This window comes from Bacillus sp. CH30_1T, assembly GCF_008364765.1.
GTDB lineage: Bacteria > Bacillota > Bacilli > Bacillales > Bacillaceae_B > Rossellomorea.
Map to the genome: position 1 here is coordinate 173,015 of NZ_VTUY01000006.1, position 57,671 is coordinate 230,685.

The 57,671-nt window shown below is 41.0% G+C and carries 50 protein-coding genes, 1 tRNA gene and 1 other RNA gene (2 of these 52 running past the window's edge); 46 read left to right on the forward strand and 6 right to left on the reverse strand.

From position 1 onward, the window contains the following. From hisH to trxB, 6 genes are all read left to right on the forward strand, one after another. Nucleotides 1-93, forward strand: the 3' end of a protein-coding gene (gene hisH / locus F0342_RS14140; protein ID WP_148970203.1) for an imidazole glycerol phosphate synthase subunit HisH. Its footprint begins 543 nt before the window's first position; 93 of the gene's 636 nt are visible here — the last part of the coding sequence; its start codon lies beyond the left edge, outside the window; the stop codon is at nucleotides 91-93. Continuing rightward, complete coding sequence (gene hisA / locus F0342_RS14145) at nucleotides 90-824, forward strand: 1-(5-phosphoribosyl)-5-[(5-phosphoribosylamino)methylideneamino]imidazole-4-carboxamide isomerase (RefSeq protein ID WP_149156556.1); 735 nt, start codon at nucleotides 90-92, stop codon at nucleotides 822-824. Before hisH ends, hisA begins: the two co-directional genes overlap by 4 nt. Continuing rightward, the gene (gene hisF / locus F0342_RS14150) at nucleotides 818-1,576 is read left to right on the forward strand and encodes an imidazole glycerol phosphate synthase subunit HisF (RefSeq protein ID WP_148970201.1); all 759 of its coding nucleotides are present in this window, start codon (nucleotides 818-820) and stop codon (nucleotides 1,574-1,576) included. The genes hisA and hisF overlap by 7 nt, the downstream gene beginning before the upstream one ends. Further along, on the forward strand, nucleotides 1,573-2,202 hold the full coding sequence (gene hisIE / locus F0342_RS14155; protein ID WP_149156557.1) for a bifunctional phosphoribosyl-AMP cyclohydrolase/phosphoribosyl-ATP diphosphatase HisIE: 630 nt from the start codon (nucleotides 1,573-1,575) through the stop codon (nucleotides 2,200-2,202). The genes hisF and hisIE overlap by 4 nt, the downstream gene beginning before the upstream one ends. 123 nt (nucleotides 2,203-2,325) lie before the next feature. Continuing rightward, the gene (locus F0342_RS14160) at nucleotides 2,326-3,837 is read left to right on the forward strand and encodes a tetratricopeptide repeat protein (protein WP_149156558.1); all 1,512 of its coding nucleotides are present in this window, start codon (nucleotides 2,326-2,328) and stop codon (nucleotides 3,835-3,837) included. A gap of 152 nt (nucleotides 3,838-3,989) precedes the next feature. Then, entirely contained in the window at nucleotides 3,990-4,937 is a 948-nt protein-coding gene (trxB, locus tag F0342_RS14165) for a thioredoxin-disulfide reductase (protein ID WP_148970198.1), read from the forward strand. Between the two features lie 53 nt (nucleotides 4,938-4,990). Here trxB and F0342_RS14170 read toward each other — a convergent pair whose 3' ends face one another. Further along, on the reverse strand, nucleotides 4,991-5,143 hold the full coding sequence (locus F0342_RS14170) for a Fur-regulated basic protein FbpA (protein ID WP_148970197.1): 153 nt from the start codon (nucleotides 5,141-5,143) through the stop codon (nucleotides 4,991-4,993). Between the two features lie 182 nt (nucleotides 5,144-5,325). Between F0342_RS14170 and F0342_RS14175 the strand changes: the two genes are divergently transcribed. The 7 genes from F0342_RS14175 (at nucleotide 5,326) to F0342_RS14205 (ending at nucleotide 10,562) form a co-directional block, all read left to right on the forward strand. Beyond that, entirely contained in the window at nucleotides 5,326-5,640 is a 315-nt protein-coding gene (locus F0342_RS14175; RefSeq protein ID WP_148970196.1) for a MerR family transcriptional regulator, read from the forward strand. Nucleotides 5,641-5,771: 131 nt separating this feature from the next. Continuing rightward, entirely contained in the window at nucleotides 5,772-6,488 is a 717-nt protein-coding gene (locus tag F0342_RS14180) for a GDSL-type esterase/lipase family protein (protein ID WP_149156559.1), read from the forward strand. Between the two features lie 424 nt (nucleotides 6,489-6,912). Then, nucleotides 6,913-7,371 (forward strand): 8-oxo-dGTP diphosphatase, encoded by a 459-nt coding sequence (locus tag F0342_RS14185; protein WP_148970362.1) that lies wholly within the window; start codon nucleotides 6,913-6,915, stop codon nucleotides 7,369-7,371. Between the two features lie 48 nt (nucleotides 7,372-7,419). Beyond that, a complete protein-coding gene (gene rapZ, locus F0342_RS14190) occupies nucleotides 7,420-8,313 on the forward strand; it encodes an RNase adapter RapZ (protein ID WP_113969146.1) in 894 nt (297 codons plus the stop codon). Beyond that, nucleotides 8,310-9,272 carry a gluconeogenesis factor YvcK family protein gene (locus F0342_RS14195; RefSeq protein WP_149156560.1) on the forward strand — a complete coding sequence of 321 codons (963 nt, stop codon included), beginning with the start codon at nucleotides 8,310-8,312 and terminating at the stop codon, nucleotides 9,270-9,272. The genes rapZ and F0342_RS14195 overlap by 4 nt, the downstream gene beginning before the upstream one ends. 57 nt (nucleotides 9,273-9,329) lie before the next feature. After that, on the forward strand, nucleotides 9,330-10,277 hold the full coding sequence (whiA, locus tag F0342_RS14200) for a DNA-binding protein WhiA (RefSeq protein WP_148970193.1): 948 nt from the start codon (nucleotides 9,330-9,332) through the stop codon (nucleotides 10,275-10,277). 27 nt (nucleotides 10,278-10,304) lie between these two features. Then, entirely contained in the window at nucleotides 10,305-10,562 is a 258-nt protein-coding gene (locus F0342_RS14205; protein WP_148970361.1) for an HPr family phosphocarrier protein, read from the forward strand. A 178-nt stretch (nucleotides 10,563-10,740) separates the two neighbouring features. Here the strand turns inward: F0342_RS14205 and clpP are convergent, their stop codons facing one another. Beyond that, nucleotides 10,741-11,337, reverse strand: a complete 597-nt coding sequence (gene clpP / locus F0342_RS14210) for an ATP-dependent Clp endopeptidase proteolytic subunit ClpP (RefSeq protein ID WP_098352025.1) — start codon at nucleotides 11,335-11,337, stop codon at nucleotides 10,741-10,743. A 628-nt stretch (nucleotides 11,338-11,965) separates the two neighbouring features. Between clpP and F0342_RS14215 the strand changes: the two genes are divergently transcribed. From F0342_RS14215 to ssrA, 15 genes are all read left to right on the forward strand, one after another. Beyond that, nucleotides 11,966-12,037 (forward strand) — tRNA-Arg (locus F0342_RS14215). A gap of 225 nt (nucleotides 12,038-12,262) precedes the next feature. Then, complete coding sequence (locus F0342_RS14220; RefSeq protein WP_149156561.1) at nucleotides 12,263-12,517, forward strand: hypothetical protein; 255 nt, start codon at nucleotides 12,263-12,265, stop codon at nucleotides 12,515-12,517. A gap of 256 nt (nucleotides 12,518-12,773) precedes the next feature. After that, nucleotides 12,774-14,114: an RNA polymerase factor sigma-54 gene (gene rpoN / locus F0342_RS14225; protein WP_149156562.1), complete on the forward strand. Its 1,341-nt coding sequence runs from the start codon at nucleotides 12,774-12,776 to the stop codon at nucleotides 14,112-14,114. 104 nt (nucleotides 14,115-14,218) lie between these two features. After that, the gene (locus F0342_RS14230; protein WP_149156563.1) at nucleotides 14,219-14,464 is read left to right on the forward strand and encodes a glutaredoxin family protein; all 246 of its coding nucleotides are present in this window, start codon (nucleotides 14,219-14,221) and stop codon (nucleotides 14,462-14,464) included. Between the two features lie 149 nt (nucleotides 14,465-14,613). After that, on the forward strand, nucleotides 14,614-15,633 hold the full coding sequence (locus F0342_RS14235; protein WP_149156564.1) for a sugar-binding transcriptional regulator: 1,020 nt from the start codon (nucleotides 14,614-14,616) through the stop codon (nucleotides 15,631-15,633). A 54-nt stretch (nucleotides 15,634-15,687) separates the two neighbouring features. After that, nucleotides 15,688-16,695 carry a type I glyceraldehyde-3-phosphate dehydrogenase gene (gene gap / locus F0342_RS14240; protein WP_148970180.1) on the forward strand — a complete coding sequence of 336 codons (1,008 nt, stop codon included), beginning with the start codon at nucleotides 15,688-15,690 and terminating at the stop codon, nucleotides 16,693-16,695. A 182-nt stretch (nucleotides 16,696-16,877) separates the two neighbouring features. Beyond that, entirely contained in the window at nucleotides 16,878-18,062 is a 1,185-nt protein-coding gene (locus F0342_RS14245; RefSeq protein WP_149156565.1) for a phosphoglycerate kinase, read from the forward strand. A gap of 59 nt (nucleotides 18,063-18,121) precedes the next feature. After that, the gene (gene tpiA, locus F0342_RS14250; RefSeq protein WP_149156566.1) at nucleotides 18,122-18,886 is read left to right on the forward strand and encodes a triose-phosphate isomerase; all 765 of its coding nucleotides are present in this window, start codon (nucleotides 18,122-18,124) and stop codon (nucleotides 18,884-18,886) included. Continuing rightward, nucleotides 18,879-20,414, forward strand: coding sequence for a 2,3-bisphosphoglycerate-independent phosphoglycerate mutase (gpmI, locus tag F0342_RS14255; RefSeq protein ID WP_148970177.1), 1,536 nt, complete (start codon nucleotides 18,879-18,881; stop codon nucleotides 20,412-20,414). Before tpiA ends, gpmI begins: the two co-directional genes overlap by 8 nt. 13 nt (nucleotides 20,415-20,427) lie before the next feature. Then, on the forward strand, nucleotides 20,428-21,720 hold the full coding sequence (eno, locus tag F0342_RS14260) for a phosphopyruvate hydratase (protein ID WP_044338271.1): 1,293 nt from the start codon (nucleotides 20,428-20,430) through the stop codon (nucleotides 21,718-21,720). 339 nt (nucleotides 21,721-22,059) lie between these two features. Then, nucleotides 22,060-22,287: a preprotein translocase subunit SecG gene (secG, locus tag F0342_RS14265; RefSeq protein ID WP_044338270.1), complete on the forward strand. Its 228-nt coding sequence runs from the start codon at nucleotides 22,060-22,062 to the stop codon at nucleotides 22,285-22,287. A gap of 962 nt (nucleotides 22,288-23,249) precedes the next feature. Beyond that, nucleotides 23,250-23,996: an alpha/beta hydrolase gene (locus tag F0342_RS14270; protein WP_148970176.1), complete on the forward strand. Its 747-nt coding sequence runs from the start codon at nucleotides 23,250-23,252 to the stop codon at nucleotides 23,994-23,996. A 27-nt stretch (nucleotides 23,997-24,023) separates the two neighbouring features. Continuing rightward, nucleotides 24,024-26,369 carry a ribonuclease R gene (rnr, locus tag F0342_RS14275; RefSeq protein ID WP_149156567.1) on the forward strand — a complete coding sequence of 782 codons (2,346 nt, stop codon included), beginning with the start codon at nucleotides 24,024-24,026 and terminating at the stop codon, nucleotides 26,367-26,369. Between the two features lie 120 nt (nucleotides 26,370-26,489). Continuing rightward, complete coding sequence (gene smpB / locus F0342_RS14280) at nucleotides 26,490-26,960, forward strand: SsrA-binding protein SmpB (protein ID WP_044338267.1); 471 nt, start codon at nucleotides 26,490-26,492, stop codon at nucleotides 26,958-26,960. Nucleotides 26,961-27,110: 150 nt separating this feature from the next. Further along, nucleotides 27,111-27,474: a transfer-messenger RNA gene (gene ssrA / locus F0342_RS14285) on the forward strand. Nucleotides 27,475-27,920: 446 nt separating this feature from the next. On the opposite strand, the gene F0342_RS14290 is transcribed toward ssrA, so the two are convergent. Then, nucleotides 27,921-28,682, reverse strand: a complete 762-nt coding sequence (locus tag F0342_RS14290) for a helix-turn-helix domain-containing protein (RefSeq protein WP_149156568.1) — start codon at nucleotides 28,680-28,682, stop codon at nucleotides 27,921-27,923. Nucleotides 28,683-28,953: 271 nt separating this feature from the next. Here F0342_RS14290 and F0342_RS14295 point away from each other — a divergent pair, with 271 nt between their 5' ends. The 4 genes from F0342_RS14295 to F0342_RS14310 all read left to right on the forward strand — a co-directional run bounded on the left by F0342_RS14295 (nucleotide 28,954) and on the right by F0342_RS14310 (nucleotide 33,912). Continuing rightward, nucleotides 28,954-29,742, forward strand: coding sequence for a sugar phosphate isomerase/epimerase family protein (locus F0342_RS14295; protein WP_149156569.1), 789 nt, complete (start codon nucleotides 28,954-28,956; stop codon nucleotides 29,740-29,742). Then, entirely contained in the window at nucleotides 29,742-30,887 is a 1,146-nt protein-coding gene (locus F0342_RS14300; RefSeq protein WP_149156570.1) for a Gfo/Idh/MocA family protein, read from the forward strand. Before F0342_RS14295 ends, F0342_RS14300 begins: the two co-directional genes overlap by 1 nt. 463 nt (nucleotides 30,888-31,350) lie before the next feature. Beyond that, on the forward strand, nucleotides 31,351-32,712 hold the full coding sequence (locus tag F0342_RS14305) for an ABC transporter substrate-binding protein (RefSeq protein WP_149156571.1): 1,362 nt from the start codon (nucleotides 31,351-31,353) through the stop codon (nucleotides 32,710-32,712). Between the two features lie 159 nt (nucleotides 32,713-32,871). Then, nucleotides 32,872-33,912 (forward strand): Gfo/Idh/MocA family protein, encoded by a 1,041-nt coding sequence (locus tag F0342_RS14310; RefSeq protein ID WP_149156572.1) that lies wholly within the window; start codon nucleotides 32,872-32,874, stop codon nucleotides 33,910-33,912. A 144-nt stretch (nucleotides 33,913-34,056) separates the two neighbouring features. Here the strand turns inward: F0342_RS14310 and F0342_RS24910 are convergent, their stop codons facing one another. Continuing rightward, nucleotides 34,057-34,224: a hypothetical protein gene (locus F0342_RS24910; protein WP_188048553.1), complete on the reverse strand. Its 168-nt coding sequence runs from the start codon at nucleotides 34,222-34,224 to the stop codon at nucleotides 34,057-34,059. Nucleotides 34,225-34,444: 220 nt separating this feature from the next. Between F0342_RS24910 and F0342_RS14315 the strand changes: the two genes are divergently transcribed. Beyond that, nucleotides 34,445-34,963: an undecaprenyl-diphosphatase gene (locus F0342_RS14315; RefSeq protein ID WP_149156573.1), complete on the forward strand. Its 519-nt coding sequence runs from the start codon at nucleotides 34,445-34,447 to the stop codon at nucleotides 34,961-34,963. Nucleotides 34,964-35,072: 109 nt separating this feature from the next. On the opposite strand, the gene F0342_RS14320 is transcribed toward F0342_RS14315, so the two are convergent. Continuing rightward, nucleotides 35,073-35,564, reverse strand: a complete 492-nt coding sequence (locus F0342_RS14320) for a hypothetical protein (protein WP_149156574.1) — start codon at nucleotides 35,562-35,564, stop codon at nucleotides 35,073-35,075. 160 nt (nucleotides 35,565-35,724) lie between these two features. On the opposite strand from F0342_RS14320, the gene F0342_RS14325 reads away from it, so the two are divergent. From F0342_RS14325 to F0342_RS14355, 7 genes are all read left to right on the forward strand, one after another. Beyond that, on the forward strand, nucleotides 35,725-36,552 hold the full coding sequence (locus F0342_RS14325) for a DUF2935 domain-containing protein (RefSeq protein ID WP_262481749.1): 828 nt from the start codon (nucleotides 35,725-35,727) through the stop codon (nucleotides 36,550-36,552). Nucleotides 36,553-36,973: 421 nt separating this feature from the next. After that, a complete protein-coding gene (qoxA, locus tag F0342_RS14330) occupies nucleotides 36,974-38,017 on the forward strand; it encodes a cytochrome aa3 quinol oxidase subunit II (RefSeq protein ID WP_149156575.1) in 1,044 nt (347 codons plus the stop codon). Between the two features lie 16 nt (nucleotides 38,018-38,033). After that, nucleotides 38,034-39,998, forward strand: a complete 1,965-nt coding sequence (gene qoxB / locus F0342_RS14335; RefSeq protein ID WP_149156576.1) for a cytochrome aa3 quinol oxidase subunit I — start codon at nucleotides 38,034-38,036, stop codon at nucleotides 39,996-39,998. A gap of 2 nt (nucleotides 39,999-40,000) precedes the next feature. After that, a complete protein-coding gene (gene qoxC / locus F0342_RS14340) occupies nucleotides 40,001-40,612 on the forward strand; it encodes a cytochrome aa3 quinol oxidase subunit III (protein ID WP_148970166.1) in 612 nt (203 codons plus the stop codon). Beyond that, nucleotides 40,612-40,911 carry a cytochrome aa3 quinol oxidase subunit IV gene (gene qoxD / locus F0342_RS14345; protein WP_149156577.1) on the forward strand — a complete coding sequence of 100 codons (300 nt, stop codon included), beginning with the start codon at nucleotides 40,612-40,614 and terminating at the stop codon, nucleotides 40,909-40,911. The genes qoxC and qoxD overlap by 1 nt, the downstream gene beginning before the upstream one ends. 206 nt (nucleotides 40,912-41,117) lie before the next feature. Continuing rightward, complete coding sequence (locus F0342_RS14350; RefSeq protein WP_149156578.1) at nucleotides 41,118-41,756, forward strand: GNAT family N-acetyltransferase; 639 nt, start codon at nucleotides 41,118-41,120, stop codon at nucleotides 41,754-41,756. Next, complete coding sequence (locus F0342_RS14355) at nucleotides 41,756-42,730, forward strand: alpha/beta hydrolase (RefSeq protein ID WP_149156579.1); 975 nt, start codon at nucleotides 41,756-41,758, stop codon at nucleotides 42,728-42,730. Before F0342_RS14350 ends, F0342_RS14355 begins: the two co-directional genes overlap by 1 nt. A 76-nt stretch (nucleotides 42,731-42,806) precedes the next feature. Here F0342_RS14355 and F0342_RS14360 read toward each other — a convergent pair whose 3' ends face one another. Next, entirely contained in the window at nucleotides 42,807-43,229 is a 423-nt protein-coding gene (locus F0342_RS14360) for a VOC family protein (RefSeq protein ID WP_149156580.1), read from the reverse strand. A 218-nt stretch (nucleotides 43,230-43,447) separates the two neighbouring features. Between F0342_RS14360 and aspA the strand changes: the two genes are divergently transcribed. From aspA to F0342_RS14390, 6 genes are all read left to right on the forward strand, one after another. After that, nucleotides 43,448-44,878: an aspartate ammonia-lyase gene (gene aspA / locus F0342_RS14365; protein WP_149156581.1), complete on the forward strand. Its 1,431-nt coding sequence runs from the start codon at nucleotides 43,448-43,450 to the stop codon at nucleotides 44,876-44,878. Nucleotides 44,879-45,185: 307 nt separating this feature from the next. Then, nucleotides 45,186-46,445 carry a helix-turn-helix domain-containing protein gene (locus F0342_RS14370; protein WP_187443393.1) on the forward strand — a complete coding sequence of 420 codons (1,260 nt, stop codon included), beginning with the start codon at nucleotides 45,186-45,188 and terminating at the stop codon, nucleotides 46,443-46,445. A gap of 738 nt (nucleotides 46,446-47,183) precedes the next feature. After that, nucleotides 47,184-47,729: a dockerin type I domain-containing protein gene (locus F0342_RS14375; RefSeq protein ID WP_149156582.1), complete on the forward strand. Its 546-nt coding sequence runs from the start codon at nucleotides 47,184-47,186 to the stop codon at nucleotides 47,727-47,729. Between the two features lie 498 nt (nucleotides 47,730-48,227). After that, entirely contained in the window at nucleotides 48,228-52,388 is a 4,161-nt protein-coding gene (locus F0342_RS14380) for a S8 family serine peptidase (RefSeq protein WP_149156583.1), read from the forward strand. 218 nt (nucleotides 52,389-52,606) lie between these two features. Beyond that, nucleotides 52,607-53,872 (forward strand): helix-turn-helix domain-containing protein, encoded by a 1,266-nt coding sequence (locus tag F0342_RS14385; RefSeq protein WP_149156584.1) that lies wholly within the window; start codon nucleotides 52,607-52,609, stop codon nucleotides 53,870-53,872. Between the two features lie 157 nt (nucleotides 53,873-54,029). Beyond that, nucleotides 54,030-57,671: the 5' portion of a S8 family serine peptidase gene (locus F0342_RS14390; RefSeq protein WP_149156585.1), read on the forward strand. 552 nt of this gene lie beyond the right edge of the window; 3,642 of the gene's 4,194 nt are visible here — the first part of the coding sequence; it begins with the start codon at nucleotides 54,030-54,032; the stop codon falls past the right edge of the window.

A 57,671-nucleotide genomic window follows, 5' to 3' on the forward strand; every position in this document is an offset into this window, starting at 1 on the left:
TACGGAATGCAGTTTCACCCTGAAAAAAGCGGGGAGCTTGGAATGAAACTGTTAGAAAACTTTACAAAACGAGTGATGGAGGCGGTCTCATGAGTTTTACGATTTATCCAGCCATCGATATGAGGGGAGGAAAGTGCGTTCGCCTCATTCAAGGTGATTATAATCAGGAAACGGTTTATGGAGACTCTCCGTTTGATATGGCGAAGAAATTCGCTGATGAAGGGGCCGAATGGATTCACATGGTGGATCTTGATGGGGCAAAGGAAGGCTCCCGGATCAATGATGAATTTGTGATCGCCGTTGCTGAAAAGCTGGATGCCAAGGTGCAAATCGGGGGAGGGATCCGGTCAAAAGAGGACATCGAGCACTATATAAACCGAGGTGTGGATCGTGTGATCATTGGCAGTATCGCTGTTTCCAACACAGAATTAGTGAAGGAATGGCTGTCGGAATATGGTGATAAGATTGCCATTGGGCTTGATGCAAAGGATGGCTATGTTGCCACTCATGGCTGGTTGGAAACATCCGCCCTTAAAGCTGTCGATCTTGGAAAAGAACTGGCTGAAGCCGGTGCAGAAATATTCATTTTCACCGATATTGCCACAGACGGAATGCTATCTGGTCCTAATGTTGAAGCGGTTGTGGATCTTGCTGAACAAACAGGGAAATCAGTGATTGCGTCTGGAGGCATTAGCTCATTGGAAGACTTGAAAACGTTAAAACAATACGAAAACCAAGGCGTCTCCGGGGCGATTTGCGGAAAATCACTTTATACAGGGAAGTTCACGGTGAGTGAGGCTGTAAATGAGGTGAAGGCATGTTAACGAAACGTATCGTCCCTTGCTTGGATGTGAAGGACGGCCGGGTGGTAAAAGGCATTCAATTTGTAGAGCTGAGAGATGCAGGAGACCCTGTTGAACTTGCAAAGGTGTACGATGAGCAAGGTGCCGATGAACTCGTCTTCCTGGATATTTCAGCCTCACATGAGGGACGGAAAACGATGGTGGAAGTCGTTAAGCATGTAGCTGCGGAATTGGCGATCCCTTTTACAGTAGGTGGTGGGATTAACTCAGTAGAAGATATGAAAGCCATCCTTCGCGCAGGGGCAGATAAGGTTTCCCTTAACACAGCAGCCGTTCTGCGTCCTGATATTGTCCGTGAAGGAGCGGATTACTTCGGATCTCAATGTATTGTAGTGGCCATCGATGCCAAATACGATGAAGAGAGCAAAGGCTTTAAGGTGTACACCCATGGAGGCAGAAAGCTGAAAGACCTGGATGCCGTTGAATGGGCGAGAGAAGTAGAATCACTTGGTGCGGGAGAAATTTTGTTAACGAGCATGGATAGCGATGGAGAGAAGCAGGGGTTCAACCTTGCCCTGACGAAGGCAGTCAGTGAAGCAGTTTCGATCCCGGTGATTGCTTCAGGCGGTGCTGGAAATGCGGGGCACTTCAAAGAAGTATTCACAGAAGGTAAAGCCGATGCGGCACTTGCAGCCTCCATTTTTCACTATAAAGAAACGAGCGTGGAAGAAGTAAAGAGCTACTTAAGAGAGCAGGAGGTGCACGTACGATGACAAATGACGATTGGATCGCATCCGTGAAGTACGATGATATAGGATTGGTACCTGCCATCATCCAGGACGCTTCGACAAAAGAGGTTTTAACACTGGCCTATATGAATAAAACGTCTCTCAAAAAAACGGTTGAGACGGGAGAAACGTGGTTTTACTCCCGTTCACGCCAGGAGCTGTGGCATAAAGGTGAGACAAGCGGGAACACCCAAACCGTCAAAAATATCACGTGGGATTGCGATAAAGACGCCATCCTTGTCTTCGTCGATAAGGAAGGCCCTGCGTGTCATAAAGGTGAAGAAAGCTGCTTCCATGAAGGAGTGTATGGTGAGGAGAAATCATCAACAGAAAATATCCTCCTCACTCTGGAAAAACTCATTGAAAATCGTGAAATCGAGAGGCCAGAGGGAGCATACACGACCTACCTCTTTGAAGAAGGTGTAGATAAAATCCTTAAAAAAGTAGGAGAAGAAGCGTCAGAAGTGATCATCGCTGCGAAAAACAGAGACAGTGAAGAACTGAAATGGGAAGTCGCCGACCTGTTCTACCACGTCCTAGTCCTTTTAAGAGAACAAAAACTTCCACTCGAAGATGTGTTAGAAGTTCTTGTGGAACGTCATAATAAATAACTCCCTGAGGGACGGACCTTCGCGCACGCGCAAAGGTCCGTCCCTCAAAATATGGTAGTTTAGTACAGGAGTATTGTATGATATACTACTGTAGTTATACTATGAACGTTTCGGAGGACTTTGATGAGAAAAGGGTCAAAATTAGGTAGTGAGCAAGCGAAAGTGTTGTCTTTTGTCCCGACTGGCGAGTATTACTACAACAAAGGGATGAAGGCTTATCAACGTCGAGAGCTTAAGAAATCATTAAAATATTTAAATAGAGCATTTCAATTAGAACCAGTAGAACCGATGATTGCCTGTCAATTATCGATTGTGTATACAGAGCTTGGTGAATACAAGCGTTCCAATGATTTATTGCATCAAATCCTGGATGATTTGGATCCCCGTATGGCAGAATGTCATTATTTTCTGGCCAATAATTATGCCCATTTAGGCTTATTTAAAGAGGCGTACGAACAGGTTTCAGCTTATCTTGACAAAGAAGAATATGGTGAATTCGTTGAAGACGCAGAAGACTTATTAGAGCTTCTCGAGCTCGATTCCGATCTGATTGTGGAAGATTTATACGAGCATGATGAGCTTATCGTCCAACAGGAGAAAGCAAGAGATCTACTTGAATCAGGGCATTTTCAAAAAGCCGTGGAAACTTTACAGAAGGTCATTCATGACTATCCGGAATTCTGGTCAGCTTATAATAATTTAGCACTTGCCTACTTCTATTTAGGAGAAGTCGATCAAGCAGCTGCTACGTTGGAAGAGGTGCTGGAGAAGAATCCTGGAAATCTTCATGCTCTGTGCAATACGGCTGTTTTTTACTTCTATCAAAAGCGTCATGCCGAGCTGGACGAATTGATTCAGGGGCTTGAGAAGGTCCGTCCCTTACTTCATGAGCATCGTTACAAGCTGGGGGCTACGTTTGCGTTGGTTGGTCACTCGAAGCGGGCTTATGATTGGTTGAAGTCCCTTCAGAAGATTGGCTTCGAGGGCGATGCGAGCTTCTATTATTGGTTGTCTTATTCTGCTTATGAAACGGGGCATGAGGATACAGCCCGTAATGCGTGGAAAAGGGTATTAGAAATCAACCCTGAAAAAGAGGGACTCGAGCCTTGGAACGATAAAAAGCAGGAAGAAGGCTTCGAAAATCACGTCACATCGATTTTGAAGAAGCTTCAAAGTGAATATACGGAAGAGAAATTATTCGGTCTGTTTCTTACGTCTATTTCGGATAATCAGAGAGCTATCCTCACCCACGCTGACTTTTGTGATGTGGAGGACCTGTCCATTGTCGAAAAGGTTTATTTAGCACAAGTGTTAAATAGCAACGGAAACAGCTCGATTAAGGTGAACCAGGAGATTCAGAATATGCATCAAGTGGCTCTGCACCTTTATGGAGGTCATCGACCGATCACGAGCGTAGAGTCCGGATTGTTCCTTACTTGGTTTACGATCGCCTATAGAGGGATAAAAGAACGGGAAACCTTCAAGAATGCCAAAGCTTTTGCAGCGGCAACAGAATTCGTATGGAATCGGCTGCGAAATGAAAAGGTCACGAAGAAGCAGCTATGTGATCGATTCAATTTATCTGCAAGTACGCTGACAAAATACATCTCAGTCGTTGAAAGTTACCTTCCGTGAGCATATTTTTGGACGATGTGACCTTGTTTTTTATAGGATAGGTGTAGGAAGTTAATACTATGGGTGGAAGGCTCAAGGCACCATTATTACCTCTAACCATAGTATTTTAATAAAGAATATGCTTACGATTGTTTCGGAAGGAGAATGTCATTATGTCTGAAGAAAAAATTTATGATGTAATCATTGTAGGTGCAGGCCCTGCAGGAATGACTGCAGCTGTTTATACGTCACGTGGAAGTCTTTCAACGCTTATGCTTGAAAGAGGAGTACCGGGCGGACAAATGGCGAATACGGAAGAAGTGGAGAACTACCCAGGCTTCGACCATATTCTAGGACCTGATCTTTCTAATAAAATGTTTGATCATGCGAAGAAATTCGGTGCGGAATACGCATACGGAGATATTAAAGAGATCGTTGACGGAGAAGAGTTTAAAATTGTCAAAACCGGTTCGAAAGAATTTAAAGCCCGTGCCGTGATCATCACAACGGGTGCAGAGTACAAAAAAATCGGTGTACCCGGTGAAAAAGAGCTTGGCGGACGCGGAGTATCTTACTGTGCAGTATGTGACGGAGCATTCTTTAAAGGAAAAGACCTTGTTGTTGTAGGTGGGGGAGACTCCGCTGTAGAAGAAGGGGTTTACCTGACAAGATTCGCTAACAAAGTGACGATCGTTCACCGTCGTGATGAGCTTCGTGCTCAAAAGATCCTGCAACAGCGCGCCTTTGATAACGATAAAGTTGATTTCATCTGGAACCATACGGTGAAAGAAATCAATGATAAAGATGGAAAAGTAGGCAGTGTGACCCTTGTATCCACTGAAAATGGAGAAGAAACTGATTTCCAGGCGGATGGTGTTTTCATCTACATTGGAATGCTTCCACTAACAAAGCCATTTGCTAACCTTGGAATCATCAACTCTGAAGGTTACATTGAAACAAACGAACAAATGGAAACAAAGGTTCCAGGAATCTTTGCAGCCGGAGATGTCCGCGAAAAACAACTTCGCCAAATCGTTACAGCAACAGGTGATGGAAGTATCGCCGCTCAAACGGCTCAGCATTATATTGAAGAGCTGAAAGAAAAAGTCAAAAACGGTTAATCCAGAAAGCCTTACGAAGGGAGATTTCCTTCGAAAGGCTTTTTTTGATGAATTCAACTTTTCTTATGCTTATTAAACACATACACCAATTCTGACAGCGTCAGCTTCTTCAACCCCTCATCACATGGCTTGTAAACACCAGCTTCTACTAACCGACGAATAAATTGCTGCCTCTGTCGTTCAACGGCTTCACGTAAAAATGGCATCCGTGTTCACTCCTTTTGGGTTCTTAAGGGTAGTGTAAGGGGATCTCCATAGAAAATCATCTACCTTGTAAAGTTTTCTTCCAATTTAGAATTCTTTGTCAGGTTTTCTAACATAATAGGCCAAATCCGTAAGAGAGACATGTATAATCAAGATATTCCCTGCTTAGGAGGATGAGGAGAACGTGGACAATGAGCCTTCCTATAAGGATAAAAAAGTAATATCGATCGGTGTCGTCAGTGAATTGACCGGTTTGACCGAGAGAAAGATCCGCTATTACGAAGAGAAGAATCTGATCTTTCCACAACGTTCCAATCGGGGCTATCGCAAGTACTCCTTTTCCGACGTCGAACGATTGATGGAAATTGCCGACCAGCGAGAAGAAGGGGTCACCACGAAAGAAATCAAGTATGAACTATCCAGAAAAGAGAGAAAAGAAGCAAAGCAAAAAATGATAAGAGGTCAGCTCAATGCGCGGTTTGGGGTTCAGAAGAAGTAAGGGGACGGACCTCTTAAAGCGATTCCAACGGTTCATTTCTTCCAAAAATAAACAGGGTTACAACCTTCACAAAAGGGAATAACCAACATTATGAAAGTCATCCTAGTTTATTTCGGAAGGTCGGATCATGAATGAAAATATGGAAAATCGTTTCTTTAGTAGCATTGGTTGCTCTTATCCCCATCGTGTATTTTAGTTTTTTTGCCGATGAGACCAAGTCATCATCTAGGAAACGGGTGATGGCATTGGGAGATTCCCTCACCTATGGGTATGGGGATGAAAAAGAAGCAGGATATATCGGGCGTTTAGAAGAGAAAGTAAATGAAAAACATACAAAGATGTCATATAACTTTCAAAACCTTGGAGTACCGGGGCAGGAATCGGATCAGCTTCTGGGGCAGATCGTTAAGCCGGAGGTCGTGGAGGATTTAAGTAAAGCAGACGTATATATCATCAACATTGGAACCAATGATTTAATAAAGAATAATGGTGGGGATCTGTTCCCTTTACACCATGAAGAAATCGTGGAGGCGAAAAAGGACTATCTGGACCACCTGGATAAGATCTTGAATATTGTCGGAACTGCGAATAAAGAAGCGGACATCATCGTTTTGGGCTTATACAATCCATACCCTGATAAAGACAGTGATAAAATCGAAGCGTACGTCGATGATTGGAATAAGTCCATGATGAAAGAAGCCGAGAAACACGAGAACGTAAAGTACGTTTCAACCAATCCGTTGTTTAAAGGGAAGTCCAAGGAAAACTATTTCCATGATTCTCTTCATCCCAATGGTAAGGGATACGAACTAATGGCGGATCAAATTATGAAGAATTATGACTTTTAACCGGAAAATGACAGGTTCTTACAGCGTTCGTCGTAATTCGCAAATTCTACTGTGATACTTAACAATTCCGTAATACCGTTTTAAATCTGTTGTAACACTAGTGAAACAATTTTCGGGTAATATAGATAATAAGAAATTGACCCCCTTTTAAGTAATAAATCCCGTAGACGACACAGGACTCGCCTGTGTCTATTTTTTTTGCTTGCTTTTTCCCCTGTTATAGTGCCACATATATATCTGTACCTATCCTCTTCTTGTAGAAACATGTCCCAATATCTTTCGATTTCAATCGACAACCTTCAAACAACAAGCCAAGACATTGTAGCTTGTCTACAATCATAGTATAATATAAGGAATGAGAATGACTGAAAGTGGGACTAGTGTATTCATTGGCTCCCTAATCATCAAGATCGAGGTGAAGGTAGTGCAACGTGTCACAAATTGTTTATATCTGGATGGAGACAAGGTGCTCCTTCTCCAAAAGCCAAGAAGGAATTGGTGGGTCGCTCCAGGTGGGAAAATGGAGTCCGGCGAATCAATCCGGGATGCTGTCATTCGTGAGTATCGTGAGGAAACGGGCATCTATTTAAAGAATCCTGATTTGAAAGGTGTCTTTACGTTCATTATTAAAGAAGGCGATCAGATTAAATCGGAGTGGATGATGTTTTCTTTCTTTGCAACCGAAGCGGATGGGGTCAACCTTCAGGAATCGGAAGAAGGTAAGATTAAATGGCATCCGATTGAGGATATTAAGAACCTTCCGATGGCTGAAGGAGATTATCATATTCTGGACTACCTCTTACACGGAAAAAATACGATTTATGGAACGTTTACCTATACTCCTGATTTTAAGTTATTGTCTTATCGATTAGATCCAAGTTGATCAACGAACTTTTTAAATACAACATTACGATAAAAGCGGGGGAAGAGTATGAGTACAGGTTCTACAAACGATGTTCAATTAGTAATCATAACAGGGATGTCCGGAGCTGGTAAAACGGTTGCCATTCAGAGCTTCGAGGATTTAGGATTCTTCTGTGTGGACAACCTGCCGCCGACTCTTCTGCCAAAATTTTTGGAACTGATGAAAGAGTCCGGTAATAAAATGAATAAGGTCGCCCTTGTGATGGACCTTAGGGGAAGGGAATTCTTTGATCATCTATTTAAAGCACTGGATGAATTAGCGGAAACCTCCTGGGTGACACCGCAGGTTTTATATCTTGATGCAGATGATTCTTCTCTTGTCAGACGATACAAGGAAACGCGCCGTTCTCATCCGCTCGCTCCTTCAGGATTGCCTCTTGAAGGGATTCGTCAGGAAAGAGAGCTCCTTGAAGAGTTAAAAGGACGTGCGCAGTTAATTTATACGACTTCAACCATGAAGCCAAGAGAGCTTCGGGAAAAGATTTTAACGGAATTCTCGGTGAACAAGAAGACGATTTTCACGGTGAATGTCGTTTCTTTCGGTTTCAAGCACGGAATCCCGATCGATGCTGATTTGGTGTTTGATGTACGTTTCCTGCCAAATCCTCACTATATCGATCATATGAGACCGAAAACGGGATTGGATGAAGAAGTGTCCACCTACGTATTGAAATGGAATGAAACGAATAAATTCATCGAGAAAGTAACCGATTTATTGTCATTCATGCTTCCTCAATACAAGCGGGAAGGAAAGAGCCAGCTTGTGGTAGCGATAGGATGCACAGGGGGGCAGCATCGATCGGTTGCATTGGCAGAGTATCTTGGCCATCATTTTGAAAATGACTATCAAACGAAAATTTCTCATCGGGATATTCAGAAGAGAAAGGGTCTAACAACATGACACATACACCCAAGGTCGTCGTGATCGGAGGAGGAACGGGCTTACCGGTCCTTCTTCGGGGATTGAAACGGCACCCTATTGATATATCGGCCATTGTCACTGTCGCTGATGACGGTGGCAGTTCCGGTCGTTTGCGTGACAGCCTGGATATTCCTCCCCCGGGAGATATACGAAATGTCCTGGCTGCTCTTTCAGAAGTGGAGCCACTGGTGGAACAAATGTTTCAGCATCGATTTGAAACAACGAATGAACTTTCCGGCCATGCTTTAGGAAACTTGATTATTGCAGCCCTTGCTTCCATTACAGGTGATTTTGTCCATGCGATTCAGGAAATGAGCAGGGTATTGAACGTGAAGGGGAAGGTGCTGCCTTCAGCCAATCAAAGTGTCATCTTAAAGGCGGAGATGGAGGATGGAACGATTGTCACGGGAGAATCGACCATTCCGAAAGCCGGTAAGAAGATCAAAAGTGTCTTCTTAAAGCCGGATTGCATCAAGCCACTGAGTGAAACCTTGCGGGCCATAAAGGAAGCCGACTTAATTGTGATGGGTCCGGGAAGCCTATATACTAGTATTTTACCGAATCTTCTTGTTCCGGGAATTGGCGATGCCGTTTGCAGGGCGAAAGCGAAGAAAATGTATATTTGCAACATCATGACCCAGGCAGGGGAAACATTGGATTATTCAGCAAGTGACCACGTAAAGGCATTATATGATCATTTGGAAACGCCAAGTATTGATTATATCCTGGTCAACAAAAAGCAGGTACCCGATGAGGTGCAGGCCCGATATAGTGAAGAACAAGCGAGTCCTGTCCACTTTGATGTAGATAAATTGAAATCCATGGGCTTAGAAGTGATTGCAGAAGAGATTCTCTCCTATGACAACCATCTTGTTCGTCATAACACGGAGAAGGTCGCTGATATCATATATTCTTATCTTAAAAAATCAACCAGCTAAACTACAAAAATTTCTTTTGTATAAGGTTGTGCAAGCGTTTGCTAGGAGGTGATGGGGATGTCGTTTGCGTCCGAAACAAAAAAAGAACTGACCAATATTGAAGTGAAAGATTGCTGCGCCAATGCAGAATTATCCGCATTGATCCGAATGAATGGTTCGTTGTCATTCTCAAATCAAATGCTCGTCGTCAATATTCAAACCGAAAACGCCGCCATTGCCAGAAGAATCTATACATTGATCAAAAAGGGGTACGACACCCCGGTAGAGCTTCTGGTTCGAAAAAAGATGCGGCTGAAGAAAAACAATGTCTACATTGTACGAATCAAAGAAGATACTAAGAAGATTCTTGAAGAACTGAAAATCCTGGGTGAAAATTTCACATTTATCCATAATATATCGGAAGACTTGATCAAAAAGAAATGTTGCAAACGTTCATATTTGAGAGGAGCGTTCCTTGCAGGTGGTTCGGTAAACAACCCGGAAACCTCATCGTATCATTTAGAAATCTTTTCTCTTTATTCCGAACACAACGATGCGTTGTCGGAGCTGATGAATTCCTTCGGGTTGAATAGTAAAACCCTTGAACGAAAAAAAGGCTTCATTACGTATTTGAAGGAAGCAGAGAAAATTACGGAGTTCTTGAATATCATCGGGGCTCACAATGCCCTGCTGCGATTTGAGGATGTACGGATTGTCAGGGATATGAGAAATTCCGTTAACCGTCTTGTAAACTGTGAGACGGCTAACCTTAATAAAACCATCGGTGCTGCCTTAAGACAGGTCGAAAACATTAAGTTTATTGAGAGGCATGTAGGCTTACAGATATTACCCGATAAATTAAGGGAGATAGCAGAATTACGAGTGAATTATCAAGATGTCACGTTGAAAGAACTAGGGGAAATGGTGTCAGGCGGCACCATCAGTAAATCAGGGATTAATCACCGCTTACGTAAAATTGACCAGCTTGCTGAGAAACTCAGGGCGGGAGAAAAGATTCAAACCTAAATAAGGACAAAGGGGAGAGAAATGATTATGGTGGAAAAACAAGTAGAAGTGAAATTGAAGACAGGTCTTCAAGCACGACCGGCTGCATTATTCGTACAGGAGGCGAACCGCTTCTCATCTGAAATATTCTTGGAAAAGGATGGGAAAAAGGTTAATGCGAAAAGCATCATGGGCTTAATGAGTTTAGCCATTTCTACGGGTACTTCCATTACGCTGGTAGCGGACGGAAGCGACGAAGAAGAAGCACTGGTTGCCCTCGAAGGTTTCGTTCAAAAAGAAGCATAAGATCAACTTCATACCCTTGAAAAGGCTGATGACCTGGGAGTGGTCATCGGCCTTTTTTTAGTTCTACTTTCGAGAATGGATCAATCCTTCAGTTCACTGTTTCAAATTTTTAGACGCTAAACCTCCGCGGGTCAAAATAAAAACCCCCTTGCGAAATTGTGCAAGAGGGATTTCATGATTACTTATTATTCATATCGTTACGAGTGATGATACGATCGATCAATCCATATTCAAGCGCTCTTTCAGCTGTCATGAAGTTATCGCGATCTGTATCTTTTGAAATCACTTCAAGTGGTTGACCAGTGCGATCAGCTAGGATTTGATTCAGTTTTTCACGTAGGAATAGAATACGCTTCGCTGCGATTTCGATTTCTGTAGCTTGACCTTGAGCTCCACCAAGTGGTTGGTGAATCATGACTTCAGCGTTCGGAAGGGCTAATCGCTTGCCTTTCGCACCTGCTGCAAGAAGGAACGCACCCATTGAAGCAGCCATACCAATACAAATCGTTTGTACATCAGGCTTGATGTATTGAATCGTATCATAGATTGCCATACCCGCTGTGATGCTTCCGCCAGGAGAGTTTATGTAAATTGAAATATCCTTCTCCGGGTTTTCAGATTCAAGGAAAAGAAGCTGTGCCACAATGGAGTTTGCCACATTGTCATCAATGCCGCTTCCAAGCATGATTACACGGTCTTTCAATAAACGTGAATAAATGTCATACGCACGTTCACCGCGGTTTGTTTGTTCAATTACTGTAGGAATTAAATTCATCCTCGTTCCTCCTTAGAAATCCTTTTTTATTTTTCTGAATAACTTATTCACTTTGTACTGTAATCATACACCCATGGTCAATAAAGGTCAAACTAAACGCTTCCTTTATTACACTGTATATAAATCCTTTCTACATGATACCCATTCATTCCTTTTTTAAACAGAGCTCTTTAGGTAAGGTTGTTTCTATTTTAGATAAGAGAGGTAGTATATTACTGGGTTACATAACTTTCAAAAATAGTGGGAGTTGTAGTATGTATAAAACGTGGACCGTTCCTTTCCGCTCCAGTCAATTGCTTTCCGCGGGGAGGAAGTCGAGCCTCCTCGGGCTTTGCCCTGCAGGGTCTCGACTTTTCCTCTATTTCCCGCAGGAGTCAATTGCCTTCCGCTTCAATCCACTCTGTGATTCTATATAAGAATAGACAAAGTGAAAAGTAGATCCTAATGCAGTTCAGAATATCTACAAAGAAATTCCCAAACAACTTTAAATGCTTCTTTAAAAGATTTTATTTTTAATTAGTTTTTAGCAAACAACCATCTCTCCCCAAAGAGTCGTATACAACAAAAATGATTGCAAACAAGCATTTTCTAGCTTATAATATATACTCGTGATGGTCATTCATTTCATGCCCTCGTGGTGCAACGGATAGCACGTAAGATTCCGGTTCTTAAAATGGGGGTTCGATTCCCTCCGAGGGCGTACCATAATCCAATGGGTTCCTGTGCTTGTATTGAGTTTTTACAAGCTTGGGAGCTTTTTTTTGGTGGATTTCTGCTTTAAAGCTTCTAAACGAGACAAACACGAATATAGTAAATTGGGCAAAATGGTTCTTACCCTACAACAAAACCTTTCTTTCTCCACTCTTACCTCACACGATTACCCCCCTTTTAAAATAAAATAGTTAAGGAAAGGGGGTGATTATAAATGTGTATAAATGAGGAAACCTTAAATGAATTGAGAATAGCATTATTGAAGGCTAAGGAAGATGGCACTGTAATTGAACTGATTACAGCTGCGACCCCACCAGCAGGAAGACCGCCAAATATTAGAGGAGTTGTCCAAAAAGTGAATTGTGGAACGTTAGTACTAGAGCTAACTAGCGGCCCCCCTAATCGAAAAGGAATTTACTCCATTCCACAACTTATTGGGTTTGTTCCAGCTTCTGATGATGAAGAATAAAATTGAGCCCTAATATAGGACAAGCAAGTTCCTGCAATCTATTTCCCCGAGGATTGGAAGGCAGTTAACACGTTTAAGATTCCATTTCTTTAAATGGTTCTCTATTCACTCCAAGTGCGTACCGGAGACCTCATGTTTGTTGAATTTATTATTGAACATGAGGTATTTTTCTGTTCAGCTTGTTTGATGCCCAGTAAATTCCCATTAACGAACCATGTTTTTTATTGTAGAATAAATAAATGGGAGGTTAAGAATCATGAATTTGAAAGCAGGACTTTTTCAAAATCAACAATTAAAACTTCAAATGACGCAACAGCTTTCTCAAGCCATCACCATCCTCCAATATTCTACGATGGAATTGAATGCTTATCTAGAAGCTAAGCAATTGGAGAACCCCCTTATACAATTAGAACCGCCTAGGAAAGACCCCTTTCATCAACGAGAACCTCACACGTTTAAACGAAACGCCGGCAATCACGAAAACACGGTGGATTGGTACGAATATGTTTCCGTGCCAAAGAGATCCCTTGCGGATGCATTATCTGTTCAATTAAATTTGAAATCGCTTACTTCTCGGGATAAAAAGGTAATGAAAGAACTAATTTACAGCCTGGATGACAACGGGTATTTACGTATAGATGAAGAATCATTCATTGAAAACCATCATTTGGAGATGGTTCAACTGGGAGCCTATATTAATAGGTTGCAAGATTTAGAACCTGCCGGGATTGGAGCCAGATCTTTGCAAGAGTGTATATCTCTTCAGTTGCAACGTAAAGCCAATGTCCCTTCTCTAGTTACGATGATCATGGAAAACCATTTTCAGGCTTTTGCCGAAAAGAAATGGAAAGCAATCGCCAGGGAACTTAATGTTGAATTAAAAGACATACAGCATGCGGCTGATTATATTCAGTGTTGTAACCCAAGACCAGGTTCAAAGTATTCACAGCATGTCGCTGAATATATTATTCCTGAACTTGTTGTAAAAGTGATCGATGGTCATACGGTAGCCGTCTCCTTATATGACGGGACTACGATCAATGTCACCTATAATGAAGAGTATACGGACTTTGTGAAACATCATCCCGACAAGGAAGTTCAGTCTTATCTCCAGGAAAAGGAGCAGGACTTCCAGTGGCTACTACAAAGTTTACGCCAGCGAAAACAAACCATCCTGAAAGTGGGAAAGATGCTTGCAGAAAAGCAGAAAGCATTTTTCTTAAAGGGACCATCAGCAATCCAGCCATTGACCTTGAGACAGGTGGCAGACGAAATCGATGTTCATGAATCGACCATCAGCCGGGCTGTTAAGGGTAAGTATATGCAAACTCCATATGGGATTTTTGAACTGAAGTACTTCTTTACCTCGGCGATCAAATCGGTCAAGCTCGATGATTCAGAAGCAGCTTCAGCCACTTCTGTAAAAAATGAGCTGCAAAGGCTTATTGATAAAGAAGACAAGAAAAAGCCCCTATCTGATCAGAAAATAGTGAATCTATTATTGGAGAATGGGTATGATGTTTCTAGAAGAACGATAGCGAAATACCGCGATCAATTAGGAATTGCTTCTTCCACGATGAGGAAGAGGTATGAATAGACGGTGTACCAGGTACAATCCCGCTCTCGTGTACCAGGTACATTCAATCCATCTTGTACCTGGTACAAGTCAATTCTCAACCAATAATAAAGCGAGGCAAAAGCATGAAACAAGTCCTATTCTATACACGAAACCAATGCGGACTATGCCAAGACGCAAAAATTACATTAAAGTTACTTCAGGATGAACTTGGATTCGAAATAAAAGAAATCAACATTGATGAAAGTGACGATTTGACCGAACGTTTCGGTTTGATGATTCCCGTCGTGGAGTCGGACGGTGAAACCCTCCAATATGGGCAAATTGATTATTTTACGCTAAGCAAGCGTTTACATGAAAAAAACCGATAGTTTCTAGTTGAATTACGATTCATACCCTGATAAAATGAATTTTGAAAGCAGGGATGAATTTTTTTTAGAGGTAGTGGGACATAATATGTCTATGCGGGACTTAAAAAGTCCATCGCATCCACTTACTTCATTTGAAGGAGCTTTTATCTATGGAATCTTTAATTGACATACAAAAGCGATTATTACCTGACCTGCTTGAAGTTATGCAAAAAAGGCATCAAATTCTTCGTTCCATCCGGTTCATGCAGCCTGTCGGACGCAGAAGTCTTGCTCAGAACATGGGCCTGACCGAACGTGTACTGAGAAGCGAAGTGGAGTTCCTGAACAACCAAGATCTCATTGATATCAAAACCTCTGGGATGATCATGACGGAGGATGGCATTCAGCTTTTGGAAAGCCTTGAAAGCATGATGAGAGAAGTTTCGGGAATCAACGTTATGGAGCAGGAATTAAAATCTTTACTTAATCTTCATGAAATTGTAATCGTTCCTGGGAATAGTGATGAGTCTCCTTGGGTAAAAGAAGAATTAGGGCGTGCATCAGCTACTAGTATGAAACGTCGCCTGAAAGGAAATACTATCATCGCTGTGACTGGAGGCTCGACGATGGCCGCTGTAGCAGAGATGCTTACACCGGATTTCTCTGACTCTACCTTGTTTGTTCCTGCTCGGGGTGGAATTGGAGAAGACGTTAAAAACCAGGCTAACACCATATGTGCCAAGATGGCTGAGCATACGAGAACGCGACATCGTGTTTTATATGTGCCGGATCAGGTTAGTAAAGAGGTATACAAGTCCTTCATGAAAGAACCGATGATCAAAGAAGTATTGAATTTGATCAAATCGGCTAACATGGTTCTCCATGGGATTGGAGATGCTATCACAATGGCTGAAAGACGAAAGACCACTGATGAGGACTTTGAGAAAATCATAGATGGTCATGCTGTCGGGGAGGCATTTGGTTATTATTTTAACGAATCTGGTGAAGTGGTACATAAGGTGCCAACGATCGGTCTGCAATTGGAAGATTTAAGTCACATCGAAAGCGTCATCGCCGTCGCAGGCGGCAGCTCGAAGGCGAAAGCGATTCGGGCGTATATGAAGAGTGCTCCACCGAAAACCGTGCTCATCACGGATGAAGGAGCAGCGAGAGAGCTTTTAAAAGGGTAAGCCCTTTTGAAATATAAAAAATCATCCTTAACTATCTAAAGGAGGAAATTATTCATGGCAACAAAAATTGGTATTAACGGATTTGGACGTATCGGACGTAATGTATTCCGTGCAGCACTTAAAAATAACGACGTAGAGGTAGTAGCGGTTAATGACTTAACTGATGCAAACATGCTTGCTCACCTTTTACAATATGATACAGTTCACGGAACTCTTCAAGAGAAAGTAACTGTTGACGGTGACTACCTTGTAGTTGGCGGAAAAAAAGTAAAAGTATTAGCTGAGCGCGATCCTGCTCAACTTGGATGGGGAGATCTTGGTGTAGACATCGTTGTTGAATCTACTGGACGTTTCACTAAGCGTGCTGACGCTGCGAAACATATCGAAGCTGGTGCGAAGAAGGTCATTATTTCTGCTCCTGCATCAGATGAAGACATCACAGTGGTTATGGGTGTTAACGAAGACAAGTATGACGCAGATAGCCACGATGTTATCTCTAACGCTTCTTGTACAACAAACTGCTTAGCGCCATTCGCTAAAGTTCTTAACGATAAATTCGGAATCAAGCGTGGAATGATGACAACCATTCACTCTTATACAAACGACCAACAAATCTTAGACTTACCACATAAAGATTACCGTCGTGCACGTGCAGCTGCCGAGAACATGATTCCAACAACTACAGGTGCTGCGAAAGCTGTATCTCTTGTTCTTCCTGAGCTTAAAGGGAAACTGAACGGTGGAGCGGTTCGTGTTCCAACTCCAAACGTTTCTCTAGTAGACTTAGTTGCTGAACTTGATCAAAACGTAACAGCTGAAGATGTGAATGCTGCACTTAAAGAAGCGGCTGAAGGCGATCTTAAAGGAATCCTAGCGTACAGCGAAGAGCCTTTAGTATCAACTGATTACAACGGTAGCCCGGCTTCTTCTACAATTGATGCATTATCTACAATGGTTCTTGAAGATAACATGGTAAAAGTAATCTCTTGGTATGACAACGAGAGTGGATACTCTAACCGTGTAGTAGACCTGGCTGGTTATATCGCTTCTAAAGGACTTTAATCGATAAAGTTTTGTAAATTGACATCATTAGCATGGTGATTGATGGATAAATTTTGTCCCACCATCTATAATGAAGATGTGATGAAGGGGAGCGGGGAAGATTCCCCTCTCCCTTTTCTTATTGCTATTTCTATTTTTTTGAAAAAGATGTAGAAATTGAAAACTAAAGGAGGCCTTTTACGATGAACAAAAAGTCGATTAAAGATGTCGATGTAAGAGGAAAACGCGTATTTTGCCGTGTAGACTTCAACGTACCGATGTCTGAAGGCAAGATTACAGATGAAACTCGTATTCAAGCTGCTCTTCCTACCATTAAGTACTTAGTGGATGGCGGAGCGAAAGTCATTCTGGCTAGTCACTTAGGTCGTCCTAAAGGTGAAGTAGTGGAAGAACTGCGCTTAACCCCGGTAGCCGAAAGACTTTCCGAACTTCTTGGGAATAATGTAGCAAAAGCCGATGAAGCTTATGGTGATGCTGTTCAATCCAAGATTAGCGACATGTCTGAAGGGGACGTTCTTGTACTGGAAAACGTCCGCTTCTACCCGGGAGAAACGAAGAATGATCCTGAACTTGCAAAAGAATTTGCAGCTCTTGCTGATCTTTATGTAAACGATGCATTTGGTGCTGCTCACCGTGCCCATGCTTCCACTGAAGGAATCACCAAGCACATTCCAGCTGTAGCAGGCCTTCTGATGGAGAAAGAGCTGGACGTTTTAGGAAAGGCTCTATCTAACCCTGAACGCCCATTTACAGCGATCGTTGGTGGAGCAAAAGTAAAAGATAAAATCGGTGTCATTGACAACCTATTAGATAAAGTGGACAACCTGATCATCGGTGGAGGACTTGCTTACACATTTGTGAAAGCCCAAGGCCATGAGGTAGGAAAATCCCTTCTTGAAGAAGACAAGATTGATTTAGCCAAGCAATTCATGCAAAAAGCAGAAGATAAAGGCGTTAAATTCCTTATGCCTGTTGATGTAGTCGTTGCTGATGACTTCTCAAATGATGCAAATACGAAGGAAGTGGATATTGATTCGATTCCTTCTGATTGGGAAGCACTTGATATCGGGCCTAAGACTAGAGCATTATTCCAGGATACGATCAAAAGCTCTAAGCTTGTAATCTGGAATGGACCGATGGGTGTATTCGAATTAGAAACATTTGCAAATGGAACGAAAGCCGTAGCGGAGGCGTTAGCTGATGCAACAGATACATATTCTGTTATCGGTGGCGGTGACTCTGCAGCAGCCGTTGAGAAATTCGGTTATGCTGATAAGATGAGTCATATTTCTACAGGTGGTGGAGCTTCACTAGAGTTCATGGAAGGAAAAGAACTTCCTGGAGTAGTGGCTCTTAACGATAAATAATCGCTTTTCAAAGACCAACAATTTTTGGAACCGATTATAAAACAGAAAGGATGATTACAATGCGTAAACCGATTATTGCAGGTAACTGGAAAATGAACAAAACGTTATCAGAAGCAAAGTCTTTTACTGAAGAAGTACAAGGATTAGTTCCTGATCAAGAGGTTGTCGATTCTGTCATCTGTTCTCCAGCCCTATTTTTAGAAAGCTTAGTGAACATTTCAAAAGAATACAAGGTAGAAATTGGTGCTCAAAATATGCACTTTGAAGAAAACGGAGCATTCACAGGGGAAGTCAGTCCTGTAGCGCTTTCTGATTTAGGCGTAAAGTATGTCATCCTTGGACACTCAGAGCGTCGTGAAATGTTCAATGAAACTGATGAGTCAGTGAACAAAAAGACTCTTGCTGCTTTCAAACACGGGTTAACTCCAATCGTTTGTGTAGGGGAGACGCTCGAGCAACGCGAAAATAATGAAACAAAAGAACTTGTTGGTAACCAAGTGAAAAAAGCACTTGCCGGCCTATCAGCAGATCAAGTGAAACATACCGTAATTGCTTACGAACCAATCTGGGCAATCGGAACAGGTAAATCATCTACAGCTGAAGATGCGAACGAAGTATGTGCTCATATCCGTCAAGTGGTTACAGGAGAATTTTCTCAAGAAGCAGCAGACTCAGTGAGAATACAATATGGTGGTAGTGTAAAACCTGGGAACATTAAAGAATACATGGCCCAATCAGATATCGATGGTGCCCTTGTAGGTGGAGCAAGCCTTGAACCACAAAGCTTCTTGCAGCTTTTAGAAGGGGCAAGCACACATGAGTAAGTCACCAGTAGCGTTAATCATCTTAGATGGTTTTGCTTGCCGTAACACAAAAGAAGGAAACGCTGTAGCCCAAGCGAACAAGCCGAACTTTGATCGCTTGTGGAATCAGTACCCTCATAATCAATTAACAGCAAGTGGTGAAGCGGTAGGACTTCCTGAAGGACAAATGGGGAACTCCGAAGTCGGTCACTTAAACATTGGTGCCGGACGTATCGTGTACCAAAGTTTAACACGTGTGAATTTAGCGATTCGTGAAGGTGAATTCGAAACGAATGCCACTTTCCTTGACGCAATCAATCATGCGAAGGAAAAAGGTACGAATCTTCATATCTTCGGACTACTTTCGGATGGCGGTGTGCACAGCCATATCGAGCATCTTTATGCCCTTCTTGGTTTAGCAGCTAAAGAAGGAATGAAAGATGTCTATGTCCATGCCTTTCTTGACGGCCGAGACGTCGGTCCTCAAACGGCGAAGAAGTATATTGAAGATGCAGAAGCGAAAATGAAAGAAATCGGCGTTGGTCAATTTGCTACGATTTCTGGTCGTTACTATTCCATGGACCGTGACAAGCGTTGGGAACGAGTAGAGAAGTCTTACCGTGCCATGGTATACGGCGAAGGCCCAAGCTATCATGATCCAATGGAGCTTGTGAACGATTCATACGAAAATGGAATCTACGATGAGTTCGTCATTCCATCCGTTATGACGAAGGAAAACGGAGAGCCGGTTGCAACGATTAAAGACGATGATGCTGTGATCTTTTACAACTTCCGTCCTGATCGTGCGATTCAGATTTCGAATACATTTGCGAATGCAGACTTCCGTTCATTTGAACGCGGAGAAAAGCATCCGAAAAACCTTCACTTTGTCTGCTTAACACGATTCAGTGAAACAGTTGATGGATTTGTTGCATTCAAACCGACAAACCTTGATAATACACTTGGTGAGGTCCTTTCCCAAAACGGACTGAAGCAATTGCGTATCGCCGAGACGGAAAAGTATCCTCATGTCACGTTCTTTATGAGCGGTGGCCGTGAAGATGAATTCCCGGGGGAAAAACGAATATTGATCGATTCTCCTAAAGTGGCAACGTATGACCTGAAGCCTGAAATGAGCGCGTATGAAGTGACGGATGCCTTACTTGAAGAAATCCGTGAAGACCGTCAGGATGCGATTATCCTGAACTTCGCAAACCCGGATATGGTCGGACACTCAGGAATGCTTGAGCCGACGATCAAAGCGGTTGAAACAGTGGATGAGTGTCTGGGGAAAATCATTGACCTTATCACTGAAAAAGGCGGAACAGCCATCATCACAGCAGACCACGGGAATGCAGATGAAGTTCTGACCGAAGAAGGCAAGCCTATGACGGCACACACAACGAACCCGGTCCCTGTCATCGTAACGAAAGAAGGAATCGAGCTTTGTGACGGTGGAAAGTTAGGAGACCTTGCTCCAACTATGCTAGATTTATTAAATGTTAATCAACCAGCTGAAATGACTGGGAAATCACTAATTAAAAAATAAGGAGAGATTCTAAATGCCATTTATTACAGACGTATATGCTCGTGAAGTATTGGATTCACGCGGTAACCCAACAATTGAAGTAGAAGTTTATACACAATCAGGTGCTTTCGGACGCGCACTAGTTCCATCTGGAGCTTCAACTGGTGAATACGAAGCAGTTGAACTTCGTGACGGTGAAAAAGGCCGCTACCTTGGTAAAGGGGTACAAAAAGCAGTCGATAACGTAAACAACGAAATCGCTGAAGAACTGATCGGTTATGACATCACTGAGCAAGTAGCAATCGACCAGGCGATGATCGCTCTTGACGGTACAGAAAACAAAGGTAAACTGGGTGCGAATGCAATCCTTGGTGTATCTATGGCTGTAGCTCGTGCAGCGGCTGACTTCTTCGGAGTGGAATTATACCAATACCTTGGTGGATTCAACGCGAAGCAGCTTCCAGTGCCAATGATGAACATTGTTAACGGTGGAGAGCACGCTGACAACAACGTAGACATCCAGGAATTCATGATCATGCCTGTAGGAGCTTCTACATTTAAAGAAGGTCTGCGCATGGGTACAGAAATCTTCCACAGCCTGAAATCAGTTCTTAAAGGTAAAGGCTACAACACTGCAGTAGGTGACGAAGGCGGATTTGCTCCAAACCTTAAATCTAACGAAGAAGCACTTTCTACAATTATCGAAGCAATCGAAAAAGCTGGTTACAAGCCAGGAGAAGAAGTTCTTCTTGCTATGGACGTTGCAGCTTCTGAAATCTACAACAAAGAAGACGGTAAATACCATCTTTCCGGAGAAGGCGTTGTCCGTTCATCAGCAGAAATGGTTGATTGGTATGAAGAAATGTGTAACAAATATCCAATCGTTTCAATTGAAGACGGCCTTGACGAAAACGACTGGGATGGTTTCAAACTTCTAACTGAACGTATCGGTAAGAAAGTTCAACTAGTTGGGGATGACTTATTCGTTACAAACACGACTAAGCTTTCTCAAGGTATCGAGCAGGGTATCGGTAACTCAATCCTGATCAAAGTGAACCAAATCGGTACACTTACTGAAACTTTCGATGCAATCGAAATGGCGAAACGCGCTGGTTACACAGCAGTCATCTCTCACCGTTCTGGTGAAACAGAAGACAGCACAATCGCTGACATTGCAGTAGCAACAAACGCTGGTCAAATCAAGACAGGTGCACCATCACGTACAGACCGCGTAGCGAAATACAACCAACTTCTTCGCATCGAAGATCAATTAGCTCACACAGCTCAATATCTTGGAGCGAAAACATTCTATAACGTAAATCGCTAATACAAGCAATTTATAAAGCAGCCCCGTCTTTGGATGGGGCTGCTTTTTTGACATGAATTCGTATGAGGGTCTCAGGTTGAAGGGGGGCTGATAAAAATAGAGCCGTTTTCTGTAAAAATCCGACCGTTTTCGAGGAGAATCCAGCGGATATGAGAGAAAATCCAGCCGATTCGGAGGGTAATCCGGCTGATTACCGTGTCTTATCCCATTATCCTGTGCGGGTACCCACTAATCCCATAACCAACTCTTTCCACAATTCAAACAATATTACCTTGTCCATAGCATAATCCCTATGGTAAACTAGTAGTAATGTTATGTTCGTATCAGGAGGTGGGACTCATGCACACAATACTCGTCACTTTACTTATTATTGTATCAATCGCACTTATCGCCATTGTATTACTTCAGTCAGGTAAAAGTGCTGGACTTTCAGGGGCCATCTCTGGTGGTGCAGAACAACTTTTCGGGAAACAAAAAGCTCGTGGTATCGACTTAGTACTACACAGAATCACAATCGTATTATCGGTACTATTCTTCGTACTAACCATTGCCATCGTAGCTATCTAATACGGACAAAAACCTGATCATTAAGGTCAGGTTTTTTTATTTAAACAGGATTAATTCTTAAAGATTATTTTTTAACTTATGATCTGCTTAGGCTCTGTCAATAAGGGCTTGCTTGATGGTGAGGGGAACTGCTTCGCTTTCCGCGGACGTACGGCCGAGCCTCCTCAGCTTCGCTTCCGGGGTCTCGGCACGCCCGTTCTTCCGCAGGAGTCTACGCAGTTCCCCTCACCATCTATACAAGGTTGTGCGTGACAGAGCTAAAAGGTGTCGAAGAACAACCCATGTTTGAGAAAGATATTTCAGTTATCTCAAACAAAGATTGTTGTTTTCTATCATGGGCTGCCAAGGCTAAACCGATTAGATTGTGCCATAGTTGTTGCCTGACAGGGCTTAATAGAGACAAAAAACATTTGAAAGAATTAATGTTTCTAATATAAGTTGAAATCGACCATTACACACGTTAATAAATGCTGTTTTATTCGTTTATAATCTCATGCTTAGAAAGTTGATTCTCGCTGCAGGTGCTCGACTCCTGCGGGAATAGCGGGAAAGTTGAGACCCCACAGGGCAAAGCCCGAGGAGGCTCAACTCACGCCCCGCGGAAAGCGAGCACCTGGAGCGGAAATCAACAAGTACTCGCTTTTTAAACGGCAAACTTACAAAAAGAGCTTTGAAAAAACAAACTACACTAATTTTTTTAAGCGAAATATTGGATTGTCTGACCAATGTTTGCTAAAAATAGAGAAGAAGAGTGGTTTAAACGATCGTTAAATAGAAAGAAGCCTGTGATATCAAGCTTTTCCACAACTAATCAAACGTTTGTTTAACAAAAATCAATTGAAAATCACATTACATAAAGAAATCATTTAAACAATTGTTTAACAGGTTGAGGCCCTACAAATCAGGGTTCCAATCATCTAATCAAACGTTTGTTTAAAATCAGATAAAAGGAGTCACTAGCTATGAAAACCGTATTACCAAAACCATTCACATTTGAAGCAGGTCCCCGGGCCGTTCTATTACTTCACGGATTCACAGGAAACTCAGCCGACGTCCGGATGCTTGGCCGTTACTTAGAAAAGAAAGGCTATTCATCCCATGCCCCTCACTATAAAGGACATGGTGTACCGCCGGAAGAATTGGTTCATACAGGCCCTGAAGATTGGTGGCAGGATGTCATGGACGGATATGAGCTTTTAAAGAGTAAGGGATATGAAGAGATTGCGGTTGCCGGCCTTTCTCTAGGAGGGGTATTTTCTCTTAAATTAGGTTACACTGTACCTGTAAAGGGTATTGTCCCTATGTGTGCACCGATGTATATAAAAAGTGAAGAAGTCATGTATAAAGGGGTCGTGGATTACGCCCGTGAATTTAAGAAATTTGAAGGAAAAAAAGAAGAACAAATTGAAAAAGAAATAGAAGAGTTTAAGAAAACGCCGATGAATACATTGAAAGCCCTGCAGGAATTGATTGCAGACGTGCGCGAAAATGTGGATATGATATATTCACCGACGTTCGTGGTGCAGGCAAGGCATGACCATATGATTAATACGGATTCTGCGAATATCATCTATGATAACGTTGAATCCGATGACAAAGATATTAAGTGGTACGAAGAGTCCGGTCATGTGATTACATTAGATAAAGAAAAAGAACAGCTTCATGAAGACGTCTACGGTTTCTTAGAGAAATTAGACTGGACGGTTTGATGAATTCGATGATCAGGAGGGATTGTCATGGACGAAAATATTAAAGAGCATGTGGATAGGCTCCTTTCCTACATGAAGGAAGAAGCATACAAGCCATTGACGGTACAGGAGCTTGAAGAAGCATTCGGAATTGAAGGATCCACGAACTTCAAGGAATTCGTAAAGGCTCTTGTCGTAATGGAAGAGAAAGGGCTGGTCGTACGCACAAGGAGCAATCGCTACGGCTTACCTGAGAAAATGAATCTGGTAAGAGGGAAAGTATCCGCTCATGCAAAAGGTTTTGCGTTTGTGATACCGGAAGAATCAGGAATGGACGATATCTTCATCCCTCCTAATGAAACGAATAACGCCATGCATGGCGATATTGTTTTAGTAAGAGTGTCTACTTCTTCTTCGGGTTCCAGAAGAGAAGGAACGGTCGTGAGAATCGTAGAGCGCGGTGTCGACCAAATGGTTGGTACGTTCACGGAAAGTAAACATTTTGGATTCGTCATTCCGGATGATAAGAAGTTTGCGAGTGACATCTTTATCCCGAAATCTGCTCAAATGGGTGCAACGGAGGGACATAAGGTCGTCGTTAAATTAACTTCCTATCCTGAAGGGCGCAAGAGTGCAGAGGGTGAGGTGATTGAAATCCTTGGTCATAAAAATGATCCCGGAGTCGATATTCTCTCTATCATCCACAAGCATGGGATTGACGTCGAATTCCCTGAAGAGGTAATGGATCAGGCGAATAATGTGCCAAGTGAAATCGACGAATCAGAAATCCCGAATCGAAAAGACCTGCGTGACCAGACGATTGTGACGATAGATGGTGCTGACGCCAAGGACTTGGACGATGCTGTGACAGTAACGAAGCTTGCCAATGGAAACTATATGCTTGGGGTACATATTGCTGACGTTACGTACTATGTAAAAGAAAGCTCTCCGATTGACCAGGAAGCTTTTGATAGAGGTACATCCGTATACTTGGTAGACCGGGTCATCCCCATGATTCCGCACCGATTATCAAACGGCATTTGTTCTCTTAATCCCAAGGTGGACCGTTTAACTCTATCATGTGATATGGAGATTTCACCTGAGGGGGATGTCGTGAAACACGAAATCTTCCAAAGCGTCATTAAGACAACCGAACGAATGACATATTCAGATGTAAACAAGATTCTTGTCGATCAAGACGAAGAACTTCGGAAAAAATACGAGCCATTGGTACCGATGTTCGAGGAAATGGAAGATTTAGCACAGGTTCTACGCACAAAACGAATGAAGCGTGGCGCCATCGACTTTGATTTTAAAGAAGCGAAAGTGCTTGTAGATGATGAGGGAGAACCGACGGATGTGGTCCTGCGTGAACGTTCAGTAGCCGAAAAGCTGATCGAAGAGTTCATGTTAGTGGCAAATGAGACGGTTGCTGAGCATTTCCACTGGATGGAAGTACCGTTCATATATCGTATCCATGAAGACCCGAAAGAAGACAAGCTGCAACGCTTCTTCGAATTTATTACGAATTTCGGTTTGATTGTAAAAGGAACAGCGAATTCGATTCATCCACGTGCTCTTCAGGAGATTGTCGAGGACGTACAAGGGCAGCCGGAAGAAATGGTTGTATCGACAATGATGCTGCGGTCCATGCAGCAAGCGAAATACGATCCTGAAAGCTTAGGTCACTTTGGACTGGCGACAGAGTTCTATACTCATTTCACATCACCTATCCGTCGTTACCCCGACTTGATTGTTCATCGCTTAATCAGGACTTACCTGATTGAAGGCAAGATTGATCAGGCAACACGGGAAAAATGGGGCGCCCAAATGGGTCATATCGCTGAGCACACGTCAAGCCGTGAGCGACGAGCGGTAGATGCAGAACGTGAGACCGATGAGCTGAAAAAAGCAGAATACATGGAAGACAAAGTGGGAGAAGAGTACGACGGTATCATCAGTTCCGTTACGAACTTCGGAATGTTTGTCGAACTGCCTAACACAATTGAAGGTCTTGTCCATGTGAGTTATATGACGGACGACTACTACCGGTTTGATGAGCGTCATCTTGCCATGATTGGTGAAAGAACGGCAAACGTATTCCGTATCGGAGACGAGATCACAGTTCGTGTCGTGAGCGTCAATAAAGATGAGCGTGCAATCGACTTTGAAATCGTAGGAATGAAGAATAATCGCAAGGAACGTGAAGACCGCGTTCGCTCGATCCGAACCGACAAAGGGAAGCCTTCAGACCGCTCTAAATCGAATCGATCTTCAGACCGAAAAAAGGACGGAGAATGGTCAACGCGTCCACCGAAAAACAACAAGAAGAAAAAGTCGAATAAGAAACACTTTGAAAATGCGCCTCGAAGCAAACGCAAAAAGAAGAAATAAAGGTTCAGGAGCAATGGGATAACCTTTGCTCCTTTTCTTTTCCAAGTGTAACAATACTATTTTTCTAAGAAATATGAGATAATAATGTGTAAACCAACGGAAATGACTAGGGGGATTCCAATGCCAAAGGGAGAAGGCAAGCTTATTGCCCAAAATAAAAAAGCACGTCATGACTATGCCGTAGAAGAAACATATGAGGCAGGTCTTGTATTGCAAGGAACCGAAATTAAAGCGATCCGTGGCGGCCGCGTGAACCTGAAGGATTCCTTTGCACGTGTTCAAAATGGAGAAATTTTCGTTCATAATATGCACATCAGTCCATATGAACAGGGAAATCGATTTAATCACGAACCTCTCAGAACACGTAAACTGCTGCTTCATAAAAAGCAAATCAATAAGCTGATCGGTGATTCGAAGGAAGCAGGATATAGTATCGTTCCATTAAAGCTTTACATCAAAAATGGTGTAGCCAAGCTTCTGATCGGTCTTGCCCGTGGTAAGAAGAAGTATGACAAACGGGAAGATTTAAAACGAAAAGAAGCAAATCGCTCTATCCAAAGAGAACTGGCTCAGCGTCAAAAAGGGATGTAAATGTACAGATTTCCGGAATCTGGTATTTGCAATTATCTCAGGATTTGTTATAATAATAGATGTCGCGAGGTAATCAAGCGGCTGTAAGAACAATTGAATAAGTGACTTACACGCTGAACTTATTCTTTCCCGTTCTTCCCTTTCTATCATGGGGACGTTACGGATTCGACAGGGATAGTTCGAGCTTGGGTTGCGAGCCGTGGGGATCGTCCACGATAAAACGTCAAAGCCAATAATAACTGGCAAAACTAACAATAACTTAGCTTTAGCTGCGTAATAGCGCTTTAGCTGTTCCTCCCTCCATCGCCTATGTGGTAGGGTAAGGGACTCACTCTTAGTAGGCTACGCCGGAGTCCACCGTCTGAGGACAAAGGAAGAGACCAATCAGACTAGCTGCACGGACGCCCGTCGATAGGCAGAAGCTGCAGTGAACTTGCGAATATATCGACTACGCTCGTAGACGCTTAAGTGGCGATGTTTCTGGACGTGGGTTCGATTCCCACCGTCTCCACCAAATACATATTTGGTGGTTTTTTATTTTTGTGACTTAAATCATAAAAATATAATGATTACATCCTTTTGCTTTAAACACTTAAACACTTAAACACTTAAACACTACTTGGAGTTTAAATTATTCCAAACCTACAGGTGAAAATCTGTAGGTTTTTTTACGTTAAAGGGCATTTTGAATCAGCGACTTGATTTTTAACAAGGAGAAGCCCGACGAGGCTCAACTCACGCCCCGCGGAAAGCGAGCACTTGGAGCGGAAATCAACCACTACTCGCTTTTTCAAAAGCAACAAAGTTTACGAAAACAGCCATATTAAAAATGAAAAAACGATCCTCCTTAATCGTTTCTAAGGTTGGCATATAGGGAGACATTTTTGTCCCCCCTATAATCATTCATCTTTTGAAAACCAACTTCTGCAAGTCCCTCAGAGTGAAGATTGCAGTGGTCACTTAAACAATGTGGCTCGGGGCTACTCCCATCCATTTTTTAAACATTCGATTAAAGTAAGATTGGTCACAGTATCCAAGGTATTCAGCGATTTCACTTATAGACATTTGCGTATTATTAAGAAGATTCAAGGCAGTGTTGATTCGAATTTGATGCAAGTATTGTATGGGGGTGTTGCCAACCACTTCTCTAAATAATACGGTTACGTAGTTTGGTGAGATTCCTGCTAATGCAGCCAATTCTTCAATCGTTACGTTCCTTCTGAAATTGCATAAAAGATATTCCTGAATCTCCCGTGCTATCCGTTCTTTGGCTGGAGTTGTCCTTTGTTCAGAGCACTCTTGAGCGATTAGTGTTAACAGTTCGGACAGGACATACCTCGACATTAGTTCGAAATATGGCCTTCCCCCTAAAAATTGGATAAATAGTGTTGAAAATCGTTGTTCATAGTAAGGGGCATTGGGAGTCTTGAATCGAAAAAACGTGTTTTGTTTTGTAAAGTGTAAAGAGTTTTCCAGCGATTGGTCCTCCCATAGAAATACAACTGTATATTTTTGGTGCCATTCATCTGGATGGTTTTCCCAAGCACGATTCATGGCTTGAGGAATGTATAGTATTTCTCCTTTTTCCAGTTCCAGACATTCGTCATTTATCCAATACATTACTTTCCCCTGAGAAACATAAACGAGTGTATCACAGCCTCGATCTTTTCCAATGCTCCATTTCGGATTGACATCATGATAAACCCCTTGTATATTCACCATTTCCACCACCGCTTTGAAAATTTATTAATGAAATATACAAAATCGAGAGGTTTTGTATATTTCACTATCACCTATCTCCTGATATTATCAAAATAGTCAGATAAATGCTAATGATTAACAGAAAGAGGGGCTGATGAATCTGCGGATTATTTGTGTATTCTCCTGATTAGAGCATTCAGAGAAAAGGTGTTTATCCTGAAGAATCACTATTAATAATATAATATCCAAACATAACAAGCGATGTTAGTATCACAAAATGTGGAGGGGAAATATGAACTATTCAATTGCTTCGTATTCATTTAACGGACTAATCAAACAAGGGAAAATGGATGTTTTTGGTTATCTGGAAAGTGTGAAATATCGGTATCATCTTAACTCAGCAGATATTTGGAACATGATGCTAACCAGCTTTGATGAGGATTACTTGAAAAAAATAAAAGAAGCTATGGATGAAAAGGAAATGGATCTAGCTAATCTGTGCGTGGATTGCGCTGAAGTATGGGATCCAGACACAGAAGCGAGGGAAAAATGGTATCAAAATGCGTTGGGGAATTTGCGAGCTGCAGAAATCCTGGGAGCTCGTACCGTTCGTATTGATATGGGCGGAAGGGATTTAGAGATGACGGATGAACAGTTTGAATATACTGTGAAACGTTATCAAGAATATGCGAAAATCGCACATGATTGCGGGTTTATGGTTGGTCCCGAAAATCATTGGGGAGCTTCAAGAGTACCAGAAAATATTCGAAAAGTTTACGAGGCTGTAGATCATCCGTCTTTTGGAATCCTACTGCATTTTGATAATTGGGACGTAGACAAAGAAAATGGGGATCGACTTTGCGCAAAATATGCGTTCCACACCCATTTAGCTGCATGGGTGATACCGGATTGCCAAGACAAACTGAAAATTCTACAGGATGTCGGCTATCAAGGGTACCTTGGGATCGAACATCACTCCGGTAAAAACGAATACAGCCAGGTGGAATGGCAGCTTGCGACAGCTCGAAACACTTGGAGAAACATGCAATTGAATAGGATTGAAGAGGGGGCTATCATCTAATGAAAAAAATTCGGATTGGAATCATTGGGGTCGGTATCATCGGGAAAACTCATTTAGATAACTATGCGAAATTGGATGGGGCAGAAGTTGTAGCTATCTGTGATCTTAACGAGAATGAACTAAAACAGGTAGCAGAAAGATACAGCATTCCCCATACGTATACGGATTATAGCGAAATGCTGAAACGTGACGATCTTGATGCGGTCGATGTCTGTCTCCATAATAACCTTCACGCTCCGATTACAATTGAGGCATTGGAGGCTGGTAAACACGTGTATTGTGAAAAACCGATCGCCGGTTCGTACTTGGACGGTAAGCGAATGGTAGATACAGCAAAAGAATACGGAAAAAAATTGCACATCCAATTAAGCTTCCTGTACTCAAAAGAAACGAAAGCAGCTAAATCATTAATAGATGACGGGAAGCTTGGGACCCTATACCATGCCCGGTCCACTGGTTTTAGACGGCGAGGACGTCCTTTTGTAGATGGTTACGGGACAAAGGAATTTCTTCAGAAGAAAGTGGCTTCCGGGGGAGCTTTGTTCGACATGGGAGTGTATCGTATCTCACAAATTCTTTATTTAATGAATATGCCTAAAGTCAATACGATTACCGGAAAAACGTACCAGGAAGTTGATATGGACGAAAAAAGGAGGCAGACCAGCGGTTTTGATGTAGAGGAACTCGGTGTAGGCTTTGTCAGATTTGAGGATGGCATAACGTTGGACATAATAGAATCTTGGGCAATTCATCTTAATGGGTTTGAAGGCAGCTATCTTGTAGGTAACCAAGGTGGAATCCAATTTCCAGGTTACACAAATGGAGTGAGCACCCCATTTAGCTACCATACATCAATATGTGATATCGATATGGACGGAACCTTTGATTTAGGGGCAGCGGACTACAGATGGCATCAACTGCAAGAGAATACCGATGCCTATGATTCATCTCAACATCATTGGATTGCTGCACTCCAAGGCAGGGTTGAATTGTTGCCAACAGCAGAAATTGCCCTTCAAACCATGTTGATTAGTGAAGGGATTTACCTGTCGAATCTCTTAGATAGAGAGGTAACGGCTGAAGAAGTTATTTCCAAGTCAAAGACTCAAGTTTTAAAATCTAGTAATTTAATGATAAAAAAATAAATTCCTAATGAATTGTAAGCGATTTCAACATAAAGTATCGTGGTTTTACTAATAGGCTCTTTTCGCAAAGATTGTTGTTTTAACGGCCGAGCCTCCTCTACTTAGCAGAACGGGGTCTCGGCACGTTCGAAATCCGCCGGAGTCTATGCAGTTTCCCTCACCATCAATAAGAAAATTCGTGACAGAGCTTTATCGGGACAGAAAAATAAACTAATTGAAAACAGCATTTCAAAAAGGTTTTTTGGGGTCTTTACATATCCAAGCAGAAATCAACGGTCACGAATATACCTGAAACAACAACCTCTTAGAAAGCAACTTACTAATAAAAGAGTTGTTGTGATGATATCTTTTCCAATTAATAGGTGAGGAGCTTAGATAAGAGATAACGAAGATATTCAAAGCATTTTTTTCCGGACCTATTGAACATCCTTTAATTCATAACAAAACAAAGGGGTATCAGTCTATGAAACTGTTTAAGTCTTGGGTGGCAATATTAACAATCATTATGTTTCTTATCGGTTGCAGCAGTAAAGATACATTAAATGAAAGTAAAGAAGATAAAGAAGTAACCATCTCTTATGCAAGCTGGAATGTAGGCACAGAAGAAGAAAAGAATATTGAGAGGTTGATGATTGAAGAATTCGAAGAAAAATATCCACATATCAAAGTAGAGATTGATGATTCTATCCCAAATGAAAAATGGAACGATGGATTAGCAGCTGCCGCAAGTTCAAATAAAATGCCAGATGTCTTTATGCTTTCACAGATTCCTACAGGCATAGCAAATGAATGGCTTTTAGATCTTACCGATTTAGCAGCTGACGATGAAGATTTTGCAAAAGTTCCTGAAGTGGTTCGAGAATCTGCAACGTACGATGACATTCTTTATGCATTACCAGCAGGACAACAATTCTTGGGGTATTTTGTAAATAAAGATTTATTTAATCAAGAGAATTTAAATGTCCCGGAAAATGGTTTGAGCATGAATGAATTTGCTGATTCTGTTAGAAATATTACGAATATCAGATCAGGACAGGTGGGACTCAATAACCCTTTAGCCATACTTGACTGGTACCCGGCAGCAGTAAGTGAAACCTTGGGGTGGTATACATACACAGAGGAAGGATATCACTTAGATAGCAAAGAATTTATTAATGGCTTGAATTTGACTAAGAATATTGTAACGAATAATTATTCCTTTGAATCTTTGACCGATGAACAAAAAAGTAACTTTAATGGAGAAAATCCAGGTGAAGTTTGGGCTTCCGGTGGCATGGGTCTCGTATGGGATGGAACATGGGCACTCTCTAACTACGAGAATAATCTTGAATTTGATTGGGATTTCATTGGAATTCCTGGTGGGAGAACAGTTGTTGCAAATGATTATATGGGAATTTCAAAAACTACGAAACATTCAGAGGAAGCATATTTATTAATAAAGTGGATGTCTTTTGGAAAAGAAGGATATTTAAAACGTATTGAAATTGCTGTAGAAGAAGACAAAGTATTAAATGGTTTACCGGTAACTACTGATGAAGATGTATTGGATGCTTACTTTGAGATTCAAGATCTTCCCGGATTACGTGCTGCATATGAAAACTTAGAAAAAGGTGTTATTGAGCCAGTTAAAGCAGTTCCAGGATATGTACAGTCTAGATGGGAGGCTCCTACAGGGGTAGGCATTGAGGGTAATCCGAATGCAAATATTCATGGTCTTCTGGAAGCTTCTGTAGAAGGTGAAATAAAGATTGAAGACTTTATTTCTCAAATAAATAAATTAGCAAATCTGAAGTATCAAGAGGGCAATGAAGCGATTGGTCAATAATAGGGATAGTAAGATTGCAGTCTCTTTACTCTTAAAGAAGTATAAGTATTTTATATAGGAACGCATTTATTTTGTATTGGATGCGCGTATAACATGCAACCATTATTAAATAATTTACTTATTCCACAATAACTAAATAAGATGGGGAGGAACAGGAATATGAGTAAGTTAAAAGTAGGAGTTATTGGGTGTGGAAGTATTGCAAAATTCCGTCATTTGCCAGAATATAAGATAAATAAAGATGTAGAGATTGTTGTGGTTTGTGATATTATCGCGGAGCGTGCAGAGAAAATGGCTGAAGAATACGGTGCTAAAGCATTTACCGATCTCAATGAAGTATTGAAGCTGGATGACATTGATGCGATCAGCGTCTGTTTGCCAAACTACCTGCACGCACCTGTATCCATTGATGCATTGAATGCAGGAAAACATGTACTTTGTGAAAAGCCTATGGCTACTTCAAAAGAAGAAGCGGAAACGATGATTGAAGCAGCGAAAGTAAATGATAAAAAGCTTATGATTGCGCATAATCAACGTTTTGTTGCTTCTCATAAAAAAGCGAAAGAAATTATTGATAGTGGCAAGCTTGGAAAAATCTACAGCTTTAAAACCACATTCGGTCATCCAGGCCCTGAAGGTTGGAGTGTAGATGGGGCAGGAAGCTGGTTCTTTCAAAAAGACAAGGCCTTTATCGGTGCAATGGGTGACCTTGGAGTTCATAAAGCAGATTTATTACGTTATTTGCTTGGAGAGTTTACCGAAGTAGGAGCATTCATTGAAACGAACGCGAAGCAAAAAACAGATGTAGATGACAACGCTGTATGTATTTTACGTACAGAAAAAGGCATCATTGGAACACTTGCCGCAAGCTGGGCTTATGTTTCTGGTGGGGATAATTCGACCATTATTTACGGGGAAAAAGGTATACTGAGATTAGAAGCTGATCCTGAATACTCACTGATCGAAGAGTATCGGGATGGAAGCACCGTATATCATAAGCTCGATAAGATTCAGACAAATGAGGAAGGCGGACAGAATACCTCTAATGTCATTAACCATTTTGTTGAAAGTATTATAGAAAATAAAGAACCACTTATTTGTGGCGAAGAGGGAATGAAATCGCTACAGATTATTTTAGCAGCACTTGAGTCACATGAAATGAATCGAATTGTTTCCTTGAAGAAGGAAATGTTTGCGTAATTAAAAGGGTTTATATAATTTTTTGTTTAAAGTTTTTATTAGAATCCTACAACCATACGCCATAAACAATCCATTTGAATTTTTTTCAAAATGGATTGTTTTCATGTGTGATTAAATAAGGTTCGTTACGGTCCTTTTATCAAACTATATTTCAATATCATCAACATTTGTTGCATTTTTAGACATATCTTCATCCATCATGATGGTTTCCTTTGGTAAGGAAGGGTCGAAGTATGGGGGATGTTGTTCGGAATGCTTAGTCTCATCTTTGTTGAATTGATTCTTTTCCTTGTGGTACTGTTGGATTGACATCATCATCACCTCATATTTATGTATTTGCTTTCCAATTTAAATTTCCCCATTTTAATTCTTTCTATGTGGAGAATGTCAATCTTACTAAAGAGAGTATGAATGGACTAAAAAAATTTAATCATTTCAATGCACTTATCCCAGAGAATTCTTTTATCGATCATACATATTTCTTGCTTAAAAGGGAATTTTATTTGTATCCCTGAAAAAAGGAGATTCTCTTATGGACTACAAAGTATTTAAGGCAATCAATCTGCTTTCTGGCCGGTGTTCTCCCATTGACTTTATGATGATCTTCTTTTCAAAAAAGATTCGATATGTGTATATTATTGTTTTGATTTTCATGTGGTTTAGAAATGATTATTATAGAAAAGTTTCTCTTAATGCAGTTATGTCTTCGGGAATTACTTTGCTTCTTCACGCTTTGATTAAGTTTTTTTACTTTAAACCACGTCCGTTTGTGAAACATCGGGTCGGCATACTCATTCCCTCAAAGTTAGATTCTTCATTTCCAAGTAAGCATACTTTACTGGCATTTGCCGTTTCTACTTCCATCTTTCTTTATGATCGTGTCCTTGGTTCAATCATGTGGGTATTATCTGTGTTGACAGGTTTTTCTCGTATTTGGGTGGGACATCATTTTCCATCTGATATTATCGGAAGTGCTATTATGGCCACCATGACAAGCATGGTAGTGGGTAAAACTGCTGGTGAATTTACCGATAAAGGAACACAGCACTGAGTGAAGATTCGTTTCATTGGCGTAGAAAATATAATATAAGAAATAAGCAACTGCATAACAAAACCTCTCATCGTTCAACTGCGATGAGAGGTTTATTTCTTGCAATGACCTATAAACTTTCCAATTCCTCATCCTTTTTAACCCTGTCGGAAAAAACTTTCTCATAACAATACTGAAATCCATACATCAATACCGATTTTAATAAAAAGAGTAATGACAGTTGTATCCTTGTAAACCTGATCAGAGTGACATATCCGATTTTCTTGAACCAATTCAACATGAAGATGGTAAAAAAAGAATCAACAATCAAATTAACTAGAAAATAGATCGAGAATTTCCCGTAAGTGTATTTAAAAATCCAAAATGATCCAACAAAAAAAGGACCTAGAATCAATGGCAGTTCAGCCAATACATTCGGTTTTATGGAAAAAGGGAACCACCACCATTTCCTCCGGGTAGCTAATATGCCCTCTGCTACTAAATATACGCACATAAATAGTGTGCCGGGTAGAAATCTTTTTAACGTTTTTTTGCGCAGAAGTGGAAGGGACAACCAGGGGAGCAAGGTCATTAACGTAATCAGTTGTTTTCTATTCTTCATAGAAGGACACCCTTTTCATCATAGTGGTAAATATATTCTTCCTTTTTTATGAAAAATTTATGTATCTTCGTGCACGATTCTTTAATCTAACGGTAGTTTAAAGGAAGTCCTTCTTTTTTAACAACTATTAAAATATATAATATAAAAAGGAGGTAAAGAGGTGGCTAATCAAATGATCACGACATGGGAGGAGCACTTATTCTGGCTTGAAGTATTACAGGATCATGCTTATTTCATCAGAGACCACTTATCTGCAGCTGAAGTAGAGTATGTGGATGTTTCACAGCAGTACATTCGACTATTTGGGGAGCTTATCGACCAATTAAACCGCGTTCCGCGTACAGCAGACCACCAGGATGAAACCATGGTTCAGTTTTCAAATAAAGTGTGGCCAGTGGCCAAAGGCTATTTCGAATTTGAAGGAATACTGCAATCTTTAAGGATCGATAATAAAGTTAATCTTAATTTATCCCCTACCTACCTAAACGGCACGCTTGCAGAAAATCAGGAATACTTGCGGTTTTTAGGGTATCTGCAGAAGGGGGAGGAGCCAGAGCCCCTTCCGTTGGTGGATTTGATGGATTTATGGCTTGAAGATCAGCTGGGGCACGCGGTATTATTTCAAAACATACTCGATCCCATTGAAATTAACGTGAGTAGGCAGGCAGAGGCTTATATTAACCAATATCAAGTGTATATCGTTCAAAATCGGCATCTGAAAGGATATCTCAGATTTAAACAGCCTGGTTTCGCCCGGCAGAGGGAATTTGCCTATGAAGTTGGTCAAACGACTTTGGAAATGAGTCAGTATATCTCTGGAATGGTCATGAAGTATAATAAGAAAAAACTGCTGAATAAAACCACTCTCCGTTTTTTAGAGCATCATTTTCCAGAAACCTGTTATTTCATTAAAAAGCTCAGCGATTATTCTCCAAAGCTCAAGGAGGCGGCCGGTAATTGCTCCTTAAAAAGAGCTACCTATTTATAATAGTTGTTAGAGGGTACTAGAAAAAGTAGTATTGGTATAAAGAGCCTATCACGGTAAGGAGTCATTCATATTCGGCAGCCCCACTTGCTACTTTGTTTTAATAATCAGGAGGGAAGGTTCAAGGTTCATGGATATGAATGGATTCATAGAAGGTGAATTACAGTAGTAAGGTTTATACGAAAACTCATTATTCTAAATAATCAATTCGTAAAACGCTCTCAAAATTATTCTAAAATAATTTTGGGAGTTATTTTTTTGTCCTTTGAGCATTTCTTTCCAACATTGTTACCGTTCTGTGAATAAACTTCGACGAAATTTCGAAAATCTGTTTAAAGTTGAGTGAAACAAGGGTACCTTTTAATAGAATTTGATAGTATAGGTCTACAGTGATAAATCCGACATAAAGGAAGGTGATTTCCCTATGTTTAATAAATTTAAGCCATACTTGATTGTGTTGATCAGTCTGGTTTCATTATTCTTCATCATTATTTTCAGTTCGGGAAGTGAAATGATCATTCTCGATCCGAAAGGGCCGGTAGGGGCCTTGCAGAAAGAACTGATCATGCTGTCAATCTACTATATGCTTGGCATTATGGTTGTCGTTCTTTCCTTCTTTACTGTTATTCTCCTAAAATATCGAAGCAGTAAAAAGGATAGTGATTACAAGCCCGAGATGCACGGGAGTACGAAATTAGAAATTATATGGACGCTTATTCCTGTACTGATTGTTATTGCCTTGTCTATCCCAAATACAAAGGCATTATATGAATTAAGGGAAGCTCCAAAAGCAACGGCTCATAAAGATCCGATTGTGATCCATGCCACTGCTGCGGATTGGAAGTGGATCTTCAGTTATCCGGAGGAAGGGATTGAGACCGTTAATTATATCAACGTTCCCGAGGATCATCCGATTTTATTCAAAGTGACGGCTGCTGATTCCATGGCTTCTTTCTGGGTGCCGCAACTTGGCGGACAGATTTATGGAATGCCGGGAATGGTGAATGATTTATACTTACAGGCTGATGAGCCGGGTACTTATGATGGAAGAAACTCAAACTTCACTGGTGAAGGAATGACACACCAAAAGTTTGATTTTGTTGCGTTAGAAGAAGATGAGTATGAAGAGTGGGTAAAAGATTCTCAGGAAAATGAACCGAAATTAACCGAAGAGACATATGAAAAACTCATGCTGCCTGACACGGTTGATAAAATGACCTTTTCATCCACTCATTTAGCCTTCGTTGACCATGGGAAGAATTCTGAATATGCCATGGCGATCCGTGAGAAATATGGAGTGGAAGCATCTTCACATGGTGCGGATAAAGATGCTGAGTCAAGTCATGGAAATCACGGTGATCACGGAGACATGGGGGATCATGATAACCATGAAGGCATGAAAGACCATGAAGACCATGAAAATGACGAACATAAAGACCACGAAAATAACGAAGGACATGAGCACTAAGAAAGGAGGACTCTAGATGTTTGATTTTATTAAAGATAATTTAATCCTCAATGATCCGCTGATTCTGGGAGCCAACATTTCCATTGTTTTCACCGTTATTGGGATCGTCGCGACCCTTACGTACTTTAAAAAATGGAAATGGCTGTGGAATGACTGGATCACGAGTGTTGATCATAAAAAAATTGGGATCATGTATATCATTGCTGCATTGATCATGCTCTTCCGCGGAGGAGTCGATGCCCTTTTAATGAGGGCCCAATTAACGGTACCTAATAATGAATTTTTATCATCACAGCACTACAATGAAATCTTTACTACTCATGGTACGATCATGATTCTATTCATGGCGATGCCATTTTTACTTGGCCTAATGAACGTCGTAGTTCCCCTGCAAATCGGGGCAAGAGACGTCGCATTCCCATTCCTGAATAACTTAAGCTTTTGGTCATTCATGTTTGGGGCGATCCTTTTCAATATGTCATTCGTATTCGGTGGATCACCGGATGCCGGATGGACGAACTACGCACCGCTGGCGATTGAAGGAAGTCCTGGACCAGGAATTAACTATTACCTCCTTGGCTTGCAGATTTCCGGAATTGGTACATTATTAACGGGGATCAACTTTGTTGTTACGATTATTAAAATGCGTGCACCAGGTATGACGCTTCTTCGTATGCCGATGTTTACGTGGACTACATTGATTACTGCATTCATTATCGTATTTGCTTTCCCGATCTTAACGGTGACATTGGCGTTGATGACATTTGACCGATTATTCGGTACGCATTTCTTCACGCTTACAGCCGGCGGGAATCCGATGCTCTGGTCGAATTTATTCTGGTTATGGGGACATCCGGAAGTGTATATCGTTATTTTGCCTGCTTTCGGTATCTTCTCAGAAATCATTGCTACATTTGCAAGAAAGACATTGTTTGGTTATAAGTCGATGATCATTTCACTTGTAGCGATTTCAGGGTTAAGCTTCGTTGTGTGGGTTCACCATTTCTTCACGATGGGCGGAAGTGCTGCTGTTAACAGTGTATTCTCGATTTCGACGATGGCGATTGCCATACCAACCGGGATCAAGATATTTAACTGGTTGGGTACCCTTTACAAGGGACGGATTGAATTTACCGTCGCCATGATGTGGTCGGTAGCGTTCATTCCGACATTCCTGATCGGTGGTGTGACAGGGGTAATGTTGGGGATGGCTGCAGCCGACTTCCAATATCATAATAACTACTTCCTGGTTGCTCACTTCCACTACACGCTGATTGCCGGTGTCGTGTTTGCCTGCTTCGCCGGACTTGTATATTGGTATCCAAAAATGTTTGGACATAAGATGAATGAACGCATAGGGAAATGGGCTTTCTGGTTCTTCTCTATCGGTTTCAATGTATGTTTCTTACCGCAATTTGTCTTAGGGTTTTCCGGTATGCCAAGACGTGTGTACACATATGGACCAGAAGATGGCTGGATGGCATTGAACGTCATCTCTTCTGTCGGGGCTTTCGGAATGGGAGTAGGATTCATGATCATCGTCTATAACGTTTACTATAGTTACCGTTTTGCGAAGCGGGAACTATCCGGAGATGCTTGGGATGGACGTACACTTGAATGGGCGACTAGCTCAGCGATCCCACCTCATTATAACTTCGCTCATGTTCCTGAAGTGAAGAGTGCGGATGCATTCTACTATATGAAACAAGAAAGAAAAGAATCCGGTAAGCCTGAAAAGGTTGAGTATAAACCGATTCATATGCCAAGCAATGCAGGGACACCTTTCATCATGTCCGGGTTATTCTTCGTTGGTGGATTTGGATTGGTGTTTGAACTGTGGTGGATGGCTATACTGGCTCTTGTTGGTATCTTCGGATGCATGGCTTATCGTTCACTATTTTCACACAAACAGGATGCTGGCTATTATGTAAGTGTGGAAGAAATAGAAAAAACTGAAAATCCGTATAAGAGGGAGGCGTGAATATGGCACATAGTACGAATGTAGATCCGAATACGCCACTTGAATATCAATCGGAGATCGGCAAATTGAATATTTTCGGATTCTGGGTTTTCCTGGGTGCGGAAGTAGCTCTATTTGCCACTATTTTCGCGACATTCTTCGCCCTTGAAAGCGGCACGGTTGGAGGTCCGCTTCCATCTGAAGTGTTTGATCTAAAGAATACAATCATCATGACGTTACTATTATTAATCAGTAGTTTCACGTCAGGGTTATCAATAAATGAATTAAGAAGAAGAAATGTCAAAGGGATGATGGTCTGGCTGATCATCACACTGCTCTTTGGAGCAGGGTTCCTTTACATGGAAATCACGGAATTCCTTCATCTGATCCATGAGGGAGCCGCCATGGGAACTAATGCATACTGGTCTTCTTTCTATCTATTGACCGGAACGCATGGTCTCCACGTATCATTAGGTATTTTATGGATTATACTGGTGATGTTCCAGGTGAAAAGACAAGGATTAAATCCAGATACCGCTAAAAAACTATTCGTATCCAGCTTGTATTGGCACTTCTTGGACTTTGTATGGATCTTCGTGTTTACAAGCGTGTACTTACTAGGGATGGTGGGATAATGGAACATAATACAGCGAATCATAGTCGTATTCCTTGGACGCAGATCATTGGTTTTGTCTTATCCATTGCATTGACATTCTTAGCCGTTTGGTTCGGACTTTACGCTGGACTGGCGTACAATGTGATGGTTGCTCTTGTATTTGTTCTTGCCTTTATCCAGGCTGCAATCCAACTGTTTATGTTCATGCACGTAACAGAAGGAGAAGGCAGATGGCAGGTTGGAAAAATGATGTCAGCTGCATTTATCGCCCTTGTGATCGTACTTGGATCGATTTGGGTATTGAGCAATATGCATTAAAGAATGATAGAAAGAGGCTGTTGAAATTCATTTCAGCAGCCTCTTTTTTTATTTTAGGTTCCTTTCGCAAAGTTTGATGGCCTGGTCAGAGAGTATACATAGGTCAAAAGGTTGGTTGACAAGTGTAATCCCATATTCATATAATATCAATGTGCATGATAATGATAATCATTATCACTATAATCGAATGAACAGGAGGATAGACCATGATTAATACAGTTAATGAATCAGAATTCTTTATTATAAAAGGAGACAAGGCAGATAATTTTTTGTTCCGTCCGGTGGATTTCGATCGGGATTTGTCTACTCTCCATGAATGGATGCAACAACCTCATATTGCCCCATTTTGGAAGTTGAACCTGCCACTGTCAGAGTTTAAACAATGGTTAAAGCAGTCTATCGAAGCAAATCATAAAGATATTTACATAGGAACATTTAACGGCGAACCAGTGTGTTACCTGATTGCATACTCCATTGAAAAAGATCCAATCAAAGAATTCTATGAGTATCAGAATGGAGATTTAGGCATGCACTTACTGATTGGTCCAAGAGCATATTTAAATAGAGAAGACGGCCTTTCCATTATTAGATCAATGATCATTTTTTTATTTGATCACTATAAGGGAGCAAGAAGAATTATAGGAGAACCTGATAATCGCAATCGCATTGTGATTCCGATATTGAAAAAATTAGGAGGGAAAGTAATAAGTAAAGTTAATCTTCAGAATAAAAAAGCTTCGTTGATTGTGGGAGAGAGGGATTCGGTCATTGAGAAAATGAAAGATGAAGATATGCAGGTAGAGTGGCTGAAATCTATGAATTCGCAAAGGAATGAATTAGTCTGATGAAAGTGAAGGCGCCTCTTAATCCTCAAGTAAGCGAACTATTACATACGATTAGTGAGAAAATGAAAGAATTTAATCATCCCCCATTGGATATTCTGACTCCAGAGCAATCCAGAGTATTTTATAAAAGTGCCAGAGAATTCTTCACTACCATTTCCGTCGGTGGTTTGGTTGTTGAAGATACATTCATTCCTTCATCAGAGGGGCATGACATTCCGGTTCGAATCTATACACCAAGTGGAGAAGGTCCTTACCCTGTCCTCATATATTCCCATGGGGGAGGCTGGGTATTTGGAGATTTAGATAGTGCAGATAACCTATGCAGGCATTTATCAAAGCACGCCGGCATTGTTGTCGTTTCAGTCGGTTATCGCCTCGCCCCTGAACATAAATATCCTTCGGCGTTTCGGGATGTAATTGAATCCATTAAATGGACATTTAGGCATAGGGAAAGATTGAAAGGGGACATAAAAAGAATCGCTGTCGGTGGTGAAAGCTCAGGAGGCAACTTAGCGGCCGCTGCTGCCATATACTTCAGGGGTTCTGAAGAATACAAGTTGTTCCTTCAAGTTCTTATTACCCCCGTTATGGACTATAACTTTGACACACTTTCCTACAGAGAAAATCATACATATAATCTCACAAATGAAAAAATGAAATGGTTTTGGGGACATTATTTGAATGACCCATCTGAAGGCTCGGAGGTATATGTTTCACCTCTAAGAGTACACTCCATGGAAAGTTTGCCCAATACTCTACTTGTTACAGCTGAATTCGATCCTCTGAGGGAAGAAGGGTTAGCTTTCGGTGAACGTCTGAAGAAGGCTGGGATTAACGTCGAACTGCTGCATTATGAAGATATGGTCCATAGTTTCATTAATATGATAGGAACAGTAGATGAAGCCAAACGTGCCCTCGATGAGATGGCTATAAAGCTTAAATGTATGCTGTACACTATTGAAGTGAACGAATAATAAAAAAGGTTCCAAAAACTTTAGTGAAATTAAGTTTCTGGAACCTTAATCATTTGTGCACTAAAAATAAAACGACTTATAGGTCTTCACTCTCATAGTTAAACTGCCACTGAATGCCAAATTTATCAGTAACTTGACCATATAACTTACTCCAGAATGTCTCCTGAAGCTCCATATCCACCTTACCGCCTTCTTTCAGTTTATGAAAACGTGTTTTCAATTCTTCCATACTATTGTTTACTATTGCAAGGGTGATATTTGTACCTTCCACAAAAGGCATTCCAGGAAAAACATCCGAAAACATGATGTTACTGCCATCAATCGTCAGTCTTGTGTGCATAACCAAATTCTTCGCTTCATCTGGAAGAGTGAATTCTGGATGTGGTGGATTTTCACCAAAACTCATAATATGTGGTGCCTCTGTTTCAAATACTTCAGCGTAAAACTCTACAGCTTCTCTACAATTACCGTTAAAATTAAGATACGCATTCACTGACATTACTATCACTCCTATGAATTGAAAATAATCTTACAAAAGGATTATAGCATGTTGATGATATAATCAGAAATAATATCAAGAAAATTCGGAACTTATCAAAGTTCATCTCATTTGAGTCATTGATAATAAAAAATGAAGACATAAAACATTGCCTCTTATTGAGGGAATTGATAAAATCATCATTTGTAGAGGGAATAAATTGAATTAGGGAGAGACCTATGATAAATATAACGAGCAGATATAGAGTAGAAAAAGATTTTCTTGGAGAAAAAGAAGTTCCTGAAGATGTGTACTATGGAATTCAAACCTTACGGGCAGTGGAAAACTTTCCGGTAACCGGGTATAAAATTCATAAGGAGATGATCGATGCCTTAGCAGTCGTGAAGAAAGCGGCAGCATTAGCAAACATGGAAACCACACGTCTTTATGACGGGATCGGTCAAGCCATCGTGCAAGCTTCTGATGAAATATTGGAAGGGAAGCTTCATGAATTCTTTATCGTCGATCCCATCCAGGGAGGGGCAGGGACTTCCATCAATATGAACGCTAATGAAGTCATTGCCAATCGTGCCCTGGAGCTCATGTCCCATCGTAAAGGGGAATATGGAAAAGTAAGCCCGAACAGTCATGTGAATATGTCACAGTCAACCAATGACGTATTCCCGACGGTCATCCATATTTCCACTCTGAAATTATTAGAGAAACTTCTTGTCACGATGGAACATATGCTGAACGCCTTTAAAAAGAAAGCACAGGAGTTCGATCACGTCATTAAAATGGGACGTACTCATCTTCAAGATGCTGTTCCAATTCGCCTTGGTCAGGAGTTTGAAGCTTATAGCAGGGTAGTGGAGCGTGATATTAAACGTATCGGACGAACACGGGATCACCTCTATGAAGTAAATATGGGGGCGACTGCAGTAGGAACTGGATTGAACGCGGATCCTGCTTATATCAAAAGTGTCGTGAAGCATCTGTCTGATATCAGTGGTTTGCCACTTACCGGGGCTGAGCACCTTGTCGATGCTACGCAAAATACAGACGCATACACAGAAGTTTCAGCTGCACTGAAGGTATGTATGGTCAATATGTCCAAGATCGCCAATGATCTGCGCATGATGGCTTCAGGGCCACGCGCCGGACTTGGTGAAATATCACTGCCATCCAGACAGCCTGGTTCTTCCATTATGCCTGGTAAAGTGAATCCGGTCATGCCAGAACTGATCAACCAAGTGGCCTTTCAGGTTATTGGAAATGATCATACCATTTCATTGGCTTCTGAAGCCGGTCAGCTTGAACTGAACGTGATGGAACCTGTACTCGTATTCAATCTCCTTCAATCCATCAGCATCATGAACAATGCGTTCAGAAGCTTTACGGACAACTGTCTTGTTGGAATCGAAGCGAACGAAACACGTATGAAAGAATATGTAGAAAATAGCGTGGGGATCATCACTGCGGTCAATCCACACTTAGGATATGAAGTCGTGTCCCGGATTGCCAGGGAAGCCATAATAAAAGGGAAATCTGTTAGAGAGCTTTGCCTGGAATATGATGTTCTGACTGAGGAAGAGCTTGATTTGATTTTGAATCCTTATGAAATGACCAATCCGGGGATTGCGGGCAGGGTGTTATTTGATCGGGCATAGAAAATACAAGAAAAAAGTATCAATGATTAGTCTCTATAAAAAAAGAGATTTCGGGTTTGCAGGGAAAATCATTTTTCTCTGCAAGCTTTTTTATTTATTTGGTAAAGATATTCTCTTAACCAATTTTCCAATTACATTTGTGAATGAATTATTTTAGATTAATAGTATGTTGGTTTTTCTCCATATAGATCAATAATCTTTAATGACTTTGTCAGCGAGTTACTTATGAAAGAATTGTAGAGGGATTCTTAAAAGATAAAGGGAACCCATGTATAATAAGAGTAAGTACAAAGGGGGAAGGGTCAGGATGTCTATCGGGAGGATTATTTATTACCATCGTAAGAAACAAAATAAGACGCAAGAACAGCTTTGTCAAGGAATCTGCTCTACGACCCATTTAAGTAAGATCGAGAATAGTTCTAAAGAAGGAAATCTTGAAACCTTGGAAATGCTTTGCAAACGACTAGGTATTTCGATTGAGGAGGAAACCAAGAAAACACAATTCTTAAAGCGTCAGCTGGCCCAATTCTATGAAGCGATCGAGAGACTGCATAGAGATCATGCCGAAAGACTTTATCAAGAGTTAGGGAAGCATAAAGATTTTCTTCAATGTACGGAAATGGTTTACTTATATGAGCTTTATATGCTTCGATATTTACTTTTTACAGATAATATATCTGAATTTGAATATGTTTCCTTCGAACTTAAAAAAAATATGACGAAATTTTCTACATTTGAACGTTTTCTCTGGGAGTTCTTTCAAGGTATTTATTATGGTCGGAAACAGCAATATGTTAAAGCGATAGGCATTTTAGATAGTATAGAGGATAAAGCAGATCTATTTAGTGAAAAAGTAACGGATTACTATTATTACAAAGCCGCCAATCATGGACTATTAAAGCATTTTACATTGTCCCTCCATTACTCTCATAAAGCTTTACGTATCTTTCAGAATACAGGGAATATCTTGCGAATCCTACATGTGAAAATCGGACTTTCGGCTAACTTAATATATATAAATGATCTGGAACGGGCAGAAATCATGCTCGAAACAGCTTTAAATGATGCCGAAATGTTAAAGGACAATGATACTAAAATAAGTGCCCTTCATAATTTAGGGTTGTTACATAATAGAAAAGGAAGACTTCAAGAGTCGTTGGAGTTTTTCACCCAATCTCTTAACTTGAAAAAGAAGCATACAATCGGTTATTATAGCTCTTTTGTGGAAGTTATTCAGGTTTTACTTGACCTAGAAGAAAACGATAGGGCTGCGAATCTTTTGCAAGACATTCTAAAGGATTTTCGAGATCAGCAATCCAGTAAGTATGTAGAGTTAATGGCCCTTTATTTGGAAGCTACAAAAGATTACAAAAGGCTCACCGATTATTTAATCGATTATGGTTTGCCGATGATGATAAAGGATAACCTTTATAAAGCGGTCTCATATTCAGAGAGATTAGCAGAATTTTTTAATGAAAAAGGAGATCTTGCTTCTTCCAATAAATACTTTCAGTTATCGAATGAACTCTTAAGAAAATTAATCTTCAACCATGGACATCCCAATTAGATGGATTTTCTAGAGGCTGGGACAAAAGTTTTTTATCCTAAGTCAAACCCGAACAAACCTGCTTCTTAGTGTGCAGATTTGTTCGGGTTTATTAATTATTTTCGAATCATTTGATTTTAGCTGTTTCCAGCGGTTGATTGGAGTGCAAGACGAAGACTCCTGCGGGAAGAGTAGCTTATGTGAGACCCCGCAAGCTTGCCGAGGAGGCTCACGGGCTACCCGCGGAAAGCGTAGTCTTGCACGGAAATCATTAGCGGTATGAAGAACCTACACTTCTATTGTTCGTCTTTTTATCGTGGTTTTTTAGTTTTGTTCCAGCCTCTTTATTTTTTTATGAGGCTTTTTTCTAAAAGAGTGTATTTTATAGGATTTATAAAAACGAACCGATGTTAAGAAAGTTTATTGGAGCGGGAATCAACTTCTACTCTATCCTATAGAGCACAATTTGCGCAATTTATGAAAATAAACAGGGATTATATACGATAAGTCTCTTCTTGGGAAAATGAATCAGGAACAAAGTCCAGACCTCTCCCTGCATCAGTTGTTAATGATTGAATGAAAAACAGCTAACACAAAAGAGATTAGGGATATTCATTTCTGATTATAACAAGCTATATATTATGTCTATAAGTGTGGAGCTGCTAATTATAAAACAATAGTGATGTTGATGGCAGCACTTCCAACTTAAAGGGATATTTTGAAGGAACCATTACTGAACTGAACCGCAGCCATTCAGAAGTGAGAGGAGATGTGATGGCTCAAGGGTTCTTTGGCACTGACGGTTCGTTCGATTGGCAAACAGACTTTTCAAATGTCCCAATTTCAATGAAGGTAACGGATTTCGAAGGCAATGTTTATGATGGTGAGATCACTAGAGACAATGACTTTAAAGTCAAGCTTCCTGTGACAGATGTGCCATTTCAGATGGAAGTCGAGATTCCTGGTCATTTCCCTGTTAAATCGACTTTCCATGTCTATGAACAGCGGGAAGACAAGATTGTCGGCACTTGGAGAACGTTGCCTCTTCGAAAGCAAGATGCAGGAGACATCAATCAGGACATTGTGATTGATATGATGGATGCGATTGAATTGAAAAATAGCTGGGGTACAGATGATCAAAATGCAGATCTGAACTTCGACGGAACCATTGATGCGAAAGACTTCGAATTAGTAGAGTACAACTTCCTTGAAACCGATCCAGGAGTTGAGAATGCTCCGAAGCCAAAAGATAAGTACAATGGGAATTCTCTAGAGGACATAAAGAAAGACTTAGGGATCAATTAAGATGAGAGTATAATCTAACTAGAAGTATAGCAAATGCGAAATGATTAGAAAGGTCAATTTGATTTTTCAAGCCATTTTGTTTCTTTCAGCGAAACTCGAAAAATAGCTGATTTGTAAAAAAATCACTTTTCAATCCTGGTAAACAAGTATATAAAAGTAACTGTCAAAAGCAGTTGCTTTTTTAATTTCATGAATTTGTGAAATGTGGGATTTTTACATATCTTTATACCTAATGGTGTGCGATTCCAACAGTTCAATTCTAAGGAAGATCAGCGAACAAAAATAGGTGTAATGTTACTATGCGACAAAACTTTCCCAACATTATCGATCATATCTTCTATTGACTTACCGTTTTTCACTAAGTAAAGGGTGATAAATTAAGTAGATAATAGATTAATATATAGAACTTTCCCAATTAACAGATTTATTGAAAAGCAATACAATAATATTTAGTAGACGATTTACACCTTGGATTAACGAAAATATGGGGGGAAATGTATGAACGGGAAACGATATTCAAAAATATTAACTGTTGCTCTTGCTGCTAGTTTATTAGGATCTTCAGGAATTCCATTTAATGTTATGGCAGAGAGTAAGCCTGAACTTACTAGAGTAAAAGACGTAGAGAAAGTTTTATCGAATTTGACGGATGCACAAAGAAAAGCTCTTCAACAAATCGAAGCAAAGCCGGATTTTGAAATCGCACCAAATATCAATACGGAAACGGATGGGCTTGTCGATGTAATCGTAGAGTTCAAACAAGCTCCGGCTAAAGTTGAAGTGATGAAGCAAGCTGCAAAAGGATTGCGTGCAACGACAAAAACAGCTGATTCAAAAGTGGAGAAGGCACATAGTGAATTCAAGAAAAGCTTTAACTCTTTGAAAAACAAAAAGAGTGCAGGCCATCAATTAAAAGAGGCAAAAATAACGAAAGAATATCGTAACGCCATTAATGGTGTCGCGATGTCGATACCAGGAACGGAGATTGAGAGTCTACTTGATACTGGTGTGGTGAAACGCATTTGGAAAGATGAAGTCGTGCAACTTGATCTTCCGAACAATGAAGAAGCGTCGTCTACATCCAAAATGATGGATAGCATCCCACAAATCAATGTGGACAAGCTTCATGATGAAAATGTGAAAGGCGATGGCATTAAAGTTGCTGTACTCGACACAGGGGTAGATTACCATCACCCAGATCTACAAGATGCGTATAAAGGTGGTTATGATTTCATCGATAACGATTCTGACCCAATGGAAACGACCTATGAAGATTGGAAAGAATCCGGTGAACCAGAAATCAACCCTTCTTCCGGAACGGCCTACTATACGGAGCATGGTACACATGTTTCAGGAACGATTGCAGGTGATCAGAAGAACACGGTCGATTATGCAGTTAAGGGAGTAGCTCCAAATGTCGATTTATATGGCTATCGTGTTCTGGGTCCTTATGGTTCAGGAACATCCACAAGTGTACTTTCGGGGATAGAGCAAGCAGTTGCTGATGGGATGGACGTGATGAACTTATCGTTGGGGGCATCAACCAATGATCCGCTATATCCTACATCGGTTGCCGTTAATAATGCCATGTTATCAGGTGTTGTTGCAGTAGTCGCAGCAGGTAACAATGGTCCGGATGAAAAAACACTGGGGGCTCCTGGAGCTGCTGCTCTTGGAATTACCGTTGGGGCAAGTGATTTTGCAATGGATGTCGCAAACTTTGAATCCATTAGTGTAGATGGAGAATCATTTAAGGATGTTTTATTATTGGGTAAAAACTTTACAAATGATTTAGCGTCTCTTCAAAATCAGTCCAAGGAAGTGGTATTTGCAGGACTTGGATACGAGGCAGATTTCGAAGGAAAAGACTTCACTGGGAAAATCGCTCTTATTCAGCGTGGAGAACTTACATTTGTGGATAAGATGAAACATGCGAAAGAAGCTGGGGCAGAAGCTGTCATCATCTACAATAACGTAGACGGAGACATTCAGGCCTATTTAGGGGAAGGTGCAGAATACATCCCTGCATTCCGCATGACAAAAGCAGACGGTGAGCGTTTAAAAGGACTTGGAGATAACGCAACTCTTACCTTTGGTAACTTAGCCAGCATTCAAACAGAAGGGGATAATCTCGCCGGGTTCAGCTCAAGAGGACCTGTGAATGGAAGCTATGATATTAAGCCTGATGTGGTGGCACCAGGAGTCGCGATCTTCTCGACCATTCCGGAATATATCAATAGCCCTGAAGAAGGAGAAGATTATTCAAATGCCTATGCCCGCCTTCAAGGAACTTCCATGGCCACTCCTCACGTGGCAGGGGTCGTAGCCTTACTGCTTCAAGAACACCCAGAGTATACGCCATTTGATGTAAAAGCCGCATTGATGAACACAGCTGAAGACTTGAACGGTGACGTTTCTGTATTTGAACAAGGTGCAGGACGTGTGGATGCTTATGATGCGGTACATGGCGATGTGTCCATTAAAGTGATTGATAGAACAGAAAATCTAAATGAAAATGGAGAAGTGGTAGAGATTGATGAAGAGACTGCTTCGATTTCATTCGGTAGCCATTATAAAACCGGAGCTGGCGTTGAAGGAACTAGTAAAATGTTCATTGAAAACAACGGAGAAGAAGAAAAGTCATTCAAGATAGAAGTCGAATATCATGGCGACCGTGAGGGTATTCGTGATTCAGTGAAGAATGGGATTCATTTAGATCTTCCAACTAGTGTTGTGGTTTCTAGTGGGAATTCTAAAGAAATTTCACCAACGATCACCGTCCCGGAAAATGCTGAAGAAGGGCGATTTGAAGGATACATTCATCTGACGAATGCAAGTGATTCCAGTGAGACCTATCAAGTTCCGTTTGCCATTCGAGTCACAGAAAAAGGATTTGATTATCTGGAAACAGATAGACCAGCCCTTGCGAACAATACGCCAAAATGGCAGTATTACAATCCACTATTGACGGCTGCTTTCCAAATGAAAAGTCCTCTGACTAAGATAGACATTGTAGTAAAAGATGGTCAAACAGGTGATGCCATTGGGTTTGTCGCTTCAATCGCAGATGCAGGAGCTAAACCTGATTTCAGGTACTACATTCCTGGTGTTTTCTCTGGATTAGTTTATCCATTTACTGATGACAAACAAAATCCGATATCAGACCAACCTATCGATCTTCCTGAAGGAGATTACGAGTTAGGGTTTATCGGGCATGACGAGGAAGGAAAGACGCATTTTATCGACACACCTGTTTTTATCGACAATACAAAGCCTGAAGTAGCCTTTGATAAATCTCCTGATGTGTATGAAATCAGTGAAGATATGTACACGGAAGAATTTTGGAAAGAAGCATTTTGGATTCATGGAAATGTACAGGATGAAACGGTGAGCGCTTTACAATCAAAAGGATTGGACTATGACCAATCTTCGAACAAATTCTTGATCGCAACAGGCACACGTGAATACTTTAATTGCTGTTTCCCTCCTGCAGATTCAGAAGGGGATACTGTATTTGGTATTGAACCTTCTGATATCGCTGACGGACCATTGAGGTTAAGTTTGGCAGCAACTGACATCGCAGCGAATGTGAATTACCAACGATATATTTTCTTGCAAGAAGGTACTGAATACCTGACTTCCGATTACAATAAGAAAGAAGTGAAATTAGGAGATACGGTTACGATGACACTGAGCTTGAATAACGTAAAGAATCTTGTTTCTGGAGAGTATACTGTCGAATTCAAAGGGGAACAATACTCGTTTGAATCAGTCGAGTTGCATGATTCAGTGAAAAACTATGCGGAAGAAAACGGACTGGAAGTATTACTTCAAGAACCTGAAGTAAACAATAGTGGCTTTAATGGTACAGTAAAGGTTGGTGCTTCATTGAATGGAGAAGACTTTACCGGACTAAATGAAGACATGCCGTTCTTGGATGTTACATTTAAGGTCATTAAGGATAAGTGGTTCTATGGAAATGACAAATTGAATGTAACAACGTCCAACTACAGAAAAGCGGGGGAATCCCAGCCGGTGTCTCTACCCTATTATAGTACATCTTACTTCGATTTCATTTCTGAACATTCAGAAATAGAAGGGTATTTGAAGCCGGAAGCCTTCCTTAAGCCAGGCTCAACAACTTTACCATATGGAGTCGCTTTAGAAATCGGAGCGGAAGTATATGCTTTATCTCCGGATGGTGAAAAGTACGAAGGAACGATTGATTCGCGTGGGAAATATTCCATTTCAGGTGTACCTGCGGATGGTGGGACGTACAATGTAATAGTGGACGTTCCAGGACACTTAAAAACAAGCACAAGTTTTATATCCGGATATTCATTAAAAGGAAATCATTATGGGAAGTTTATATCAACAGGTTACAAGATAAACCTTGCTGGTGATGTTGATGGAAATAGTATGATTGATATTGAAGATGCCATTATTTCCGTATTCTCTTATGGAAAAGAAGGTATCGGCGTCAATAAAGGAGACATTAACCAAAACGGAAAGGTCGATGAAACAGATCTTCGATTCATCGAGAAAAACTTCTTAGAAAAAGGACCAGGTGCCAAAAAAAATAAAAAGCCGAAAGAAAAGCATGGCAAGGTGACTCTGGAAAAATTATTCCGTTCAATTGGTCTTGAATTAGAGGGATAACAAGAAATGGAGAAAGAGGTGTCCTATAGGGCACCTCTTTTCTTGTGTGGAAGTTTCGTCGAATGAGAAACTAAATAAATTTGATGAAATTCCTCAGAAATAATATCATCTCAAATCTCTATAGAATGAAATGGAAACTAACTGGTTAGTGAGAAATGAAATTTTATAGTGCCCACAGAAAAAAGAAAGAATTAGAATGCGAATAGCAGGTGAGAAAAATGAATGCAACTTTATTTCAGAAGATTCAGCACTCTATGAAAGAGGTTGGATGGAGAAAAATAGACTTAGCACAACGCTCGGGGATTCATATGAGTGATATTAGTCGGACTTTCAATCACAAGCAACCACTTTCACTAAAACATCTAGATGCCATTACAAATGCTCTAGGGTTAGTGGAAGGTTCTCTTTATCCGTTTTATGTAGAGGAATGCTTTAACGAGAACCAATTATTGGACAAACGTAGAAGTATTCAGTTCCTGTATAAGTGTATAACGCTTGGTTATGAAAAACAGAAGAGTGATCTGTTGCTTATCATGACAGCAGAAACGTCAGACACGAACCGAACCAACTATTTGTCCTATATTTTTTCCGTCGCAGAGAAGCTATTGAAAGCGAAAAAAGAGGAGAAGGCGTTACCCCTGTACGAATTGATCATTAAAAATGAATCGAATGATTTCTCAACACAACTGGCAACCAGTTATTTTAGGCGATTTTACATTCTGAGAATGACTGAGAACGCACAAATGGCACTTACACATGTGTTAGAGCATCTGATGTGTTTGCCAAGAGAAGTTAGAATGGAAGCGTATTTATGGATTACAGCGTATTACTATCGACGTGAGCAATGGAAAGAAGTCCTGTATTACGCTGAGAGATTGGAAAACATGATCAAGGAGGGCGAGTATTATGCAAGAGCTCTAATGTATAAAAGTTTTGCATTGGTACGCCTGGGTGGTTCACTTGAAGAAGTATTGGCTCTTACTGCTCAATACGCTCAAGAAAACGACTATTTTGCAGAAATAGCCGCCGGAAACCGATATGCTGCTTATTTAGATTTTGGACATTTGGAGTATGCAGATGAGTATCTTGCTTGGTTAGAAGGTAGAGAGGATACGTATGTTGGTTTGCCAAAGGTGCTTGAGGCATATGTTCAATTGAATCGTATAGAGGATGCGAAACGGCTTTTGGATTGGTATCAACATATCATTGATGACATGGCTTTTGGTGGAGAGCTGTGGCTTAAGCAGAAAGTGAATTTAGATTTTCGGTACGCCTATGCTCTGTACCAGTGTGAAACCCTTCTATTGCCGGAAGGATTGGATGAACTATTGAATGTGGCGAATACAGCAAATCAAATAGGTAATATAGAGAGATTTAAAAAATGTCTTCTCATTTACTGGAAATACAGGCACCATGCGTCAGATGACCAAAGAAACAAATATATAAAACTGTTAGGTATAAATGAATACCAAGAAATATATTGAAGCAGTTATACACAGCACCATAGCTAATCTATTTTTTCTTAAAATCTCGGTAATTAAGGATCTATGATAAAGAAAATTAACAAACTGAAACTCTCTTGAATAAAAACTGAATTTGATGAAATTTTGCAAAAGTTAAATTCTATCAAATTTAAATAGTATGAATATATCACCAGATAAGAAAGAAGGGAAAAGACGGATGAAAAAGAGAATCACCAAAAATGTCACAATGTTGGCACTTAGTGCAGGTCTTGTAGGCAGTAGTCTAGCACCGGCCACACTAACACACCAAGTTCATGCAGAGCCCTCTTCAGGCATTGATCAAGTTCTGTCGAAGTTGACTCCAGAACAGCGTCAAGCGATTAAACAATTACAAACGAATGACCAAGGAGGACTGCAGTTATCTCCTGAGGTAGATCAAAAGAGTAACGATTCCATTTCCGTTATTGTTCAATTTAAAGACAAGCCGGAAAAGACAGCGGTGCTGGAAGCGGAACTCGAAGGGAAAAACCTGTCTAGGACAAAAGCAAAAGAAAAAGTAGATGCAGCTCATGAAACCTTTCAAAAAGACCTTCAAAAGATTTTCAAAAATGAGTTGAAACAAAAGAAATCATCTTTCAAAATCAAGCAGTCTTATAAGCATGCTTTTAACGGAGTTGCGATGACTATTCCTGCAAAAAAAGCAAAAGAGCTGATTGACTCTGAGGCAGTAAAGGCTGTCTGGAGTGATAGGGATGTACAGGTCGAACCCCCTGTAACAGAACAACAAAAATCAAAGAAGCAAGCAGAAACGAATAGGACGACCACGTTTCCTGGTATCGAAAAGCTTCATCACGAAGGCTTTTCGGGTGATGGTGTGAAGGTAGGGATTCTCGATACAGGAATCGACTATAATCATCCTGATTTAAAGGATGCCTATAAAGGCGGATATGATTTCGTGGATAACGATAATGATCCGATGGAAACAACCTATGACGATTGGGTGGAAGCAGGTAAACCAAACGAAGTACAAGAATATTATACGCAGCATGGAACACATGTGGCCGGGATCATTGCGGGACAAGGGGATAATGAGTCAGATTTAGCGGTTACTGGTGTCGCACCGGATGCTGATATTTATGCGTATCGTGTACTAGGTCCATACGGTACTGGTAGTACTGGGGCGATTTTAGCCGGGATCGATAAAGCAGTGGCGGATGGTATGGATGTCATTAACATGTCGCTTGGTGCGAATTACAACGACCCATTATACGTGACAAGTATTGCCGTTAACAATGCCGTTTTGGCAGGCGTAACAGCCGTGGTGTCAGCAGGAAACTCAGGGAGTAATATGTATACACTTGGTTCACCTGGTACCTCCCCATTGGCGCTAACTGTCGGGGCCAGTGATACTTCTATCACGATTCCGACATTTAACGGAACACTTCATGCAGATACGAATGTATCAGCAGATTTAAAGATGGTTGCAAGAGGGTTTGACGACAATATAGAAGAATTAATAGGGCAGAATTTACCTATTGTTGATGGTGGGACCGGTTACTTTCCCGAAGATATTGATGGTAAAGTTATCCTTGCGGCACGGGGATATTTGGATCTTAATGCCATGATAAATAACGCGAAGAAAGGTGGGGCAAAGGCTCTACTTTTATACAACGCCATTCCGTTACAAGATGTGTATTTAGGAGAAGGTTTTGACTCGATTCCTGTATTCTCTTTAAGCGATGAACAAGGAAACGCAATGAAGCAAGCACTGACTTCCGGCAATGCAACGTTCTCTTTTGATGAGCTTGGTGATCCAGTTGTGACCGGAGGGGATGTTTTAGCTGACTTCAGCTCTCGCGGTCCATCCCGTGTTTTGTATGATATTAAGCCGGAAGTAACAGCACCAGGCGTATCTGTCATGTCGACAGTACCATCTTATATGCATGGTGAAGATCAAATCGGCAATTATCAATATGCGTATGAAAGTTTATCCGGTACATCCATGGCTGCGCCAAACGTTGCAGGTGTAGCGGCACTTTTAAAACAAACTGACCCTGACATGACGCCTGCCGAGATCAAAACGAGGCTTATGAATACAGCGACTCCATTAAATGGTGAATATAGTGTATTTGAAGTAGGCGCAGGGCGAGTAGATCCGTATAAAGCGATTCATTCACAAACAAACATTCAAGTAAATGACGAGACGGAAACGAGTGATGGAGGAGCCAAAACTCTTGCAGGTGAGGGAATCCATACGATTAAAGATACGACCGGTGCCCTAAGCTTTGGCGCACAGGCTCCAGATGGAAAGCATTTAAGAGAGACCCGTTCTGTCGCGCTCTACAACAACAGCAATGAAACGAAAACCTTCGATGTGAAAGTCGAGTTCCAAACACTTGAGGAAAGGTTTGAGGGCGATTATTCTCGTGTATCCAACGATGCGGCAGCCAACGGTGTCACGCTGGAGACAAAAGATACATTGAAAGTGAAGCCAGGTAAGAAAAAGAAAACGGCGGTGACGATGTTAGTTCCGAAAACAGCCGAATTAGGAAATTATGAAGGCTATGTGGTGTATACAAATAAAGACAATCCGGATGAAATGTATCGCGTTCCATTTGGCATTCATACAGTGGAAGAAGGCATTGATCATATTGAGGCAAGTCCGCCTGCCTTTACGGTAGCGAATGAGCATGGCTTTAATGGAATAAAATGGTCAGTCGCTCTTATGTTCCAATTAAAATCTCATATGCGTTCACTGGATCTATTCCTTGTCGATCCAAAAACGAATGAAGAATTTGGATTCCTTGGCTCTTTTGACGGTATGGGTGCAAATGAGAATATTGAATATCGCCTGGGCGGTGCAATGAACGAAGGGTTTTACTATCCGTTAACGGGAGACCCGGAAAACCCGGTTGCGTATGATACGGCACAAGTCGAACCAGGTTTATACAAAATCAAAATGGTAGGTACAAATGATACAGGGAAAACCTTTACTGCAGATACACCGGTTTACTTTAACGTTACGCAGCCAACACTCGACCTCAACGTGGACTCTGGTGTGTATGAATATAGTCCGGATCAAACAACAGTCCCATTAACCGGTTCTGTTTACGATCCAGGTGTGGAAGAAATGCAAGCTGCTGGTATGGATGTGTCTCAAGCCAATAATAAATTTGTTTATGAGTTCGGTCGATTCAGTACCGAAGTTCCATTAGATGCTAACGGAAACTTTTCGACAGAGCTCACATTGATGCCAGGTGTATCAGTTCTTCCAGTAAAAATGTATGCAGAAAACATGGCAACAGTGCAAAACTATTCGAGTTTTAAACAGGTATATTATGTGAAAGAAGGCACTCAATACGGAACAGCTATTCCCGATAAAAAGAAAGTAACAGCGGGCGATACGGTGACGCTTACCCTTTCGATGAACAATATGACCAACATGAAGCAAGCAGAGTATTCATTTATAAATCCATTGTCAACATTTGCTGAGGTGGTAAGCATCAAACCGCATGAGGCAATCAATGGGAAAGTGGATATTCAGACAGTGGATACGGAAGTAGTTATGGATGGGCTTACGAGGACAAAAACGAACATTACTGCGGTATTAAATGGCGATGCGGCACAAACAGGGGTAAGCGGATCGACTCCGATGGTAGATGTCACATACAAAGTGAAAGAGGATGCGAGCAGTGGTACCCTTAATTTAGAACAATTCAAAACATCGTATACTAACACAGATGATACGGTGAAATCTGGAGATGGTATTACAATTCCATATCGGGTGGAACGAACGCACTCCATTTTGAAGTCATGGGTC

Excerpts from the sequence above, each read along its gene's own strand:
- F0342_RS14205 (WP_148970361.1), top strand. The coding sequence starts at position 10,305 with ATGGTGGAAAAACAAGTAGAAGTGAAATTGAAGACAGGTCTTCAAGCA.
- F0342_RS14230 (WP_149156563.1), top strand. The coding sequence starts at position 14,219 with ATGAAACAAGTCCTATTCTATACACGAAACCAATGCGGACTATGCCAA.
- gpmI (WP_148970177.1), top strand. The coding sequence starts at position 18,879 with ATGAGTAAGTCACCAGTAGCGTTAATCATCTTAGATGGTTTTGCTTGC.
- F0342_RS14170 (WP_148970197.1), bottom strand. The coding sequence starts at position 5,143 with ATGCCATTTTTACGTGAAGCCGTTGAACGACAGAGGCAGCAATTTATT.
- F0342_RS14245 (WP_149156565.1), top strand. The coding sequence starts at position 16,878 with ATGAACAAAAAGTCGATTAAAGATGTCGATGTAAGAGGAAAACGCGTA.
- F0342_RS14350 (WP_149156578.1), top strand. The coding sequence starts at position 41,118 with ATGATTAATACAGTTAATGAATCAGAATTCTTTATTATAAAAGGAGAC.
- secG (WP_044338270.1), top strand. The coding sequence starts at position 22,060 with ATGCACACAATACTCGTCACTTTACTTATTATTGTATCAATCGCACTT.
- qoxA (WP_149156575.1), top strand. The coding sequence starts at position 36,974 with ATGTTTAATAAATTTAAGCCATACTTGATTGTGTTGATCAGTCTGGTT.
- trxB (WP_148970198.1), top strand. The coding sequence starts at position 3,990 with ATGTCTGAAGAAAAAATTTATGATGTAATCATTGTAGGTGCAGGCCCT.
- gap (WP_148970180.1), top strand. The coding sequence starts at position 15,688 with ATGGCAACAAAAATTGGTATTAACGGATTTGGACGTATCGGACGTAAT.
- F0342_RS14160 (WP_149156558.1), top strand. The coding sequence starts at position 2,326 with ATGAGAAAAGGGTCAAAATTAGGTAGTGAGCAAGCGAAAGTGTTGTCT.
- smpB (WP_044338267.1), top strand. The coding sequence starts at position 26,490 with ATGCCAAAGGGAGAAGGCAAGCTTATTGCCCAAAATAAAAAAGCACGT.
- clpP (WP_098352025.1), bottom strand. The coding sequence starts at position 11,337 with ATGAATTTAATTCCTACAGTAATTGAACAAACAAACCGCGGTGAACGT.
- qoxC (WP_148970166.1), top strand. The coding sequence starts at position 40,001 with ATGGCACATAGTACGAATGTAGATCCGAATACGCCACTTGAATATCAA.
- F0342_RS14315 (WP_149156573.1), top strand. The coding sequence starts at position 34,445 with ATGGACTACAAAGTATTTAAGGCAATCAATCTGCTTTCTGGCCGGTGT.
- hisA (WP_149156556.1), top strand. The coding sequence starts at position 90 with ATGAGTTTTACGATTTATCCAGCCATCGATATGAGGGGAGGAAAGTGC.
- F0342_RS24910 (WP_188048553.1), bottom strand. The coding sequence starts at position 34,224 with ATGTCAATCCAACAGTACCACAAGGAAAAGAATCAATTCAACAAAGAT.
- F0342_RS14220 (WP_149156561.1), top strand. The coding sequence starts at position 12,263 with ATGTGTATAAATGAGGAAACCTTAAATGAATTGAGAATAGCATTATTG.
- F0342_RS14320 (WP_149156574.1), bottom strand. The coding sequence starts at position 35,564 with ATGAAGAATAGAAAACAACTGATTACGTTAATGACCTTGCTCCCCTGG.
- F0342_RS14235 (WP_149156564.1), top strand. The coding sequence starts at position 14,614 with ATGGAATCTTTAATTGACATACAAAAGCGATTATTACCTGACCTGCTT.
- hisIE (WP_149156557.1), top strand. The coding sequence starts at position 1,573 with ATGACAAATGACGATTGGATCGCATCCGTGAAGTACGATGATATAGGA.
- F0342_RS14305 (WP_149156571.1), top strand. The coding sequence starts at position 31,351 with ATGAAACTGTTTAAGTCTTGGGTGGCAATATTAACAATCATTATGTTT.
- tpiA (WP_149156566.1), top strand. The coding sequence starts at position 18,122 with ATGCGTAAACCGATTATTGCAGGTAACTGGAAAATGAACAAAACGTTA.
- qoxD (WP_149156577.1), top strand. The coding sequence starts at position 40,612 with ATGGAACATAATACAGCGAATCATAGTCGTATTCCTTGGACGCAGATC.
- eno (WP_044338271.1), top strand. The coding sequence starts at position 20,428 with ATGCCATTTATTACAGACGTATATGCTCGTGAAGTATTGGATTCACGC.
- rpoN (WP_149156562.1), top strand. The coding sequence starts at position 12,774 with ATGAATTTGAAAGCAGGACTTTTTCAAAATCAACAATTAAAACTTCAA.
- hisF (WP_148970201.1), top strand. The coding sequence starts at position 818 with ATGTTAACGAAACGTATCGTCCCTTGCTTGGATGTGAAGGACGGCCGG.
- F0342_RS14300 (WP_149156570.1), top strand. The coding sequence starts at position 29,742 with ATGAAAAAAATTCGGATTGGAATCATTGGGGTCGGTATCATCGGGAAA.
- F0342_RS14355 (WP_149156579.1), top strand. The coding sequence starts at position 41,756 with ATGAAAGTGAAGGCGCCTCTTAATCCTCAAGTAAGCGAACTATTACAT.
- F0342_RS14180 (WP_149156559.1), top strand. The coding sequence starts at position 5,772 with ATGAAAATATGGAAAATCGTTTCTTTAGTAGCATTGGTTGCTCTTATC.
- rapZ (WP_113969146.1), top strand. The coding sequence starts at position 7,420 with ATGAGTACAGGTTCTACAAACGATGTTCAATTAGTAATCATAACAGGG.
- whiA (WP_148970193.1), top strand. The coding sequence starts at position 9,330 with ATGTCGTTTGCGTCCGAAACAAAAAAAGAACTGACCAATATTGAAGTG.
- F0342_RS14290 (WP_149156568.1), bottom strand. The coding sequence starts at position 28,682 with ATGGTGAATATACAAGGGGTTTATCATGATGTCAATCCGAAATGGAGC.
- F0342_RS14310 (WP_149156572.1), top strand. The coding sequence starts at position 32,872 with ATGAGTAAGTTAAAAGTAGGAGTTATTGGGTGTGGAAGTATTGCAAAA.
- F0342_RS14295 (WP_149156569.1), top strand. The coding sequence starts at position 28,954 with ATGAACTATTCAATTGCTTCGTATTCATTTAACGGACTAATCAAACAA.
- F0342_RS14380 (WP_149156583.1), top strand. The coding sequence starts at position 48,228 with ATGAACGGGAAACGATATTCAAAAATATTAACTGTTGCTCTTGCTGCT.
- aspA (WP_149156581.1), top strand. The coding sequence starts at position 43,448 with ATGATAAATATAACGAGCAGATATAGAGTAGAAAAAGATTTTCTTGGA.
- F0342_RS14270 (WP_148970176.1), top strand. The coding sequence starts at position 23,250 with ATGAAAACCGTATTACCAAAACCATTCACATTTGAAGCAGGTCCCCGG.
- F0342_RS14385 (WP_149156584.1), top strand. The coding sequence starts at position 52,607 with ATGAATGCAACTTTATTTCAGAAGATTCAGCACTCTATGAAAGAGGTT.
- F0342_RS14360 (WP_149156580.1), bottom strand. The coding sequence starts at position 43,229 with ATGTCAGTGAATGCGTATCTTAATTTTAACGGTAATTGTAGAGAAGCT.
- F0342_RS14370 (WP_187443393.1), top strand. The coding sequence starts at position 45,186 with ATGTCTATCGGGAGGATTATTTATTACCATCGTAAGAAACAAAATAAG.
- rnr (WP_149156567.1), top strand. The coding sequence starts at position 24,024 with ATGGACGAAAATATTAAAGAGCATGTGGATAGGCTCCTTTCCTACATG.
- qoxB (WP_149156576.1), top strand. The coding sequence starts at position 38,034 with ATGTTTGATTTTATTAAAGATAATTTAATCCTCAATGATCCGCTGATT.
- F0342_RS14195 (WP_149156560.1), top strand. The coding sequence starts at position 8,310 with ATGACACATACACCCAAGGTCGTCGTGATCGGAGGAGGAACGGGCTTA.